The following is a 57,671-nucleotide window of genomic DNA, read 5'->3' on the forward strand; positions in this document are numbered from 1 at the left end:
TTAGAAACCGCCATTAGCAGCGACGTAGCAGGCATGACCCGTTGTCAATTAAGTCGTGATATTTACTCTACCAATGGCAAGGTATTGCTGCTCGAAAAAGGCAGTCATATTGTTGGTGAGTACCAAGCTGGATTAGAGCAAGGGCAAGCTCGAATCTTTGTATTGTGGGATCGCATCGAAACCCCAACAGGCGTGATTTTGGATTTAGCGTCACCGGGAACCGATAACCTTGGCCGCAGTGGTCACAGTGGTTATGTCGATGGTCATTTTGGACAGCGATTTGGCAGTGCCATGCTACTCAGTCTGATTGGTGATGTCGGCACTTATTACGCCAATAAATCCAAAGGAAATAGCAATAAAATCCAATTCGGAGACACCATTGGCGGCACTAAAGATCTCGCTTCTATTGCACTGCAAGACTCAATTCATATCAAACCAACTTTGTATAAAAACCAAGGGGAACACATCAATGTATTCGTAGCTAGAGACTTAGATTTTAGGAGTGTTTATGAGCTTAAACTTAGCCAATGAAGTTGCAATTGAACCCAATCGTGCTGTTGCTTTATACGAGCACCTTAACGTACTCAACATTTATTTATATCCACCACAGATCACGGAAGTTGTCATCAATCAACCATTGCAAGTGCTAACTGAAAGGGAAAGTGGCTGGAAACAACATAAAGTGAAATCACTGACTTTGGAGTACTGCCAACGATTAAGTAAGTTAATTGCTACTTATTCAGGTCAAAAACTGGATGCCGTGCATCCAATATTATCCGCCACTTTGCCTGATGGTGAACGAGTACAAATTGCCATTCCTCCAGTCACTCAAGTAGGTAAGATCAGCATTACTATCCGCAAGCCGTCCAAATCCGTGTTTACCTTGGACGAGTATCAACGGCAGGGCTATTTTTCACAACAAAGCCATGTTGATGGCAGTCAGAATGAAACCGATGCCCAGCTGTTGGCCTTTAAGCAAGATGGCAATATTGCCGCTTTTCTAAAACTCGCCATCAAGCTGCGAAAAAACATTATCGTTTCTGGTGCGACAGGCTCAGGTAAAACTACATTTCTGCGCTCATTACTGCAACAAGTTCCTGATTCAGAGCGATTGATAACCATAGAAAACGTCGATGAATTGCAGCTGTATAACACCCACTCCAATACCGTCAGTTTGTTCTACTCCGCAGGCAATCATGGCGTGGCCAATATCACTCAAAAGCAGTTGTTAGAAGCCAGCTTACGAATGAAGCCCGGCCGAGTGTTTGTCGCAGAGTTAATTCGTGGCGATGAAGCCTTTTACTTTCTTCGCAATATCAATTCAGGTCATCCGGGCAGCATCACTACCATGCACGCAGGTAGCCCCAAGTTGGCATTAGAGCAGCTGATGTTACTGCTAAAAGAAAGCCAAGCAGGTTCGTCATTATCCAGAGAAGACATTAAACAGCTTTTGAATTTGTGCGTCGATGTGATTGTGCAGCTGCAAGTGGTAAACGGCAGACGTTTTGTCAGTGAAGTGTTCTTTAATCCCAAAGCTACGGAGACACAATGAGTAAACGTGGCTGGTTAATTTTATCAAGCATCATTGGCGTGTTAATCGCAAGCCTGTGGCTCAGTGGTGCCTTGTTCTTATGGTTCGCCAACCTTGATATAAAACAATCCAGCCCGATAACCATCTTCAAATACGCATACTACTTTGGGCATCAACGCATCACACAGTTTTATCTCATTCTATCCGTTACCATCGGCTTTGCGCCTGTAATTGCCTTTGTTGCTAAGAAGCTTAAAACAAAACAGCTACCTCTCTACGGTGATGCCAAATTTGCCGATACCAAGCAGATCAAACAGGCAGGATTACTGGCTAAATCCGGCATTGTTGTTGGTAAAAAACGCTTTGGATTGTCAGAGCAATATCTACAATTTGCAGGGCAGCAGCATGTATTAATGTCTGCACCGACTCGAAGCGGTAAAGGCGTAGGTGTGGTGATTCCAAATCTACTAAGTTGGAAAGATTCAGTCGTAGTCTTAGATATCAAACAAGAGAATTGGCACATCAGCGCGGGGTTTAGAAAGTCTCACGGCCAGCAATGTTTTCTGCTTAATCTTGCCCCAAGAAACTACCAAAGCCATCGCTGGAATCCACTGTATTACATCTCTAATGATCCTAGTTTTCGGATAAACGATATTCAGAAAATAGGGCAAATGCTGTTTCCCAATATCGATAACGAAGCCCCAGTTTGGCAAGCCTCTGCTCGTTCTTTATGGCTTGGATTAGTCTTGTACCTGATTGAATCGCCACCTTTACCCGTAACTATGGGCGAGGTATTACGATTACTCACTCAAGGCGATGAATATCTGGCTCAGCAATTAGAATTGAGGCTGGATTCCAATGTCAGCTTATCTAGCCAATGCCTGTTAGCCCTAAAAGAATATCTAGATACACCAGAGCGCACTCGTGGTTCTGTGCGAAAAAGTTTCACTTCAGCCTTAGAGCTTTTTTATAACCCTGTAATTGATGCCGTGACCGCAGGTAATGACTTTGATCTTCGCCATATACGTCAGCATAAAATGTCGATTTATGTGGGTGTCACGCCCGATGATTTAAATCGTTTATCACCACTGATTAATCTGTTCTTTCAACAGCTGATTGACCTTAATACCAGAGAGCTGCCTGAGCAAAATCCACAGCTGAAATATCAAGTGCTATTACTACTCGATGAGTTTGCAGCCATTGGCAAAGTCAACATCTTAAGCAAAGGCATTAGCTATGTTGCAGGTTACGGCTTACGATTGCTTACCATTATTCAATCTCCAGCCCAGCTGCGAGAAATCTACGGTCATGATGGTGCTGAAACCTTAATAGATAACCATGCGCTGCAAATTGTGTTTGCACCGAAAAATCCCAAAGTTGCGAGAGAGATCTCCGATAGCCTTGGCACTTCCACGATCAACAACCGCAGTCGAAGCCGTCAGCTATCAGGCAAAGGTGGTAAAAGTGAAAACATTAGCGATCACGGACGAGCCTTAATGCTGCCACAAGAGTTAATGCAAATGGGCGCTGATAATGCCATTTTACTCCTAGAAAACTGCCCTCCGGTGAAATGTAAAAAACTGCGTTGGTATCAAGACAAACAGCTAAGTGTTCGGGGTAATTATCCAGATAAAAATCATTACTCAATACCGAATATTCCCAAGGTTACGCCTAAACAGCATTCAATCACTATCACTCAAATTCGCTGCGCTGAGGATGGCGATACAACAAGTGTTGAGCAATCTGAAGCTGACAATAGTGCTACATCGCAGTCGAGCCAACCAAACCCCGAGCCTATATATCAAAAAACACCAATGAATGACTTGGTTACCAATTTCAAAAACGTAGTTGGAGATGAAAACTATGAGTAATGAGCAATTGAAACATAAAACCTATTTGGCCGTGGGTTATGACGATAGAGCAAAAGCCCAAGAAGAAATAGGCAGACTCAGTAATGGTGTTTCGGCTATCAGCTTTGATGGTGAACAAGGCTTGTGGTTCGCCAAAGCGGGCACTGATAAACGCAAAGTTCAACCTTGGCTGCCCGATCCCAATATGATGAAGCAGCACAGCGATACTGATTCTCTGCTTGAATTTAACAATGTGCTGGAAACCGCAGGCTTTTTACTGAAAGAGCCACCTATGATGGATGGGCAAATTCATCGGGTAGCGACACAGGACGATAAACGAGGGCAAAAAAGTGGCGTCTATGCCGTGTTTAATGATGGACATCCCGTTGGCTGGTATCAAGATCACCGCAATCATAGCGAACCACAAAAATGGCATGCAAGCTTTGAGCAGGCCGATCCAACCGCACGTCTTCATCAAAAGGCACACATGGCCAATATTCGCTATAAACGAGAGCAAAGCCTTAATCAAAAGCAACAACATCATGCCAAACGCTGCACTCAATTGTATCGACAGCTACCCACGGCAAACTCTGGTCAAGGCTATTTGAATCGTAAAGGCGTACAAGCTTATCCCGGTGTATGTCAGGACAAGAAAGGCCGCTTGGTGATCCCACTTTATGATACTGAACAAAATATCCATAGCCTTCAGAGGGTCAGCTCTAATGGCTTTAAGTGCCTAAAAAAAGGCGCACAGAAATCAGGACATTTCTTCGTGGTCGGTGATAGGCCGCTAAACACTAATGAGCCAATTTTGTATGCAGAAGGCTATTCGACCGCAGCCAGTATTGTCGAGGCCACAGGTCGCAGTGTAGTGATGACCGTCGATGCAGGCAATATGCCCAAAGTAGCTGAAAAAATCAGTGCAAAATATCCCAATGCCAAACATCTATTTCTTGCCGACAATGACCATAAAAATCAAATCAACAAAGGCATACAAAAAGCCAGAGAGTCAGCCAACTTAGTTGGTGGGCATTGGCTAACCCCTAAATTTTCTACAGAGCAAATTCAACATGGCTTAACCGATTTTAATGATTTACATATGAGCAACAGTGTATTCAGAGTGAAAAAGCAAATCGAAGGTTACATTGAACGCTGTTGGCCAGAGCTGAAGTACCAAAAACCAGAACGATTACAGCCACCACTTAATAGCATTATGCCTATCAGGCCTGTACTCAAAGCCATAGCTACACAGCCGAAAAAAACTACGTCTGAACACGCAATGGCACCAGAAACTGAATTAGAAATACAGCCAGACAATCCGACACAGCCTACGAAACCAAACAAGAAACAACCAGAAGAAGAAAAGTCAAAAATGCCGATGCCTAAGCATCTGTATATGCGCTATACCTCTGCAAATGGTAAAAGCTATTTCCCAAATCGAAACTCAGCAGCGCTGGCCTTTATCGACAAAGGCAACAAGCTCCAAACTCGGCTTGAACACAGCAAAATCATTATGGATTTATTGGCGATTGCCAAACATCGAGGCTGGCAACAAATCAAGCTTAGAGGTAGTCAAAACTTCAAACGTGAAGCTTGGTTACAAGCCAAAATCAAGGGAATGGACGTCACAGGCTATAAACCACAACCCATGGATTACCAACGCTTGGCACAGCAAGGAGTAACCATAGGAAAGCAATCTCAACAAACTCAAGCGGTAAAGCCCCAAGCTCAGCCAACCACTTCATCACCAAACCTGCAAGCGACTACACAAGCCAAACCCCAATCCGCATTAGAACGATTTAAGCAAAGATTTACACCACAAAATTCAATTGCCAAATCCCGTTTTGCACAAAATAAGGAAAACCACTATGAACACCAACTCGAACACTAAACTTGATGAAAAATTAATTTTGCTCAACACACCGCAGAATATTGTAGAAGTCACGAAAGCAGAAGCCGAGGAACTTGGCGCATTTGAGGAAGATGCGTTGTCTGAACAAAACGCATGGGAAGCCACCGAAGTTGATACTGATGAGGAGTAAACCATGCCTACGAACCAAAAGAGCAAAGTCCCATACTATGAGCAAATAGCAAACAAGCTTATTGAGCAATTAAAACAAGGCACTGCGCCTTGGCAATTGCCATGGAAGCCGGGCGAGCCAAGAATGCCACATAATCCAGTCAGTGGCACTAAATATAAAGGTTCCAATGCAATTTGGTTAGCCATGCAAGGCCGAGAAGATCCAAGATGGATGACTTTCAAGCAAGCCAATAGCCTCGATGCCAAAGTCATGAAAGGACAACACGGCACTATCGTTCAATATTGGAAACTATTCGATAAGGTAGATAAAACCGACTGTAACGGCAAAAAGATCTTAGGGGTAGATGGAAAGCCTTTGAAAGAAACTATCAAACTAGAAAAGCCCAAAGTCTTCAGTGCTGTTGTCTTCAATGCCGCACAAATTGAAGGCTTACCAGAGCTTGAAATCAAAACCGAACCAGACTGGCAACGGCATGAACGAGCAGAGAAAATCATCAATAATCTTGGTGTTAGTCTTCATCATGATCAGCACGACAATGCCTACTACAGCCCTGTAACTGACAGCATTCATTTACCCGCCAAATCCCAATTTGAAACCGCAGATCGATATCTGGCGACGATTTTTCATGAGGCAGCACATTCGACTGGCGCCAGCCACAGACTCAACAGAGATATGTCAGGCCGCTTCGGTGATGAATCCTACGCCAAAGAAGAACTCAGAGCCGAAATCGCCTCTCTCATGATCGGTGATGAGCTCCAAATCGGTCATGATTTTGGTCAGCATGCCGCCTATGTTGATGCTTGGATTAAGGTTCTACAGGATGAACCTAAAGAAATATTAAGGGCTTCGAGAGATGCAGCGAAAATCCAGAATTACGTGATGGGGTTAGAAAATGTCAATCAATTCACTAAAAATCTAAATGAACCAATAAATACTTCTGGTTCAAAGTTAGTTTCAAAGCAACTTGTTAAAAAAAATGAAAGCATCTTGGAAATATAACCGATCAAGCATATTAGCTCAGATATATGTGATGCTTCTAATTAAAAAATAGAGAGTTATCAACTTTGACTCTGGAGAAAGCGGGATACTTTTATTTGTACAACTAAAGTATGAGCATGTAAGGCTGCCTTTAGACTAAAAAATCTAAACACAGAAGAAAATACCTAGGAAAAAACTCAAAAAATAAGCTTTGGCACAAGCTATATATGTGTGTAGAATTCCTGTCCTGATTCTTTGGTGATCAATTCATTAAGGAAAAAGAATTGTGGTTGGCTTAACAAAGCATAACTACCTCAGCATTAAGTAAGCTAAGGATAAAGCTTGGCAAGCGCAGTAAGAGCTACAACTTAGTGGCGGTAGCGTGCCAAAATTTTATTCCTCAAAAATCATTCACAAACTATTCAATAGCTTACCTCACCTTATTACTTGCTTTAAAAATAAAACAACATGAATATACATTTCAACAAGGTCGTCAAGTTAATGCCTGTATTATTGCTTTCAGGCTGTACTATTGTTCCCGGCAGCCATATATCAGGTGAAGATTCTTTTAGTGGGAATACGGAACAATTACAACAAGATTTAGCCAATGTTAACGTATCTGTTATTGATTCAAAATTGATCGCTGAACAACGACGAATTCGTAAAAATTCACAAGCATTAATTACATCTCACAAATTGCCAAATACCAAAAACTATGAATATAAAATTGGGATTGGTGATGTATTAGCTATCGGTGTTTGGGATCACCCAGAGTTAACCATACCAGCTGCGACGCAACGAACTGCGGACTTTGATGGTATTCGTGTTCAAAAAGATGGCACCATTACTTATGCCTACGCAGCAGGTTTAAAGGCTGCGGGAAAAACGGTTCAGGAACTTCATTCCGACTTAGTTAACAAGCTCAGTAAAGTGATTGAAAAACCACAAGTTGATGTAAAAGTTGTCGGTTATAAAAGTCAAAAGGTCTACATCACTGGTGAAGTACAAAAACCGGGTGTCGAAGCCATTACAGAAGTTCCCCTCACTCTGGTTGATGCGATTAATGCAGCTGGTGGGCTGACCAAGCAAGCAGATTGGAGTGATGTGACATTTTCTCGCGGAGACAAGTCAGAAGTTATTCGTCTGAATGATTTTTACACCCGTGGTGATTTATCACAAAACCGTCTATTAAGAGATGGTGACATTGTGCATATCAACCGTGTTGATCAGCAAAAAGTATTTGTTTTAGGTGACGTAACCCGAAGCGGGGCTGTGGATATTAATCGTTATGGTATTACCCTTGCACAAGCATTAGCGGATGTTGGCGGCATCAACGAACGCAGTGCAGATGCAAATGGTATTTTTGTTTTACGCAAACGTGATATTGAAAAAGACGGAGTTATTGCTGATGTTTACCAATTACATGCCAAAAATGCGATAGCACTTGTTTTGGCAAATCAATTTCAGTTAGAACCACAAGATATTGTTTATGTAACCTCAGCGCCGCTTGCTCGCTGGAATAAAGTCATTAGCTTGTTACTTCCTTCTGTTTCTGCGATTAATGTTGGTGCGGATACCAACAATAAGCTGACGAATTGATTAGGTGTCATTAATCATTATGTGGTAAAGGTCATAAATAAATGTTTAATAAAATCTTAGTGGTCTGTGTAGGGAATATTTGTCGCTCGCCAGTAGGTGAATATTTACTAAAAAAGCAATTACCTAATAAGCATATTGCTTCAGCGGGCATTGCATCGAAAAAGAGCAAGCTTGAAGGCAAGCCTGCAGATAACAGCATGATAGAGCTTGCTTCAGAAAATGGCCTCGATATTTCAATGCATCAATCTCAGCAATTAACACGAGAGATGTGCAATGAATACGATCTGATATTGGTAATGGAAAAAGGCCATATTGATGCCGTGACCAGCATTAACCCTGCTGTAAGAGGAAAAACCATGCTGTTAGGGCAATGGATTGGTCAAAAGGAAATTCCAGATCCTTATAAAATGAGCAAAGAAGCTTTTGAGCATGCTTACTCATTAATCGACCAAAGTACTCGTGAGTGGGCGAAAAAATTGTAAATGCAAATACTGCCCTTCCCATGTGGCAGATATCCAGCGTCTTAATTCGATTTCAGAAAATTAAGGCAAGGTCTTAAATTCACTTTCCTAGATGTATATGACAACTCAAACAAAAAGCTCAGTAACACAAAGTGCTAACGATCAAATCGATCTTGGTAAACTCATAGGATTGCTACTTGATGATAAATGGCGAATATTAATCATCACGATGCTTTTCGCCGCTGTAGGTGTTGCCTTTGCACTTTTCTCTACGCCCATTTATAAATCAGATGCGCTAATACAAGTCGAAGATAAGAAAGGCGGAATGTCACAGCTTCTCAGTGAAGACATGGGCGACTTATTCGGTGGTGAATCTTCTGCAACAACAGAGATTGAAATCATCAACTCAAGAATGATTTTGGGAAAAACCGTTGAATCATTAAACCTAACCACATCGGCTTCACCAAACTACTTCCCGATTATTGGTAAAGGGTGGGCGAGAAGAACAGGTAATCAAAACAGTATTGAGGTTTCACGATTTGATGTACCTGAGTACCTGAAACCCATCACGTCACCACTTTCCTACACCCTAGTTATTACTAATGCTGAAGCTGGAGAGTATCAATTAGTCAGTAATGGTGAACAAAAAACGCTGCTTAACGGTAAGGTTGGTGAGCTGGCAAAAGGGCAAGGTTACAAGCTGTTTGTTCAGTCATTGAAAGGCAAGGCTGAAGATAGTTTTACTATTCAAAAAGTAAACGAAATCGATGCCATTGGTAGCCTCAAGCAAAGTTTAAGTGTAAGTGAAAAGGGCAAGCAAACAGGCATTTTGCAGCTTTCCTATACAGGCGAAAAGCCTAAAATGGTTGAAGCGATTTTAAATAGCATCGCGCAAAACTACTTTTTACAAAACGTTGAGCGTCAGTCTGCAGAAGCCGAGAAAAGCTTATCTTTCTTAAAAGGCCATTTGCCTGATGTAAAAAAAGAACTGGATAGCGCTGAAGGCAAGCTAAACAATTATCGACAATCCCATGATTCCATAGACCTCACACTTGAAGCAAAAGCTACGCTTCAATCCATGGTGCAGTTAGAATCACAACTCAACGACCTAAAATTCAAAGAAAGTGAATTAAGCCAAAAATTTACCAAAGATCACCCTGCCTACAAGTCGCTGCTTCAACAAAAAGCAGTATTACTAAAGCAAAAGCACGACCTTGAAGTTCAAGTACAAAATATGCCTGAAACTCAACGTGAAATACTGCGGATGACGCGTGATGTTGAAGTGAATCAGCAAATTTACGTACAACTGCTTAATAAGGTACAAGAGTTAAACATATTAAAAGCGGGTACTGTTGGTAATGTTCGTATTCTTGATAATGCAAGAACCTACACCAAACCTGTTAAACCGAAAAAGCCACTCATAGCTGTATTAGCTACTTTGTTAGGCGGTATGTTTGGCGTTGCCATCACGCTTATTCAGGCAGCCCTTCATCGTGGTATTGAAAACCCCGATGAGATTGAAGAATTAGGTTTGCCTGTGTATGCCAGTATCCCAGACTCTAAAGAGCAAAAGTTATTAGATGTCCGATACAGCAAGAAAAAGCGCAATAAGCATGGCTTACTTGCTGCTGAAAATCCAGCCGACTTAGCCATCGAGGCACTGAGATCACTCCGTACTAGTTTGCACTTTGCAATGCTGGAATCAAAAAACAATATTGTCGCGATATCAGGCCCTGCACCAAGCGTGGGTAAATCATTTATTACTGCAAACTTTGGTACCATTCTCGCCCAAGCTGGTCAAAAAGTATTAGTCATTGATGCTGATCTACGTAAAGGTCATTTAATTCGTTACTTTAAAGCCAAAAATGATATTGGCTTATCAGAGGTGATTACCAACAAAGGTAGCTTAGAGCAAGCCATTCAACAGACATCAGTCGAAGGATTAGATGTACTGGTTCGAGGCCAAGTGCCACCCAATCCATCAGAATTATTGATGCATAGTCGATTTGCAGAAACGCTAGAACTTGTGTCAGAACAATATGACATTGTACTAATTGATACGCCTCCAATTCTTGCAGTGACCGACCCTAGCATTATCGCCAAGCATGCTGGTACAACATTAATGGTTGGCCGATTTGGTCAAAATACCATTAAGGAAATCGAAGTCGCACAGCATCGCTTTAACCAAGCTGGAACAGAAGTCAAAGGCTTCATTCTCAATGCGGTAGAGAAGAAAGCTTCAAATTCCTATGGCTACGGCTACGGGTATTACAACTATGCGTATGAGAGTGATAAAGCTTAAGGATAATAAGTGATGGAAAATAAAAAGAAAATTCTTACGGTTTTTGGTACGCGACCAGAAGCAATTAAAATGGCTCCACTGGTTCACGCTCTCAACGAAGATGCTCGGTTTGATGCCAAAGTCTGCGTAACGGCTCAGCATAGAGAGATGTTAGATCAGGTTTTAGATCTTTTTGAAATAACGCCTGATTACGATTTAGACTTAATGAAAGCTGGACAAACGTTACCAGAAGTGACAAGCCGAATTCTTTTAGAGTTAACCCCAGTATTAAAAGACTTTAAGCCAGATGTCGTTTTAGTTCATGGCGATACTGCAACGACCTTTGCTGCAAGTCTAGCAGCATATTATGAGCAAATATTAGTAGGGCATGTCGAAGCAGGGCTTCGGACTGGCAATATTTACTCCCCATGGCCAGAAGAGGCAAACCGAAAATTAACAGGTGCATTGACTAAATACCATTTTGCACCAACTAAAACGTCTAAAGAAAATTTGCTTGCTGAAAACTATCAAGAATCGAACATATATGTTACTGGAAATACCGTTATTGACGCACTATTGATAGTCAATGAAAAAATTAAAACTGATGATGATTTAAAAGCGACTTTAAATGCTGTATTTCCGTTTTTAGATGAAAACAAAAAACTCATCTTAGTAACTGGTCACCGTCGTGAAAGCTTCGGTGGTGGTTTTGAGCGAATTTGTGAAGCGCTAGCAATAACAGCAAAAAAACATCCTGAGACGCAAATTTTATACCCTGTACATTTAAATCCAAATGTCAGAGAGCCTGTAAATCGTATCCTTTCAGGGATCGATAACGTTATTCTTATTGAACCACAGCAATATTTACCATTTGTTTATTTGATGAGTCGAGCAGAAATTATTCTTACGGATTCGGGCGGTATACAAGAAGAGGCCCCTTCATTGGGTAAACCCGTTTTGGTTATGCGTGATACAACTGAAAGACCAGAAGCCGTATTAGCAGGAACCGTCAAGCTAGTTGGTACGGAAGTAGATGTCATCACAGCGAATTTAGATGAATTACTGACAAACGAAGAAGCCTATGAAGCAATGAGTTTTGCTCATAACCCATACGGTGATGGTAAAGCATGCCAAAAAATTCTTGAAGAGCTTGCAAAGTAAGAATCACTTCATTTATAAGCAGCCAAACTTTCAGGCGAAAATAACACGTTTTAAATTATTCTGGGAAAAGAAAATGCCATTCGAAACTATTTCAGTAATTGGTTTGGGATATATCGGTTTACCAACAGCCGCAATGTTTGCATCAAGAAAGAAAAAAGTAATTGGAGTTGATGTAAACCAACATGCAGTCGATACAATTAATCAAGGTAAAATTCATATTGTTGAACCTGATTTGGATATGATTGTACATGCAGCTGTTTCTGAAGGTTATTTGAAAGCAGTTACAACACCAGAGCCAGCAGATGCTTTTTTGATAGCTGTACCTACTCCATTTAAAGATAATGGTGCAGAAATACCAGAACCAGATTTGACTTATATTAAAGCTGCAACAAAAGCTATTGCTCCAGTGCTTAAAAAAGGTGATTTAGTGATTTTGGAATCAACATCACCAGTCGGTGCTACAGAGCAAATGGCTGAATGGTTATCAAAGCTGAGAGCTGATTTGAGCTTTCCATTAACCCACGGTGAAAATGCAGACGTAAATGTATCCCATTGCCCTGAGCGGGTTCTACCTGGTCACGTCGTTAGAGAGTTAGTTGAAAACGATAGAGTTATTGGAGGCATTTCATCCAAATGCTCTGAACGTTCAGTTGAACTCTATAAAACCTTTGTACAAGGTGAATGTGTAATTACAAATGCCAGAACTGCAGAAATGGCAAAGCTAACAGAGAATAGCTCACGCGATGTCCAAATTGCCTTTGCAAATGAGTTATCAATTATCTGTGACAAGTTAGATATAAATGTATGGGAATTGATTGCACTAGCAAATCGCCATCCCCGAGTGAATATCCTCCAACCAGGTCCCGGTGTAGGTGGGCACTGTATCGCTGTTGATCCTTGGTTTATTGTGTCAAAAAATCCGAAAGAAGCGCGAGTAATCCATACTGCTCGTACGGTAAATGATTCAAAGCCAGAGTGGGTAATTAATAAAGTAAAATTAGCAATAGCAGATTTTTTGCAATCAAATCCAGAAAAAACAGTATGTGAAGTCACAATTGCTTGTTACGGATTAGCATTTAAAAAGAACATTGATGATCTACGAGAAAGTCCAGCTTTAAATATTACGAGTGAAGTTTGTGCTTTTCATAGTGGTCAAGTATTAATTGTAGAGCCAAATATACACAAATTACCTAACACTCTACAAAGCGGGTTTTTAGTCGAGTTTGAAAATGCTATAGAGCTAGCGGATATAAACTTGATATTGGTAGATCATGATGAATTTAAATTTTCAAATTTAATTAGGAAAAATACTATAGACACAAAGGGAATATGTAATGAGTAAAGTAGTGATTACATATGGAACATTTGATCTATTTCATATAGGGCATGTCCGTTTACTTAAGAGGCTTAAAAGCCTAGGTGATAAGCTCATTGTAGGCGTTTCTAGTGATGAATTTAACGAAGTTAAAGGAAAGTGTTCATATTATTCTTATAATGAAAGAGTAGAAATCTTGAAAAGTTGTGTGTATGTCGATGAAGTTATTGAAGAAGCTTCATGGGATCAAAAAGTAAAAGATATAAAGAAATATAACGTAGCTATATTTGCAATTGGTGACGATTGGAACGGTGAGTTTGATTATTTGTCAGACTATTGCCAAGTGAAATATCTAAAAAGAACTAAAGATATTTCGACGACCCAAATTAAAAGACAGCTTTCATCAGTTAATGATAATGAGTTGGAGGAGTTGGAGAATAAATTACATGAAACAATAGAGTTAGTTAAGTGCTTAAGTAAAATAAGTAGGTAATAAATGAAAAAGCTGTTGATGACAGTGGTTAACACCCTTAATAAAATAATAAAAAAAGACTCTCAAAAAGTTGTTTTTACTGGGCAACCCGACTTCGATGACATGCTGAGGGGGATGTTGCCATATCTTCATGATTACAAAAAAATTATAATCCTTCTTAGCTCAAATAATTACAAAGAACCAAGTTGGCTACCCAAAAACTGTACGATATATCCAAAGTTATCAATAATGGGGCTGTTCTCTATTATTACTAGTTCTAGAATTTATTATACTCATGGTTTATTTCAGGGTTTTAAAACTTTAAATAGCACAAGACAAGTAGTGATCAACCTCTGGCATGGTATGCCATTAAAAAGAATAGGCCATTATATAGAAGAGCAACCACAACCACAGTTTCACTATACTATCGCTACATCGGGAATTTATCAAAAAGTAATGTCAAATGCCTTTGGTGTAGATATTAAAAAGGTGTTGTTAACAGGGTTGCCAAGGAATAATCTACTTAAAAATAATAATAAAGTTGATTTGGGTCTGTCTGGTAAAATAATTTTTTGGTTACCAACTTACCAAGAAAAAAATGAAGTTGATGATTTCTTCGGGTTTCAGAGTTTTGATATTGAGAGATTAAATGATACATTGAAGTTGAAAAATACTACTCTTATAATTAAGCCTCACCCTTACGAAAGGATAAAAATAGATAATTTCACTAAGTTAAGCAATGTAATGATGATTGATGAAAACTATTTTTATATGAAAAAAACCTCACTTTATGAGGTGTTAGGGAGTGTTGATGAGTTGTGGACGGACTATTCGTCGGTGTTTATAGACTTCATTGCGACTAATAAAAAAATAACATTTATACGTCCAAATAGCAGACATTATAAAAATAAGAGAGGATTAATACCGGATGTTTCTAGCCTTGAATTACCAGGAGTTGTTATAACAAGTCAAAATGAACTGCATAGATATTTGGAATTTAATAATCCAGGTAACAAACAATATCATGAAATTGGAAAGCAATTTTTGGCATATGATTTTTACGAGCATAATATTATTGAAGATGCTATAAAAGGTGCTGGATGTATTTAAGGCAAGTTTCCTGGAGCAGTTTGTACAAATTTGGCAGCATAGTGCTAAATTTTTACTTGGTTTCTTTAATTGTGTCGCTTGTAGGTGTCGAAGGTTATGGGGTATATACTGCTGCTATTTCTGTTACTACTTGGATGTTTTTATTTGATTTCGGGGTGGCTAAAGGTGCAAGAAATGTAATTACAAAAGCTTTAATTGAAAAAGACTTTGCCCTAATAAGAAAGACAGTCCTAATAACTTATACTGTAACAGCACTTGTTGTTTTGGTAATGATAGGATTTTTTTATTTCTTGGTGATTTATTTTGATGCGCTGAAAATTGAAGCTATAAAAAATGAAACATTGTTTATCTTGTTAGTGACTTGTGTTGTTTATTTTTTATTTTCAATTGTTGATCAATTAAATTATGCTGTTCACAAAGGTAATTTAGTTTTTGTTAATTCATTTTTTGTTGCTTTTATAAATGTTGTTTTGATTAAGTTTTTTTACCAGGATGTTACAGTTGATGATGTTGTTATATTGTTTTGCTTATCTAAAGTAGCTCCTTATATATTTTCGAGTGTATATTTTTTTGTTGTTAATATCGACTTTAGGGTGGGCTTTACAGTTGCATTTGACTGGGTTTTATTGAAAAGGATTTTGTCTAACAGTATATTTATAATATTAATACAGCTTTTATTTCTTTTGATGATTGGTCTGGATAGGATTATTTTACTAAATTGTTCATCAGGAACTGAAGTTGCAAAGTATGATATATTATATAGAGTGATGGGAGTTGTGATGTTGCCTTATAGCCTTTTAGTTTCACCTTTATGGGCAACTCTAAAAAAGGTATTAGAAGATAAAGATTGGAAAAAATTTACCGAAATTAAATATAGATTTCATTTGCTTTTGGCTGTTGCTGTTTTCCTTCTTGTTTTAGTAGTTATTTCGTTTGATTGGATTGTTGGTATATGGTTGACACAATCTATTCTAATTGATTTTTATAGTAAGGCCTTAATGGCAGTTTTATTTGTTTGCTTTATTTATTGCGGTTTCTATACTGATATGTATTTTTCTTTTGAAGTATACAAAGTACTAGCTTTTTCCCTAGTTCTAAGTTTATTTCTTAAGTATATGTATATATATATGTCGAATGAAATTAACGCATTTGCTATGATATTTTCATCAGTGATTGGTTATATGTTTTTAAGTGTTTATTTTATGATGTGTAACAACTCTGTTTCTAAGGGTAAATTTGGAACTAATTTATGAGCTACCTGATAAAGCTGATTTGTATTATGATAAGTATATTGCCTGAAACAAGGTTGTTTAAGTTTAAGGTTTTCTTACTGAATTTATGTGGGTTTAAATTCTCACAATCGAGTCGAATAGTTTCTTCTATTTCAATAGTGGGAACGGCTAAATTAACAGTTTTAGATGGGAGTTATTTAGGGCACTTTTTTAAATGCTATGGTGATGGTGTAATTCGAATTGGCAGTGAAGTCGATATTGGACCAGAAGTATCAATTGTTACAGGTACGCACACAGTGAACGTTGATGGTGGAAAAGTGGCCGGAGAGGGTAGGTGTGAAGATGTTTTTATTGGCGATAATTGCTGGATATGTACTGGAGTTAAAATCTTAGGTGGGACGGTAATTGGTAATGACTCATTAGTTGCGCCAGGTTCTGTAGTTAAAGGAACATTTTCTGAAGGTGCATTTATTGGGGGGAATCCAGCAAAGGAAATATGCAAACTGAAGGATTTATATAACAAAAAATGAAATATAAGCCACTTTATTACTTATTAGCATTTTTACTTATTACGGATATAAGTTTTCCATTTGAAGGGAAAGTTACAATTATAAAGTGGGGAGTGTTAATATTAACATCTATTTGTCTATTAACTTTGCCGAAAAATAAATTTAGCATTGATATTTGTAGTGTTTTTTATTTTCTATTCCTGACTGTGTCTATATTTTCAACACTTATTCATTCAGGTATTAATTTTAAATCTATAACCTACATTTTCCCTTATCTTTTGATGTTTTTTATTTATTTGAATTTTCTCACATCAAATTTTGATTTGTACCGCTTAATATGCATTCTTGGTAATGTTAGTGTTTTTTCTGTGTTGGTTAGTATTCCGATGATAGCTTTTCCTTCATTCTATGAAGACTCAAGGTTTCATGGTATTTATGGTAACCCCAATTCTATGTCAGGATTTGCAGCTTTATCAGCTGCATTTGTGTTCTCAAAGTTAATTAGTGTGAAACAAAAGACTAATAAAAATTACATTTTATATTCTTTAGCGTTTATCATGTCTTGTTTTATCATTATTATCCTGTCTAAAAGTAGGGCGTCATTAGGTGTGTTTTTTGGAATTTTTGCTTTTTCTGTAATCTTTATAGACTTTGGCATTAAATTAAGATACAAATTAATTTTATCTTTGATTACTTCATTTCTTTCTATATCTTCTTATGTTTACTCATCAACTCTATTTTTGTCTAGTGTTGACTCTAAAAGTCGAAATTTATTAGATTTTAGTAATAGGCTGTCTATTTTTGAAGCTCAGTTGAATTCATTTTTATACAGCCCTATGGTTGGGGTTGGCTTTGTTATTGACAAAAGCGTTGAGTTTTCTAGGCGTGGTGGCGAGCTGTCTTATTCTGATATTCTTTCATTTAGTGGAGGAATAGGTTTTTTATTCTTCATGTTAATAAATGTGTTTTCATTTCTGTACCTTTATAAAAACAGGAGGGTAAATAATAACATAGTTATTATTTTTGTTTGTATTCTACTTTTATCCATATTTGAAGGTTATATATCAAATGTCGGGAGCCTAATTAGTATATTATATTGGGCGGTTGTCTCTTTTACATTTAAGGGCGTACATGAAAAAAATTAAGATTGTTTACCTGTATTCTGTTTTGGCTGGATATGTCGAATCAATTTTGAAAGGATTAGTTGAAAAAAATAATGTTGAAGACATAGAAGTTATTCACTGGTTGCCTAAAGGTATTAACTCTACTTGTTATGAATTACCACATATCGAAGGTGTTAATTTTTATGAAAGAAGCCGCTTCGATGATTTTTCGTTATTAGAGTTTTTAAAGTCACATAAACCTAATATTATTTATGTCAGTGGTTGGATGGATAAAGGTTATTTAAAAGCCATTAAACATTATAGAGTGCAAGGTTATGAATGTAACGTTGTTTGTGGTATTGATGATCAATGGAAAGGTAGTTTTAGACAACTAGTAGGGCAATACTATTTCCGTATATTTTATCGTTCAATTTTCGATTATATGTGGGTTGCAGGTAAACCGCAATATCTTTATGCTAGAAAATTTGGCTATAAAGATAATCAGATAATTTATAATTTATTATCAGCTGAACCTCATTTTTTCAATGCAAAAACAAATGCCTGTAAGAGGTTTGTTTTTGTTGGCAGGCTCGATCCTGTAAAGGGAATTGATACTTTAATTCAAGCGTATTCTTTACTTTCTGAAAATGAAAAAAATGAATGGCCACTTATAATAATAGGTACTGGTGAAATGGAGTCTTTGATTAAGAGCAGTAATGTTAGTTCAATAATTCATATACCTTTTTTACAACGTGATGCATTAGTAGGCGAACTAATGAAGGGAGGGGTGGGCTGTTTACCTAGTTCTCATGAACAGTGGGGTGTTGTAATTCACGAATTCACAGCGATGGGAATGCCGTTGTTGTTGTCTGATGAGTGCGGAGCTGCAAGTGAATTTCTGATTAATGATGCAAATGGCTATTCATTCGAAAGTAACAATGTTATTTCATTGAGTGAAAAGATGAAATCTTTTATTAGTATGAGTAACAGTCAGTTTGAACTTATGTCAAATAAAAGCAAGTCTTTATCTAAAAGAATTACACCTGAATTGACCATTGATTCTTTGTTGTCTATATATAGAGAAAAACACAATTGAAAAAAATAATTGTTGGAGTTGATGCTTCTAGAAATAAATCTGGTGGTGCAATAGATCACATAAAAGGGATTATCAATTGCTTTGATCGGGAGAGCCATAATATCAAAGAAATTCATATATGGTCATATAATGAACTTCTTAATGAGCTTCCAGACAATAGCTGGTTAAAAAAACATAGTAATTCGTATATTGAATCAGGAATTATAAAAAACCTTTATTGGCAAAAGTTTTTATTAAAAAAGGAGCTCGAATATCACGACTGTGATGTGCTTTTTAGTTCAGATGCTTCTTCATTATGCCGTTTTTCCCCATTTGTAACATTAAGCCAAGATGCACTTAGTTTTGAGAAAGGCACTATAAGAAAGTTTTTGTTTACTCGTTCTATTTTTAGAATGTTGTTTATTTATTTTTTACAAATTTCAACAGTTCGAGCAAGTAAAGGAACAATTTTTTTAACAGAATATGCTAAAAATCTTGTAATTAGAAAAACAGGAAGCATCTCTAGAACTCAAATTATTCCTCATGGTGTCAATAGCATATTTAAACTTAATATTTCACATGTAAAGCTGAGTTTATTAGAGCCAGTTTCTGTTATTTATGTTTCCAACTATTCAATGTATAAGAACCAATGGAATGTTGTACAAGCAGTTGATCAGCTTAATAAAGAAGGTTACTCAATTAACCTTGCTTTAGCAGGGGGGGGCGGGGGTAAAGCAAAAAAATTAACTGACTCTGCTATGTGTAATGCAAAATGTCCTCAAAATTTTCATGATCTAGGGCGAGTTCAGCATTCTGATTTACCAAAGTTGATTGCCAAACACGACATTTTTCTTTTTGCTTCCTCTTGTGAGACAATATCTATAACTTTACTCGAAGGGATGGCATCTTTTAAGCCTATTGCATGTTCAAATAAAGGACCAATGCCTGAAGTTTTAGGCAATAACGGTGTGTTTTTTGATCCAGAAGATCCATTTTCAATAAAGTTAGCCTTAAAAAAAATTATGTTAAATTCTGATAGTGAAAATTATAAATTGGCGTTTGGCGCATTTGAACGATCAAAATACTTTTCTTGGGAGAATTGTTCCCGTGAAACTTGGAATTTCATTGAGAAAACACTAGAGGAATAGAATGAGAATTTGCACAAAATGTGTAATGGATACCACAGATTCTAAAATAACATTTGATGAAAATGGAGTTTGTGATCATTGCAATACCTATTTTTCAGATATCTTGCCAAAATGGAATCCAGATGGCATTGACGAGTCCGAATTATACAAATTAGCCGAAAAAATCAAACAAGAAGGTAAAGGTCAAGATTTCGACTGCATTATTGGTATGAGCGGGGGGATTGATAGTTCTTACCTTTTATATCTTGCGAAAGAAAAACTCGGGCTTAGACCTCTTGTTTTTCATGTTGATGCGGGTTGGAACTCCCAAGAAGCGGTCAATAACATTGAGCGCTTGGTTGATGGCTTAGGGCTTGATCTTTATACTGAAGTGATTGATTGGGAGGAAATGAAAGATCTACAACTTTCATTTTTCAAAGCAGGTGTTTCACATACCGATACGCCGCAAGATCACGCTTTCTTTGCGACAATGTATAAGTTTGCTTCTAAACATGGTGTTAAAAATATTTTAACTGGTGGTAATTACTCCACCGAGTGTATCCGTAATCCTTTAGAGTGGATGTATTATCAATCTGATAGTCGTCAGCTAAAAGATATTCATGATAAGTTTGGTACACGTCCTCTTAAACGCTTTCCAGTGACAAACATCCTTTGGCACAAAGTCTATTTACCTTATTTCAAAGGAATTAAGGTGACTCGTCCTTTAGACTACATGAAATATAACAAAGAAGAAGCGACTCAACTTCTCGAAAACAAATTTGGTTACCAGCGTTATCCTCAAAAACATTTTGAGTCACGCTTCACACGTTTTTATGAAGGGTATTGGTTACCTGCGAAATTTGGCTATGATACTCGTAAAGTTCAGTTTTCAAGTCTAATTCTAACGGGGCAAATGACTCGCGATGAAGCTCTTGAGCAACTTAAAAAGCCAGCAATGACTGAAGAGCAGGTTCGCCAGGAATTTGAGTATATTGCTAATAAGCTGGGTATCTCTGTTGAAGAGTTACGTGGTTATTTCGATGCTCCAAACAAAACGTATCGCGATTATAAGTCTCAGCAAGGGATATATGATGTTGGTGCGAAAGTCTTGCGCGCATTTGGTCTGGAAAAAGGAGGCAAGCGTTGATTGCGATTGTCGACTATGGCTTAGGAAATATTCGTGCTTTTGGGAATATATACAAACGCTTAGGGATCCCTTATTGCTTTGCCAAAACCAAGGAAGAATTGGCACAAGCGAGTAAGATTATTTTACCCGGTGTGGGTTCTTTTGATTATGCGATGGAGCTTTTAAATAATTCAGGGCTTCGTGAGCAATTAGATGAGCTCGTATTAGAAAAAAAAGTCCCAGTAATCGGTATTTGTGTTGGTATGCAAATCATGGCAAAGGGAAGTGAAGAAGGCAAAAGTAAAGGACTCGGCTGGTTAGATACCACTGTGGTTAAGTTTTCTGATGATAACGAACTAGAGTTTCCATTACCTCATATGGGGTGGAATAATTTGTCATTGCAAAAAGATGACCCACTTTTTGATGATCTCGATATAAATCCTCTTTTTTACTTTTTACACTCATATCACTTTGATGCCGATTATGAGCATGTCATAGCGTCGGCAAAATACTCGGAACGCATTGGCTGTATCGTAAAAAAAGAAAACATTTATGGTATTCAGTGTCACCCTGAAAAGAGCCACCATAATGGTGTCAATTTGCTGAAAAATTTTGCAGAGGTAGCTAATGCTTAGGTCGCGTGTTATTCCTGTTCTTTTAGTGCGTGATAAAGGTTTAGTTAAAACCACTAAGTTTTCAGATGACAAATATGTTGGTGATCCGCTCAATGCAGTTCGAATTTTCAATGAAAAAGAAGCAGACGAACTAACCATTTTTGATATTGATGCAACTGTGCATGGTAATGAACCAGATTATAAGACAATTGAGAACTGGGCTGCTGAGTGTAGAATGCCACTTTGCTATGGTGGTGGAATTAAAACGGCTGAGCAAGCACTTAAAATCTTGTCCTTAGGTGTTGAAAAAGTGGCACTAAGCGCAGCAGCTATCAACAATCCTCAGTTGATTAAAGTGATTGCACAACAAGTTGGTAATCAAAGTGTTGTTGTAGTTCTTGACGTTAAGAAAAAGCTATTTGGTAGCTATAAGGTTTATACTCATAACGGTAAAAAAGCAGTTGATATCGATTTATTTGATTTTATAAAAACAGTTGAATCTCTGGGTGCAGGCGAAATCGTTATAAATAATATCGACCTTGATGGCTCTATGAAAGGCTATGATCTAAGCCTATTAAAAAAACTGAAAGCAGCAGTATCGATTCCTTTAACCATTTGTGGTGGGGCAGGTTCTCATTCTGATTTAAAACATGTGATTAGCACGTATTCTCCAATAGGCGTCGCAGCAGGTAGTTTATTTGTTTTCAAGGGTAAATATAGAGCGGTCTTGATTAACTACCCAAACTCAAGTGAAAAGAATTCTTTATTTTCTAATTAGGTAATTTGATGCAACAAGTATTACAAAATCTTGCCAATGGTGAAACATCATTGGTCGATGTTCCTTGCCCAAATTCGAAAAATGGTCATGTACTAATTCAAACAACTAAAACATTAGTTTCTGTTGGCACCGAGCGAATGCTTGTTGATTTTGGTAAAGCAGGGTGGATTGAAAAGGCTCGTTCTCAACCTGACAAAGTCAAAATGGTTTTAGAAAAAGTTAAAACTGATGGACTTTCTGCCACTTATGATGCTGTTAAATCTAAGTTAGACCAGCCTTTACCGCTAGGTTATTGTAACGTTGGCACTGTAATGGATGGTAGTGACACTGGGTTCGAGCAAGGTACTCGTGTTGTATCAAACGGTAACCATGCTGAAGTGGTAAGAGTACCTAAAAATTTAGTTACGGCGATTCCTGAGGGAGTTGATGATGAAACTGCCTCGTTTACAGTTCTTGGTGCAATTGCGATGCAAGGCATCCGGTTAATCAAGCCGACCATCGGAGAAGCGGTTGTTGTAACGGGTTTAGGTTTAATTGGTTTATTAGCTGTTCAGATATTAAAAGCTAATGGCTGTCGTGTTCTGGGCATTGACTTTGACTCATCTAAATGTGAACTCGCTAAGCAGTTTGGTGCTGAGGTTGTTGACTTATCCAAAGGTGAAGACCCATTAGTTGCTGCTGAAGCTTTTTCTCGTGGACGTGGTGTTGATGCGGTATTAATCACTGCAAGCTCAAAAAGCAATGACATCATGCATCAAGCAGCAACCATGTGCCGTAAACGCGGTCGAATCGTTTTAGTTGGGGTTGTTGGCTTAGAGTTGAGCCGTGCGGATCTCTATGAAAAAGAGCTTACTTTCCAAGTGTCTTGTTCTTATGGCCCAGGTCGATATGATGATGAATATGAAGCTAAAGGGAAGGACTATCCTTTTGCGTTCGTTCGTTGGACAGAGCAACGAAACTTTGAAGCTATTTTAGATTTGATGGCTGCAGGTGCTATCGACATTAAACCTTTAGTAAGTCATCGATTTGTTATTGATGATGCAAAAGAAGCATACGCTAAGCTTGATGACAAAGCCTCTTTAGGTATTGTTCTTGATTACAGTAGTTCTGATCCTGAAAAATTAACTCAATCGACCGTTAATCTTGGAGCAATCTCGGCTCCTTCTAAAGGAAAAGGTAATGTGGCCTTTATTGGCGGTGGTAACTATGCATCAAGAGTGCTTATTCCAGCATTTAAAAAAGCTGGTGCTAATTTGACTTCTATCGTCACTAGCGGTGGGATCAGTGCTGTACACCATGGTAACAAAAATGGCTTCGGATCTGCTTCAACCGATTTGCAGCAAGCTCTTGATGACAAAACAGATACAGTGGTCATTGCTACTCAGCATAACCTGCATGCATCACAAGCTATTGCTGCACTAGAGAAAGGCAAGCATGTATTTGTAGAAAAGCCGTTAGCGTTAAATCATGAAGAAATTAATGCATTAGAAGCCGCTCAGAGAGCTTCGAATAGCATTGTTATGGTCGGATATAACCGCCGTTTTGCTCCTCAAGTTCAAAAAATGAAAGCGTTACTGAGTAACAAATCTGCACCGAAGACGTTTATCATGACCATGAATGCTGGTGATATACCTAAAGATCATTGGACTCAAGATCCAAGCGTTGGCGGTGGCCGGATTATTGGTGAAGCTTGTCATTATATTGACTTAATGCGCTTTTTATCAGGCTCTGAGATTTCTTCCTTCAACGCTGTAAAAATGGGTGAAAATGACTTTGTTGAAGTGACTGAAGACAAGGCAATCATAACCCTGACTTTTAAAGATGGCTCAATCGGTACGATTCATTATTTTGCTAACGGTGGCAAGTCATTTCCAAAAGAAAGAATAGAAGTATTCTGTGACGATGCTGTGCTGCAGTTAGACAATTTCCGTAAATTAACAGGATTTGGCTGGAAAGGGTTTGATAAAATGAACCTTTGGTCACAAGATAAAGGGCAAGCTAATTGCACTAAGACATTTATGCAGTCAGTGATATCTGGCTCTGCTAGCCCAATCCCTCATGAGGAAATTTTTGAGGTGGCGCGAATATCCGTTGATATTGCAGAACATCTCAGGAGTTAATTTCAAGGGGGCTTAGCCCCCTTTCGTTTATTTATGAAAAAATTATTATTACTATTTCACACTGTTAAGTGTCTAAAGTGGCCTCAATTTTATTTTAGATTTTACCGTAAGTTTTTTAAACCTAAGGTAACTGAGCAATTTAATCAATACGTTGTAAAAAGAAGTCATCTTTGGAAAAGTGTTGAGCTTTTTGAAGAGAAAATTACTTTTGATTATCGAGCTACATTTTTAAATCATTCTAAAACACTTAATTTTCCCGTTGATTGGAATGATGAATCTCATAGTAAACTTTGGACGTATAACCTTCATTATTTTGAAGAACTTTTATCAATAAATTCAGATCAGAAACGCGACTTTCATTCTGAGTTAATTGAACAGTGGATCCAAGATAATCCTATAGGAAAGGGGAATGGTTGGGAGCCTTATCCTATCTCTTTACGTGTTCCCAACATATTTAAAGCTTGGCTCTCAGGAATGGAGCTTACTCCGTCCATGTTTGAGAGCTTGCATGCTCAAGCTAGTTATCTTTCTAATGATTTAGAAAAGCACCTCTTAGGAAATCATTATTTTGTCAATTTAAAGGCATTGCTTTTTGCTGGAGTCATTTTTAAAAATTCTCGATGGCTGAATATAGCTGAAAAAGGCTTGCTGAAAGAAATTCCTGAACAGATTTTAGATGATGGCTTCAACTTTGAACTTACACCCATGTATCATTCACTTATCCTTGTTGATATGTTGGACATGTGTAATTTATGTCGCTCTTATCCAGAATCTGTTTCATCTGAACTATCAAGGCTAATTGAAAAATATATTCCTAAAATGCTTCATTGTATGGAAGCTATATCTCATCCTGATGGCGGTGTATCCTTCTTTAATGATTCAGTTGACGGAATTGCTCCTCAACAAGCGTTAATAAAAAATTATGCAAAAGGCTTAGGCTTTCAATCTGAGAACTTCAATTTAGAAAACGCCCAAGTGTTTGATTTGAAACATTCGGGATATTTGGTTGCAACCCTCAAAGGCCTAAAAGTCATTTTTGATGCTAGCAATGTTGGGCCTGATTATATCCCAGGTCACGCTCATGCAGATACGTTGTCATTCGAGATGTCTATTGGGCCTGAAAGAGTTTTCGTTAATACTGGTATTTCTCAGTATGGGTTGTCACCTCAGCGTTTAATAGAAAGAAAAACAATTTCTCATAACACAATTGAAGTAGACAATAAAGATTCCTCACAGGTTTGGAGTGGCTTTAGAGTAGCTAAGCGAGCTCGAATTAACTGGCGCTATGCTGAAATTAAAGGCGATGGAGTTATTTTAAGCGCAAGTCACAATGGTTATGAAAATATCATTGGTGGATGCGAACATGCTCGTACAATTGAGTTAGGTACAAATAGCTTTGTTATCTCTGACAAAATTAAAGGTCAATTTAATACTGCGATATCACGGCTTTACTTTCACCCTGATTTAAGTGTCACTTTAAGTGAAGGGATGCTTGCAGTTGAGGGACAGCATTTTTCTATGCGGTGTGACTTATCAAGCTTAGATGTGTGTTTAAAAGAATCTCTGTGGCATCCAGAGTTTGGTTTATCACGAGCAAACAAGGTATTGGAAACAAAGATGGAGACAGATGCTCTTTCTTTAAATTTTTTATGGAATAAAAAGTAGTATGCATATTCTTTTTCTGACAGATAACTTTCCTCCAGAAGGTAATGCTCCTGCATCCAGAACTTATGAACACACTAGAGAGTGGGTTAAAGCTGGTCACAAAGTAACAGTAATAACTTGTGCACCAAACTTCCCTGAAGGTAAAGTCTTTGAGGGTTACAAAAATTCATGGTTCAGTAAAAGTAAAGTTGAAGGCATTAATGTTTGGCGTGTTAAAACTTACATTACGGCCAATGAAGGGTTTATCAAGCGTATCTTAGACTTTATTTCTTTTATGCTGAGTAGCTTTATTTTTGGTCTATTTAGTAAAAAAGTTGATGTTGTTATTGGTACTTCACCTCAATTTTTTACTGTTATTTCAGCTTGGGCTTTAGCAAAGCTTAAAAGCGTGCCCTTTGTTTTTGAACTACGTGACATTTGGCCTGCATCTATTACTGCCGTTGGTGCAATGAAAAAGAACAAGATTATTCAGATACTGGAAAAAGTTGAGATGTTTTTATACAAGCAAGCTGACTTGATCGTGTCTGTCACTCATAGTTTCAAAAAGGAGTTAATCGAGAGAGGTGTTGATGGCAATAAAATAGACGTTGTCCTAAATGGTGTTGATCTCTGTAAGTATCACCCCACTGATAAAAGTAAATCTATTTTCGCTAAAAAATATAAACTTGAAGACAAATTTGTTGCCGGGTATATCGGCACTCACGGTTTGGCTCATGGCTTATCTACTATCGTGGAAGCCGCTGAACTCTTAAAAGAACATGATGAAATTCGCTTTGTTTTTGCTGGTGGAGGTGCAGAGAGAGACAAGGTTAAGAAGTTAGTTATTAAGAAAAAATTAGAAAACGTAATTTTGATTGATAGGCAATCTAAAGAGATGATGTCTCAATTGTGGGCTGTTTGTGATATCTCTCTTGTTCCATTAATTAATAAACCGTTATTTAAGACTGTAATACCTTCCAAAATATTCGAATGTATGGGGATGGGAATACCTTCAGTAATTAGTGTTCCTGAAGGTGAAGCAACCAAGATAGTTAGAGATACTGACAGTGGATTAGTTGTTGAATCAGAATCTGCAAGTGAAATAGCCAAAGCGGTTCTCGACTTACATTCTAATAAAGAACAATACGTCAGTTTAAAATTCAATTGCAGTGAAAATTCTTCTTTGTTTGATAGGAGGTTGCTTGCTGATAAAATGCTTAAAATTGTAGAGCGTGTAGTAAAAAGAGTTGGTTGATTAAAATAACAAACTCTATATAGGTACTATATATGGAATATTTTCTTGCCTTTATGGGCTCATTTTTATTTACATTGTGCGGTGTTGCTGCATTAAAACCTCTCGCACAAAAAATGGGGTTAGTTGATATACCGAATGATCGTAAGTTGCATGTTGGTGATACGCCTTTAATTGGTGGGGCAGCAATTTTTTTGGGTGTGTTGTTTGCGTCGGCAATAATAATGCCTTTAAGTCGAACTTTTAATTTGTACTTATTATCTGCAAGCCTTATTTTAATTTTGGGGATATTGGATGATAAGTGTGACTTGTCTGTACGCTCAAGACTTTTAGTGCAAGTTTTTGTGGCTTCAATATTGATCTTTGGAGCAAATTTTTACCTTTCAACATTTGGTTTTATCTTTCATTTTTTTGAGTTTAAGCTTGGGTATATTGGAACCGTAGTTACGGTGGTTGCTGTTATTGGGGCAATTAACGCATTTAATATGGTTGACGGTATTGATGGCTTAGCGGGAGCGCTCAGTTTAGTTACTTTTGGTTCACTTTCATTGCTTCTATATAAAGCTGGTAATCACTGGTTTATATTAGCTTTTTTATTTATTCCAGCTATTCTTGCTTATCTCTCATTTAACTTACGCTGGCCTTTTAAAAACGTTACTAAGGTGTTTATGGGCGATGCAGGAAGCATGTTGATCGGGCTTTCAGTAGTTTGGCTGTTAGTCATTGGTGTTGAATCTGAAAATAGGGCCTTTTCTCCTGTTACAGCATTATATTTAATCGCTATCCCACTCATGGATATGGCTGCGATAATGTATCGAAGAATGAAGAAGGGTCAATCACCATTTAAGCCAGATAGAGATCATTTGCATCATATTTTCGAACGTGCAGGCTTCTCACGCCGTCAAACTTTAGTCAGAATATTTTTAGGAGCGATTGTCATTGCTCTAATTGGTTTAATTGGTGAAGCTCTTCATGTACCAGAGTCCATAATGTTTGTTTTATTTGTCACCATCTTTGTTTTTTATAATTGGGCATTAATGCATGTTTGGCAACTGCTCAAAAGGTTCAGAAAGGATTAAAAATGAAAGCAGTAATTCCAGTTGCAGGGTTAGGAACCTTAAGCATCCCCTCATATAAATCAGTCATATCAACGGTTGTGAGGTAAAATACTCCAAATAACCTTAATACGCACAATGACCGCACCATGATAAATCAAGATTTAATTCATAATCACGTAGATGAACTTTTTGGCCATAGCATGCATGCTCGAAGAGTTCAGTCTTTAGCAAATGCGGCTCATGGTGTAATAGAAAAAGGTTCCCTCGCTGTTCACGCTATTGGTGCAGGCTTAGCTCAAGCTTGTGAGCTAAAGAGAAAGTCTGCAATAAAGCAGGTTGATAGGTTAGTGAGCAACACCAAGCTCAATGTATGGCAACTACTTGATAGCTGGGCTTCTTATATTATTGGTTCACGCAGCGAAATTGTTGTATCTCTGGACTGGACAGAGTTCGATGCCGACGAGCACTCCACTATTGTCTTAAGCATGCAAACCTCGCATGGTCGTAATACGCCTCTATTATGGAAAACGCACAAGAAACTCGGGTTAAAGGGGAACCGTAATAATCATGAAGACGAGTTGCTGGTAAAGCTCAGAGAGATTGTTCCTCAAAGGGTTAAAGTTACTATTGTTGCCGATAGAGGCTTCAGTGACACCAAGCTATTTAATTTCCTTGAGCATGAGCTTGGATTCGATTACGTCATTCGAAACAAAGTCTAATATCAAGGTTACAGACGCCGAAGGTGAGTTATTTCCAATCAAAGACTTCTTACTTCCGAGTGGACGAGCAAAGACTCTGAAGAATGTTGAGTTAACCAGCAAGCGTCACCCTGTGGCGAAAGTCATCTGTACCAAGAAAAAGGGAATGAAATCAGCATGGTTTATCGTCTCGAGCCGGGCAGATTTAGGTACACCGAAAATTTTACAGCTATATGGAAAACGCTGGGGAATTGAAACCACATTCAGGGACATTAAGGATTATCGCTTTGGAATGGGCATGAGCGAAACCTATACACGCTCAACCACAAGAAGAGATAGGCTATTTTTACTAAGCGCACTTGCGATTGGTTTACTTACTCTGCTAGGTAAAGCAGGTGAAGAAGCTGATTTAGAAAAGACAATTAAAGCCAATACGACCAAAACTAGGAGCTACTCTTTATTTCGCCAAGGCTGCATTTACTATGAGCTTTTACCGACAATGAGAGAAGAATGGGCGCATCCATTAATGGAAAATTTTTATCGTTACCTTAAAAATCACAGTATTTACCGCAGTGTCTTTGGGATTATTTAATTCAAAAATATGAGGGGATCTTTAAGCTCCCGTATTCTATTATGCAAAATCAGTGGTACCTCATAAAAGTAAAGCGAAATCAAACTGATCGCGCTTTACTCAATTTAACGCAAATGGACTGTAAGTGTTATCGGACACTATTATTTTCAAAATATTTGTTTGTCTGTATCGAAGAAGATAGTTTACTTTTCTCTAGTGCTAGATTTGCAAGAGGAGTGGACGATTTTTTTAGAATTCAAAATAATCCAGTTCCAATCCATAAAGAAGTAATAGATGGATTGATTTCACTAGGATTATTAATAGATTCTGAGAAAAGCCTTACCCAATTTAATGAGCCTGATAACAATATCTGCTCTCATCTTTTATCAATTAGTGGTTTTGATAACGAAGATAAGCGAGTAATAGAATTTTTTAAACTTGCTTTCAAATAAAAGTACCTTCTCTCCATCTAACTAGTCAATTGAACTCACGGCTCGATCATGTGTTCTTTCGAAGCTGTTTTTGTAGTTCTTAGTAACCGTAAACTCATCAAACTCGATGTAGCCTCAGCTGCAACGCCCTCTCTTTCCATTTCTATAGCAAAACGCTCACGCCACACTTGGGGTAATCCTTTTCGTACGTGCAATCGCTTCCCATCAAATCCTAAGTTCTTAACAGTCAAATGAACATGTGGGCTGTCGGTATCGGTGTGCAATGCCATGATGTATTGATGATTATCGGAGAAGGTCTTTTTTGCGAACTCTCTTACGGCTTTTTTCACAGCTTTAGGTTCGGTGCCATCGGGCATAGATAAAACGATGTGAGTACTATGGCGAGTGCGTCTTTTGGTATTGGTTTGCGGTTCTCCCCAATCTTTAGCTAGCAGATGCAGTGACTGTTTATCATGGTAGATCTGACCACATTCATCTTCAATTTCTAGCTTTCCATTACGGCTGATGTAATCAAAATGACTTCGAGTATGATCGGCAGTGTAGCAATAACCACTGATTTTCACCATGACTTCTGGAGGTTTTCGAGTAAAGCTTTTCGATGATTTGATACGGTTGGGTTTGTGCCAAACGTCATTATTGAGTAATCCAGATATTCGGTCATTCAGCAGTTGGCTCATGATCAATGCTCCAACGAGTACGGTTTTTGTCGAGTAATTTGTAAACCTTATCTTTATGTTTATCAATTCTGTTACTGAGCATTTCAATCATTCCTTTAGTGATCTTGTCGCTCTCTCTGAATTCAATATTCAGCACTCTAGCTATTTGATTAAGGTTGCGACCAATGGCTGATAACTGGCGGTTGGATTGACGTAAGATGTTTATTTCATCATCACTTAGCACTGGCTCTTGGTGTAAACGAGATAGAATACAAGCAGAAGCCCAGTTAGTTTGTGATAAATAGCCTTCCGATTTTGCTCTGGTAGATAAAAGGTGGTGATTATGATCCGAAAGTCTGATGGTAATTTTATTGGTTTTTAGCTCTTTAAAATCATTAGTGTTGGCCACACCAGGAGAAGATTGATTTATCAACGTTCTGATCATACTTGAGGCTGTAATTCCTTGAGTATCACAATAATCCCTCAAATTTGTTTTTTCTTCATCGCTGAGCAAAATTTCAATTCGTGCCATTTGTGCATCCTACCGCAGTTACTCGCTTTCAAATTACTACATATTGTTGCGAGTCTGGATAGTTTAAAAGGATATATGTTAGAAGTTTATTCTTTCAGAATGGCGTTCCCGGAAAATGCCAGCAAAACATACGGAGTTTGCCATCATTTTGCGAATCCTGCACTAGTCAATAAAAGACGAATTTTACTCAGATTAAGGTGATTCAGCTTCGATGTAATTTAAGCAAAAAGAAAATCAAAACCTGTGGGTCAATCGTCTGTGGAGGCACTCTTAAACCAAATAATGGCTCTGAAAATTGCCTTTGTGGTGAAATACCCAAACAGAAAAAACATTGCTGTAGACTCAACGCTAACGAATAAGTCATAGGATACGAAAGAGATAAGAAAAATATACTCCAATAGATGCAGAGGATAAATTTTCGTTCTTTGAACAAAGAGTTGACAGCTGTAGCCTATAAAACCAAGTGAAAAAGCTAATAGGGACTCAGGAACCTTTTCATAGTATTCGTTATACAAGAGCAAACCTAGCCCTATAATCATACACCTAACTATTAGTTCTCTTGGTGAACCCACTTTTTCTCCAGACTACATATTTTTAACTACAGCAAAAAGCGAACGGACATTGCTCGATGCTGTGTAATGAACTTATTAAACAGAACTCATCCTACCTCAAATCTAAAATGTTCGCTTCTTTTCGATAAAAGTTCCCTACGAGCTTTAAAAATTAATTTTCTTCTACAGCCCCTATTTTTACTTACACCTTTCCCCAAACCTTTGTTTTTATCCTGAATTTAACCTTAACAATTTAAAGGTTTATTTTGACAGAGTTGCATACGTTTAGCGTAGGCTACCAAAAAAAACAAATGGCACAGTTATGAGTCTTACATTTGGTGAACGTTTGGAATACGCCTTGATGCAACTGCATGTTAGTCAAGCCGAACTAGGTCGGCGCAGTGGGGTATCTCAGCAGAGTATTAATTACATTGTTCAAAAGAAATTAGATAAATCCAAATTTGCTTTCCAGCTTGCTGACTGCCTTGATGTGAATCCGTCTTGGTTATTACACGGAGTTGGGCGATTCGAAAGCTGCTTTGCGATAGATATTCCGATCATTAATAGCTTTGTCGATGTGCAGAAATTTATTCGTGATGGGCAGTTACTGGATCACAAGAAGTACATCATCATCGAAAAAGACATTGGCAAGCTCAGCTTTGCTTTTCAGCTCCAGTTAGACGAACTCATTATTTGTGGTGAACAAAATACCTTTGGCGCTAAACAGTTTCTAAAAATCGAACCACTCAAAATTGAAGTGTTAGATAAATCCGATGTGAATACCTTTCCTATTTATGAAATAAGGAGGCGCTGTGTCGAGTATTAATGCTTTTAAAAGTTCACTTGATTATGCCTTGAGCAACCTGTTTGCCAGCAAGATGAAAATCTTTATTGAACAAATGGTGTTTATGGATGGCACGTTCTGGCTACGCTTTCGGTTTGGCTCCAGTATGAAAATCCATAAAGAGCGTATTGAAGTTGTACATGAACAATATGGCGCACCGTTTTTTAATGAAATTCAGTGGGCGAAATTCAATCAGTATTTGAGTTTCTATAAAACCTACCAGAATTTCATTAAATTCCAGTGTCCAGAAAGCCAAGCTAATTTTATCGAATTCGTAATGAAGGAGGTACAAGATGGCCACGGCTTCTGAATACCAGAAAATGCTGAGAACAACAAAGCTGAATTATATTTTGATTGGCTTGTTGATCACGACATCCATTACCTCTCACTTAATCGCCAATCGGTTTATCGTACTATTTGGTTATCCGGTGATCCCTGCCACTTTCACTTATATGTTGGTGTTTTCGCTTTCAGATATGTTGGCTGCACTTAATAATCGTCGGTTTGTGGTGTGGGTCTTGGTGGGGGAAGCACTTGCCAACTCCTATTGGTTGATGGCCGCCACGGGTGTTGATATTTCACCTGCGCCAGATTTCTTCCCACTGGCTCAGTCTTATCACGATGTGTTTGGCAGCGTACCTGAGTTGTTCCTTGCCAATTTAGGTGGTGGCTTGATTATCGGCATCATTGATATACTTCTGTTCTCTCATTGGTATCAAGTCAAGCAATACCCGTATTTCAAATCTACATTATTCTCGACCTTAGTGAGTATCAGTGCTTACACCTATTTCACCGATTACTTTGGGTTTAAAGGTAACTATCCAGAGAGTGTGTTTTTACTCGCTCATGTGAATATCGTTACCAATGTTCTTTGCGTAATTGTGTACTCCATTTTAAGTACATTGGCGATGAAAGCCATCAGGGAATACATTTCTACCAATCAACCAACTGCAGGAGTTCAAGCCCATGATCCAGTTTGAAGGGTTTAGTCACATTAATATTGTGGTGAATGATTTAGAGCAAGCCTTGGCATTTTATCAAACTGTGTTTGGTGCCATTCCTCAGCAATCGTTTCCACACTTTAAAAACATTGGTTTTAGTCGATCAGCTGGTTTTATAGAGCAGCCTGAAAAAGTCGATGTCACCATTACCTTTTTAGAGATCCCAAATACGGGAGTATATTTAGAGCTGATGGAATATCACCAACCTGTTGGCCGACAGGAAGTGACATTTAAAGCCACGAATGATGTCGGAAATGTCGGACACATAGCCCTCAAGGTGAGCAATATTGAGGCGGCATTTGAATTTGTGAAAGCGCAAAAAGACGTGACCTTAATTAGCCAAGATATTAATTATCAGCCTTACAAGATCGACACCATTACCCCTGACGATTTCTACTTTTTTGATAAAGAGCAAGAAGCTAATCTTGAAGCTAAACAAGAAGTTTGTGATGTGGTTTCTAACATCAAGTATTTTTACTTTATCGACCCTTATGGCGTGCAGTGGGAACTTGAGCAAGGGCATTTAGATATTGGCAGTTAATTAACCTTATTATTAATATTTAATTTGACTAAACTGTCAAAAACATTTGTATTTAGGAGGTAACAATCCCTTTGAGACAAAATAAATGGAAACAACTTTAGGTGAACGATTAGAACGAGCGTTGATTGAACTTCAAGTATCTCAAACTGAGTTGGCGAAACGCTCAGGGGTCACCAAACAAGCTATTAACTATATTATTAATCAAAAGCTTACTGAATCAAAGCTTGCTCCTAAACTTGCCAATGCATTAAACATAAACCCCAATTGGCTAATGTTGGGAATTGGGCAGCTTGAATGTAAGATAAGTCGAGAAGTTCCCATTCTAAATAGCTTTGTGGCTTTACAAAAATACTTAAAAGATGGGATTTTTATATGGGGAAGTCCATCAATATTGACAGAAAAAAATTTAGGTAAATTAGCCTTTGCTTTTCAAACAGAACTTAAAAAGGTGGCGTTATGTGGCCTTGAAAATACTTTTAATGCTACAGAGTTTTTGGTGATCGAACCAGCTAAGTACGAAATCGTTACTGAGCAAATCGATGGTTCATTTCCTATTTATGAATGGAGGATACGCTGTGTTGAGTTTTGACAATTTAACTAAATGGTTTCATTACCATTCTGAATGTAACAGAGCCTCAGCCATATTGATTGTATTTAATGGATTGGTATTCAAAGAAAATGAATTTTTGATAGAGTATAGGTTTAGCAATTCCCGTAAGACCCTTGTTGATCCTTTGTATATTGTGGAAAAAGTTCTTCCTGCTTATGCCTTATCTATAGAAGAGGCGGCTAAATTTCAATGTTATGTTGCATGGATAAAGACATACGATAGATTTATTCGATTCTTGCCCGAATCTACTCGCAAAGCTTTTATTGAGTACGTCCAGAGCGAACACAATAAAAATTTTTCAAGCATTCATTAATCACCTTCAAGCCAGTCATCCATTTTTTCCTTTCAAAGACTTTGTGTTTATTTTGTCTAAATTTCCAAACATGAAGTAAATTTCATCAATATTAATTTGACTCATTTTACTTAGAAATTCAAAAATGCCGTAAAGGTCAAATTTTTTTGACATATTTTAGGAGTGATTATGATTAACAAAGAAACTGTTTTATCAAGATCTCTTTCAAAGCAAATTTGGTTCACGAATGCTCAACTCTGTGAACATTTTGGTATCCATAGGGCAACTCTTTGCCGTTGGAAAAGGCACCGCAGGTTTCCTCAGGCTGAGATAAGGCTTACTGGACGAGAACGGTACGATATAAGAAAGATAAATGCTTTTTTACAATCAAAGCTGTAGTTGTGTTTTGAAGCTAGCTATGGAGTGTAGTTATGTATCCAGAGTTATATCAAGAAGTGTTGCGCCGATTACCGAGAGACTTTGATTTCAAGAAGCAAAGTACCGACTTTCTACAACAAGGCATTTGCCCTAACTGCGGTAAAAGAGAACTTTATACTTCTAAAAATGAACCTTGGTTACTTCGCTGTGGACGATTAAACAAATGTGGACATGAACTGCATATCAAGCAGCTTTACCCTGATCTATTTAATTCTTGGAGCGAACGCTTTCCTGTCTACGATGAAAGTCATGGTTCAACCGATACCGCTGATGCTTACTTAAAATACGGACGAGGTTTCACACTCAGTCTTATCAAAGATTGGTATCAACAAGGTTCCTATACTGATAAAACTACAGGCTTTAGTAGTTCGACGGTCAAATTCACCTTAACCAATGGCACCACTTGGGAAAGGTTAATTGATAAACCTGAGCGTTTTGGCAGTAAAAAAGCCATATTCAAAGGCAAATACCAAGGAGAATGGTGGCAAGCACCTAATTTTTGCGTTGATACCCTGCCGCAAGAGTTATGGCTAACTGAGGGAATATTTGATGCCATTGCTCTGATCCATTCTGGCTTAACTGCTGTTAGCACCATGAGCTGTAACAATTTTCCTGAAAAAGCTCTTCAACACCTTGAGGTGTTATTAGCTGGTAAGCCCAAACCAACTTTAGTCTTCGCCTTTGATACGGGTAATGCAGGCGAATCCTTTACTCAAAAATTTGTTGATAGAGCAAGAGAACTTGGTTGGCAAGCCACAGCAGCTCAACCCTACACAGCCAAAATAAAACTGGATTGGAATGAGCTACTTTTAAGAGAAAAGCTGACAGCGGAACATCTTGAACATTACCGACACCTTGGCAAATTGCTAATCGCAAGATCAGCAATGGATAAGGCGCTACTCATATACCAAAAGAATGGTAATACCGAATTTTCATTCGACTTTGAGCAAGCTTTATATTGGTACACTATTGATCTTAAAAATTTCCGTAAGGTGGAAGAACAGCTACTGGATGGTAACTCTAGCAAAGATACACGAGAAGAAGTTCGAGTACAGACTATTCGTGAGTCGAGTAAGGTAAAGTTACTTTGTAGGTGTTTTCCTCAAGCTTTGTATTCATGTCAGCTCTGTGATTCAAAAGAAATAAGCTATACCTTTAAAATTGATTTTCCACATCAAAATAACCGTATAATTACCAACTTTACAGGTTGTCAACTTAGCTCGTGTTATGAATTCAAACGAAGATTACTCAGTGTTGCACCTGGAGCGATCTTTCGAGGAAATACACACCAACTCGATCAGGTTGTTGAAAAGCAGCTATACAATATTAAGCATGTGCAATCCATTGATTTTATAGGATATAGCAAAGAGCATCAGTGTTATATATTTGATGATATAGCCGTTAAGCAAGGGAGGTTATACAGTCTCAATGATGAAGATTACTTTGATATTCCTCCCTTAAGTATCAAGTCGATTTATTCTCTCAAGCTTAAAATCAACTCAAATCTAGAGCAGTTTGGCACAACTTGGATAAACCTTCTTTGGCAAGCCTTTAATACAAAAGGGATCATAGCCTTAGCGTTTTGGTTCGGTAGCTTGTTTGCTGAGCAAATTCGCGAGTCACAAAAGACGTTCCCATTTTTAGAAGTTACGGGTGAACCGGGTAGCGGAAAAACCACATTGGTAGAATTTCTTTGGAAGTGTTGTGGTAGGTTAAATTATGAAGGTTTTGACCCTAATCGCGCATCTCCATCCGCTAGAGAAAGGCTCATGGCACAAGTGGGCAACCTTCCAGTGGTTCTCAGTGAAGCAGATAGAGAGCAAAGCAAAGACCCTAAGTTAGCACGTTTTGATTGGGAAGAGTTGAAGATGCTCTATCATGGCCGTTCAACATGCTATAAGGGAGTTAAAAGCAATAACAATGAAACTCGTGAGCCCAAATTTAGAGGTGCTATTGTTATTGAGCAAAACACTGAAGTGCAGGCATCAAGACCGATTTTACAGCGCATTATAAAACTGAGTTTTGAAACTCGCACCCAAACACCAGAAAGTTTATCGGCAGCAGAATGGTTAGAATCGATTGACGTCGAACAGGTGTCTGGTTTTATTTTAAAAGCCATTGTAAATGAGCAGCAAGTGCTTGCACAGCTCAAAGACAGAGTGCCTTTCTACCTAAAGCAAATCAAAAAAGAATACAAAATTTACAGCAATCGTATAGTAAAAAATCATGCTCAGTTGTGTGCATTAACCGAAATTATGTCGTCTCTATTTGGTATATCAGATGAATTTGTTGATCAGACGATTCAAGTTTTGAAAAGCATGGCGAAAGAGCGTCAGCAAGTAACAAGTAAAGAGATCCCGCAACTGCAATTATTTTGGGATATTTTTGAGTTCTTAGAGTCTGAACAAATCAATTCGGTTAACCATGCCAGAGATCCGGAGTTAATTGCTATTAATCTCAACCAGTTTTCTGAAATTGCCAGTTCCCGTAAGCAACAAATGCCAATATTGAGTGAGTTAAAGCGACTACTCAAATTAAGCAAATTACACCCGTTTATCGGGCAAAAAGCTGTGAACAGCGCCGTTAATGATCGGCTTAATAAATCTTTCCCAAACATGAATAAACCCGCTTGTGTTAAGTGCTGGGTATTCCATAAAGGAGAAAAGTCATGAATCATAAATTAATGAAAGCTTCCCATTGGGCAAAACGTGAGTTTGACCAAGGTTCTATGCCATGTGCTAAAACACTTCGAAATTGGATTAAATCAGGCATTGTTGAAGGTCGCTTTATTGATGGTAAGCCCTATGTGTTTGCTAATGAAAGAGCTGGAATTGATGCACGTGTAGCTGATGGAGTCAAAGCATTATTGAGGGCTTAATGATATGGCTGGTATTAGACAAAACAAACTTACTAAGCATTTGCCAGAGCATGTTTATTATGACGCTCGGCGAGGAAGCTTTAGGATAAAATTAGTGGACGGAAGATTTAAAGAATTAGGACGAGATAGGGAAGTGGCTATTTCTGTTGCTAAGGAGTACAACCGAATAGCTAGACCTAAAGTGAATGTTACAGTGGAGCAATTGCTTGCTGATGACAAAGACAATGAAACTTTTTTTGGCTCTTGTGTAGATAATTTATTAAATAGGATCCTTCAAGAAGAACAGCCATCTACGAGAGTGAAGTATTCATTTGTGAGTGATGCTACACGTTGCAAAGAGTTTTTTTGTAATATTCCTGCATCAAAAATAGAGCTTCGTCATGTTAACGACTATATCAATGAGTATCACGGTGATGCGAGCGCAAATGTTCAAAACCGAAAGGTAGCCTGGCTCAAAAAACTGTTTTCTTATGCCATAGATGAAAGCATTATGACGACGAACCCTGCCACTCTAAAAAAAAGGAAAAGAGTTGCAGATAAAGCTCGTCAAAGACTGAAGTTGGAGTGGTATCACGCTATTCATGAGGCATCTCCTCTTTGGCTGCAAACTGCGATGGATCTCAGTTTACAAACGACACATGCTCGATTGGAAATATCAAGAATTCGTTATCATATACCTCCTTCTGATACGAGAAACTGTGGCTGTACTTGGTTTAAAGATCCTGTGACCACTGAGAATGGAGCAATCTACGGAAAACTTTTAATTCATAGGCAAAAGGTGCTACACAAAGAGTCTGCTCATGTTGCAATTCCGATTGGTGAGAAACTGAAGCAAATCATTGATCGCAGCAAAGATAAAGTAATGAGCCAATTTGTTGTGCATCGAATTCAAAAGCGTAAATTTAAAAAAGTAAGAAAAAATTTAAACCAAGTCCCCCTTAATGCTATTTCTAGCACGTTTACGGAGGTCAGAGATTTAATTGGTTGTTGTGACCATTTAGCACAAGAGCAGAGACCTACCTTTCATGAAATACGAGCTTTAGCCGCCCATTTGTATGATAAACAGGGGATCGATCTTCAGTCTCGAATGGCGCACGCTGATGAAAAAAGCACAAGAGTTTATACCAAAAACCATGTAGAATTTATTGAAGTTCCACTTGCTGAAATTGACACTGGGAAATAGTCATCTATCTGATACAAATAAAGATCACTATAAATGCTCATAAAGGTAACTTATTAACCATTCTGTTTTTTGAAAAGTTACCTTTTTTTGTTGATTAAATTCTTAATTGCTTCAGTGTCTTAGCTTCGATTGTAAACTTATGTAACCAAGGTTACTATTTTCCGGTGGCGTATTGAGTTATATGAGTTTGTCCTCGATTGTCGTTTAGTTCGTTAGTTTACATTCTGATCACTAGCACTCAACCAAGAGCTTTCTCCTTTATTAATGCCTATATCAAGCAGCCTGCAACTCTATTTTCGCTTGAAATGCTATCTGTATTTTTGAGCTCAAGTATCATGTATAGTGCCTGAACTGAACATAAATCATGTGAAAGTATATGCTCAGATACTTAGATAAATTGTTATCAAATCATTCGACTTTGCAGTATTTCAAATATGGCTTTGAGTGCTAAAAATATCAGTAACAAAGCAGGAACAACACAAATTTTTAGCTGAATTAGCATAATGAAAACTTAGATATGTAAATGATGGGAAAGTGGTATAATTGCGCAAAATAAAGGTTTATCTTATTGATTTATAATAGCTCTTTAATACCTAAAATGCTTAATTTTTGCAAAATTTAGCAAAAGCTTTATTTTTATTAAAATCAATAAGATAAGTCACGATGATAATAATTAAGTATAGATGACAATTTTGAAATATCACTTGAGATGATGATTTCAAAAAACAAACTAAATTTAGGGAAATATAAATGAAAAAGTCTCTTCTTTTTATGGCGATAAGTTCAGTATTAACTTTATCTGCCTGTCAGGATAATGACGTACAAGAAACTCAAGTGACATCTAAAAAGCAAGCTTCATCGGCTGTTTCTAGTAAACAGCAGTCAGCTGAAAAGATTTATCTTGATCTGGTTGATAATTACTTTAAAGATCAACTTAAGTTAAATCCTTTAATGGCTACTTTTGTTGGAAATAACGATTATAACGATGAATTTGGTAGCAACCTTACAGAAGCATATCTCAAAGCTCGCCACGAATTAAATCAAGGTTATTTGGATAAGCTAAAAAAAATTGATCGCGCTAGCTTGCCGACAAACCTTCAATTCAGTTACGACTTATTTGGTTACGACCGTAACATGGAGCTGATTTCAGAAACCTATCCGTCACGTTGGTTACCGATGAATCAATTTTATAACACGGTTATTACCATGGTTCAGCTAGGTACAGGAGAAAGCGCACAACCGTTCAAAACTGTTGAAGACTATCAAAACTGGTTGTCTCGTCTTGATGGATTTATTGAGTGGACTCAACAAGCTCAAGAGCGTATGAACCAAGGCATTGAGAGCAAAGTGGTACTTCCACGTGTTTTAGCTGAGAAAATAGTGCCACAGCTTCAAGCTCATATTGTTGCCAATCCTGAAGAAAGTATCTTTTTTGCGCCAATCAAAAATATTCCTGACAATTTTACCGACTCGCAGAAAGCTGAGTTAACGGCGTCTTATAAAAAAATGATTGCTGAAAAGTTGGTTCCAGCTTTAGCTTCATTAAAAGACTATTTTAAAGATACCTATATCCCTAAAACACGTGCGGCTGATGGTTGGTGGGGATTGCCTAATGGTAAAGCTTGGTATCAGCATTTAGCAAACCAGCACACCACTACCAAAATGCCCGTAGATGAAATTCATGAGATTGGGTTATCAGAAGTGGCTCGTATTTTATCTGAAATGGATAAAGTTCGTGAACAAGTTGGATTTAAAGGTGATTTAAAAGCATTTTTCGCACACCTATCGTCAGATCCTAAATACTTCTTTACTGAGCGCCAAGACCTAGTTGATGGTTATATGGGGCTTAAAGACAGTATTAACAAAGAGCTGCCTAAATATTTCAATGTAATGCCAGAGGCGGATTACATTGTTAAGCCAGTAGAAGCGTTCCGTGAACAATCTGCTGCTGGTGCATCTTATCAATCTCCTGCTGTAGATGGTTCTCGTCCAGGCATTTTCTACATCAATACCTACAATTTGAAAGCTCAGCCTAAGTGGGGCATGACAACCTTATCTTTGCATGAAGCGGCTCCAGGACATCATTTTCAAATAGCCATTAAGCAAGAACTTAAAGGTGTGCCTCAGTTCCAACGCTTTAGTGGGTATACCGCTTTTGAAGAGGGATGGGCGCTTTATGCAGAATACCTAGGAATGGAAATGGGTTTATTTAAAGATCCTTACCAATACTTCGGCAAGTTATCAGATGAAATGCTTCGTGCGATGCGTTTAGTTGTTGATACAGGTCTACATGCTAAAGGCTGGAGTCGTGAACAAGCAATTCAATACATGAAAGATAATTCGCCAATGGCTGAATCTGATATTACCGCTGAAGTTGAGCGTTATATGGCTATTCCGGGGCAGGCATTGTCGTATAAAATTGGTCAGTTAAAGATTATCGAGCTTCGTGAACGTGCTGAAAAAGCACTGGGTAATAAATTTGATATTAAGGCATTCCATGATCAAATTTTGACGACCGGCTCACTGCCAATGGCGGTGATGGAAGATAAAATTGATAGCTGGATTGCATCTAATCAATAACTTATGTAATTTGGTTACCTCAAGGCGACAATGAAGTCGCCTTTTTAGTCTGAGGAAGCCATGAACCTGCCTTCAAGCCTGAATCTTACATATCGTGTGCCTAATCAGTCCGATTGGGATAACTACTTAAAACTAAACCTATCACCTGAGGTTAATCGTTATATTCGTGAAGTTTTGCCAGACAGCGACATTCGCAGTCGTTTCAATATTAAGACCCAACCTTGGACTTTCAAATCGGGTGGTTGGCTTATGTTGGTGTTGGAAGATAACTTAGGTGAGTTTGTTGGATACAATGGCTTTCATTGTTTTGATCTTGAATTAAAACATGTTGAAGTGGGGTATATGTTAACTCCAGAACAACAAGGTAAAGGTTACGCTACTGAAAGTTTAAAAACTATAACCAAGTGGGGCAGAGATCAGTTCGATATTCATAAATTTGTTGCTTATTGTTCTTCTCAAAATGTCAGTTCGCAACGAGTTCTGGAAAAGTCAGGGTTTCAGCAAGAAGGTTTATTGCGAGAAAACATTAAAATAGGTCAAAACTGGAGTGATGACTATGTTTATGGATTATTGTCTAGGGAAATTCCTCGATAAACCAGTATAATCCCTTTTATTTTTCATTGGTTAAAACATGTCTGAGATTGAAACACTAGAACTTCGCTCTGGTGATGAGTTTATTGAGCTATATAAGATTCTGAAAATTCAAGGGATGATCAGTGCTGGAGCTGAAGCTAAGCACGTTATCTCTGAAGGTTATGTTCTAGTAAATGGTGAAGTAGAAACCCGCAAACGTAAAAAAGTAGTTGCGGGTGATATAGTTACTTTTAACGGTGAATCGGTAATGATCACCTCTGAGGATGAAATAATGCAGTTTCCTGATGATGATAACGGGCAAATGCTAGCCGCTATGGCTGATGCTGGCATGGATCTCTCTAAGCCACAAAATATTGACTTTTTCCTTGTGTTTGACGAACAACGCGATGCGGAAACAGCCCTTGAAGATCTTGTTAACTCTGATCGTGAAGGTGAAGTTGAATTGTTGTTCAATGAAGAATCGACAAAGTGGGAATTGATTGTTTCTATTCATATGATGCCTGAGTATGATGCCATCATTACTACTGAGTCAGAACTTCATACTTATGCTGAAGAATATGATGGTATTTCTGATGGTTGGGGCGTGATGCAACATCAAGAAGGCGATGATGAGTTTGCCGATGAAGAGCATGAATGTGGAGAAGGTTGCTCTCACTAATACTTAGCGGTTATTAGAAGATCAGTTTTTCGGAGGGCATATGTCTGCAGCAGTGGAAGGAGACTTAACGGTAAGCTTTAGTGATCGTGTTTTAATTAACGCTCCACCCATTTCCGAAAAAGTGACTTTATTGAGTTTCAAACCGCGGTCAGCTAACTATTCTGTATGTGGCAAATGCTGCAACAGCATAAGGCTTGCTATTTGCTGCTTTTTTGTTGCTCCTCTCGTTTGTTGTTGTGACTATTTGGAATGTAAGTAATTGACGTTCTACTTATTTGCTGATTCAAAAGCTAGATGAGTGCATAGCTTTGCACTCATCAAAATGAAAACATCAATGGTTCTATATTCAATGCAAAAAGAATAAAGCTAGTTTTTCTCGTTTTCTAAATAATTTTCATCAAATTTAGACTTTTTCTTTTTGGCTCTAAAGTCCTTTTCTTTTTTCCACTTGCGTTTTTCATGCTTGGCTTCAATGTGATCTGAACCTTCATCCCATTCATCTTTATCGAAGCGATAATCCTTGCTCATAACTAAACCTTGCTGTTCCTCAAATTGCCTCGTGGCATGGTCATAAGTAATTTTAGTAGGTATATGAGAATATCCCAAAAAGTTTACCGTTTGATTTCAGTGGGTAAGGCGTATAATGCAATCTCATTTCTTTTATGGGATACGCATGGATTTTGAGCTAACACTTCAAATAGCATTGATACTTTTTTCCGTTGCAGTGATTGCTGGCTTTATTGACTCTATTGCGGGTGGAGGAGGATTACTTACTGTTCCTGCTTTAATGTGGGCAGGACTTCCGCCTGTTGCTGCGCTTGCAACCAATAAACTGCAATCTAGTGCAGGAAGCTTTTCTGCAAGCTGGTATTTTATCCGTCACGGAGTCGTTAAAATTAGCAGTATATGGTTGGCTGTTGTATGTGCTTTTGTGGGAGCGGCCGCAGGAGCTTTCGCCGTTCAACAAGTAGACCCTCAAATATTGAAAATTATTCTGCCCTTTCTAATTCTTGGCATTGGAACCTATTTCCTGTTTTCAAAGAAGCTCTCAGATGATGACAAACATCAGGTTCTTACACCCACAGTGTTTGCTTTTACAGCAGCACTAGCTGTTGGTTTTTACGATGGTTTTTTTGGCCCTGGAACGGGTAGCTTCTTCGCATTGGCCTTTGTCATGCTATACGGTTTTGGATTAGGTAAGGCAACGGCTCACGCGAAACTGTTAAATTTTTCTACTAATCTAGCATCCCTTATTATTTTCATCATTGGTGGTCATGTGGTTTGGTTGCTGGGCTTTATCATGATGATAGGGCAGGCCATTGGGGCGAATATCGGTTCTCGGTTAGTTTTATCTAAAGGTTCTAAGTTGATCCGTCCTATGGTTGTGATCATGTCATTGGCAATGAGTATCAAGTTACTGCTTGATCAATTTTCTGCTTAGGAGCAAAAAATGAAATTTCTGCATACTTCTGATTGGCATATCGGTCGATACCTCCATAACCAATCTTTGCATAACGAGCAGGAAGCTGTGCTCAACCAAATTATTGAGCTTGCCTTAGAGCATAATGTCGATGCCTTAATTGTCGCTGGTGATATTTATGATCGCTCCGTTCCTCCAGCAACTTCAGTTGAGTTACTCAATAAAGCACTCAATCAAATACTCGGTCTGGGTATTCAAGTGATCATGATTGCAGGTAACCATGATAGCCATCAGCGGCTTGGTTTTGGTTCAAACCAAATGTCTAACAGCGGTCTTCATATTATTGGACCTTTAACCAAAACACTTTGCCATATCGAGCTGAAAGGTAAAAATAGCAATGCGATTTTCTATACCATTCCGTACGCTGAACCATCGCGAGTGAGAGAGTTGTTTGATTGTGAGGTTAGTACCCACGAACAAGCCATGAATGTTTTGCTGAAGCAAATACATGATCACGATAGTAAGGGCTTACCCAAAGTGGTGATCAGCCATTGTTTTATTGATGGAGCGATTGACTCAGAGTCCGAACGACCATTGAGTGTTGGTGGCGCTGATAAGATCAGTGCTACTTTATTTGAGCCATTTGATTATGTGGCGCTTGGGCACTTGCATGGACCACAGTACAAAGGGGCTGAGCATGTTCGCTACTCAGGCTCACCGTTGAAATATTCGTTTAGTGAAACTAATCATAATAAATCTGTCACGCTGGTGGAGTTTAGTTGTGACTCAAACAAACCTGAAATTACGCTATTACCGCTCACTAGTCCTAGAGATGTCAGAGTGATAGATGGCTTTCTTGAAGACATTATTGAGCAAGGCAAAAGTGACTCTAACTCAGAGGATTATATACTGGTACGTTTGCAAGATAAGCATGCAATCTTGGACGCAATGGGCAAACTAAGAGCTGTGTATCCAAATGTGTTACACCTTGAGCGTGCCGGTTTATTAGCAAACTCAGAAAAAACAGAAATCAGGCGTCAGCACATCAAGCAAAACGAAATGGATATGTTCTCCAGTTTCTTTACTGAAATGACTGGGGAGAACTTAAATACCGATCAGCAAGCGTTAATGGGCAATTTGTTGGAACAGCTACATAAAAACAAGGAAAACTAATGAAGCCTGAATTATTAAGCATGTCAGCATTTGGGCCTTTTTCACATACCCAAGACATAGACTTTAATGCCTTGTCGGAACACGCCTTGTTTTTAATCAATGGTCCAACAGGTGCAGGTAAAACCACCATTCTTGATGGCATTTGTTTTGCGTTATATGGAAAAACTACAGGCAATGAGCGTGAAGGTACTCAAATGCGCTGTGATATGGCCGATGATGATTTATTAACAGAAGTGACTTTTCAATTTCGCTTAGGTGAAGACTGTTATCGTATTCGTCGTGTGCCTGAGCAAGCGCGTAAGAAAAAAAGTGGGGATGGTTTTACCCAGCAAAAGCCAGAAGCTCAGTTATATCGAATTGAAACCGATGGTACACAAACCCTGTTGGTGGAGACAAAAGTATCTGAAGCGACGACTGAAATAGAGCAACTGATCGGGTTGGATGTTGAACAATTCAGGCAAGTAATGGTGTTGCCACAAGGTAAGTTTCGTGAACTGTTAATGGCCGATTCTAAATCTCGTGAAAAGATTTTTGGTCAGTTGTTCCAGACTCAAATTTATAAACGAATTGAAGATCAGCTTAAACAGCAATCAGCTTCGATTCGCCAACAAGTGCAAGATATTCGTAACCAACGTAAAGGCATTTTACAATCGGCAGAGCTGGATTCGGATAAAGCACTTGCTGAACAAACCGAAGGGCTAAAGCCGCAACTTGAGCAAGCTGAAAAGCAAAAGCATAGTGCTCAAATGGAATTACAGACGGCAACTAAGTCGTTAGAATCGGCACAGCAACTTAAGCAAAAGTTTGTCGAGTTTAATAATGCTAAAGAAAAGCAGCAGCAATTAAAGCAACAAGCTGAAACTATTGATCAAATCAAACATAAGCTCGAACTGGCTCATCAAGCCAGTAAACTATTACCTGTATTTGAGAATTTTAAGCAGCGCCAACAAGAACATAGTAACTCAGAGCTTCAGCTTAAAAGTGCACAGCATCAATTACAAAAAATTGAGGGCGAGCTTCAAGCATTTCAACAGCAACTACAACAGCAACCCCAACTAGAATCTGATCTTAAACAAGCTCATATTAAGTTGGAACGATTACAACAGCTACAACCTTTGGTCATTGAGAAACAAAACCTTGTAGAGCAAGTGCATCGCAATAACCAGCAGCTTAATATTGGAAAACAAAAAGAGGGCGAAGCGAAACAAGCATTACAACAGCTGGCTGCTCATAAAATACAGTTACAGCAGCAAGTCGGGGAACTACAAAAGCAGTCCAGCGCTCAGTTTGAGCTGCAAAATCAAGTTAACACACTTGAGAGCATATTGAGTCGCTATGAGCAATATCAGCAACAAAAAGCGCAAGTCAACAGGTTACAGCAGCAACTTGAACAAGCTAAACAGCAGGGGTTAGCCCTTAAAGCGAGCCATCAGCAAGCTGAGTCAGAATATAAAATGTTACAGTTAACTTGGCACCAAAGCCAAGCGGCAGTGTTAGCAAGCCAATTAAATAATGGTGATGCTTGTCCTGTATGTGGCAGTGTTGAGCATCCTCAGTTAGCGACGGCAAGTGTCACACCACCAACTGAACGGCAGTTAGACACTGCTGCAAAAGCTGAGCAGCAAGCACTTCAAAAACTAAATGACGCTAGAAGTCAGTATTCAAGTTTGCAAGATCAATTAAAGCTGTTAAATACTCAAATACAGCCTTTAAAAGAACAATTAGCTGACTACCTAATTCAACCCATATCAGAATGGCAAAATCAGCATAAAGCTCTATATGCTCAGTTACAGCAAGCGATTCAAGCTCAAAGTAGCTTGAATCAAACTCAACAGCAATTGCAAGGAATTGAGCAGCAAGAACAGCAATGTCGTCAAGAGTTAGAGTCATTAACTACAGAAGCAAACCGCCAAGACAAAGTCGTCACAGAGCTTCAAGCGAAGCTAGCATCTGTTGACCAGCAATTACCAGACAATATAAATGATGCTGAACAGCTATCATCCTCACTGTCGGATGCTGAAAAGTTGGCTCAAGATTTAGATAATCAGCTCAAAAACCTTCTGCAACAATCGACACAACTAAATGAGCGGCTAGCGTCTGCCAAATCAGTATTAACCAGTGCCGAAGAACGAATAAAAGAGACACAAGTTAATAGTGATGAAGCTCAAAAAGTATTTGAGCAACAGTCATCAGATGCTGGCTTTGCAGATGGAGCTGCAGTTGAAAAATCGATCATCGACCAAGACAAGCAAGTTCAATTAAAGGAGCAAGTTGAACAATATCAGCAGCAGCTTGCCGTAAATGAGGCTCAAGTTTCTGGGTTCAATAAAGATCTGGAAGGGCAAGAACCACCAGAAACGGCATTGCTTGAACAGGTTGTGAAGCAAAAACAGCAATTATTGAAAGATAAAGAGCAAGCTTGGCAGGCGTTGGAGTCAACTCGTTCTCAATTACACAATATTCAAACAAGGTTGGTTGAGGTAGATGAAACCTCTAAATCCCTAGAGCAAGAGTATGCGGTTGTGGGTACTTTGTCTGACATTGCGAACGGACAAACAGGGAACAAAATCAGTTTAAACCGTTTTGTATTAAGTGTGTTGTTGGATGATGTACTATTGGATGCCAGTACTCGATTAAGCGTAATGAGTAAGGGGCGATATCGTTTATATCGCAAAGAGGATAAAGCTAAAGGTAATAAGGCATCTGGACTCGATTTAGAGGTAGAAGATGCTTATACATCGAAAGTTCGAGATGTGGCAACGTTAAGTGGCGGCGAGTCATTTATGGCGGCATTATCGTTAGCACTCGCATTATCCGAAGTCGTACAAGCCTATGCAGGTGGCATTAAGCTCGATACCTTATTCATTGATGAAGGTTTCGGCAGCCTAGATCAAGACTCATTAGATTTGGCAGTGCGAACACTAATGGATTTACAATCCACAGGCCGAATGATTGGGGTGATTTCTCACGTTACTGAAATGAAAGAGCAAATTCAGCAGCGTATAGATATTTCGAAAAACTCAACCGGCAGCGTGGCGAAGGTGGTTGCCATCTAACTTGCGATTTTGCTTTTTAATTGCGCATTTACATAAACCGTTTTTAAGAGCAGGACATCCACCGCAAGGCTTTGCTTTTAGCGGTACGGTTAGGGAAATAGCTGGGATTGACTCAAAAGAGTACTGCTCATCGTTCTGGCTAGTTTGGATATTTAACTGCTGTAATACGGTTTGCTTCGCTTGTTGCTTTATTTCTTTTTTCGAAGGCAGTTTAAATTGAAGTTTGAGCTGCCTATAAGCCTCTCTTGTTAATTTTTTGCGCTGTTTTTTGAGCTGTTTTTTGAGCTGTTTTTTTGAAGACTCAGCATCAAGTGTTGGCAGTGACTTCTTAGCCTGTTTTTTACAGACTTTTTTCAAAAGCTTGTCGAACTTCTTAAGTTGCTTTCGTTCTAATTTAGTCACTTCAGTACGCTCAATTTACCAACACTCAATGTATTCTAAATAAAAACTATTCTCAGTCAATGTTTTTGGTTCACAATTTTAGTTAAGTAATCGCCCTTGATAGTGCTGCAAATCCTTAGAATTGTACTTAACTTAATCAAGACAAAAAGGTTAGGGATTGTGAGGTTAAGTGATGCGATTAAAAAATTTCTTTGAGCGTGAAAAATCATTTGAGAGCGTCGTCGCATTTTTAGCGTTGTATTTTACCTTGGTACTAAATATCCCCGTTTATCATAAGTTGTACGACATTTTTGTAAAAGAACCACAGCATAGTATCGCCTTTATTATATCTATCCCTATTTTCTTTTTTTTCATCATCTACCTTGCACTTCATGTACTGGCATGGCCTAAGTTGATCAAATTGATTTTCATTCCGTTATTGCTCATTTCTAGTGCAATGAGCTATGCCAGTTTCAGTTATGGTGTGATTTTCAATGAAGATATGTTGATCAATATTTTTGACACTAATGTTGGGGAAGCTTCTTCATATATAAACCCGATTTCAATCAGCTGGGTGGTGCTGTTAGGTATTTTGCCGAGCTTGATCTTGGTCTTTGTTAAAATAAAAGCCATCTCTTTTAAAAGCTTGGTGCTTAAAAAGCTTAAAGTGCTAATTCTTGTGGTGGTGGGGATATTCTCTATTGCGGCTATTTTTTACAAAGACTATGCATCTTTTGGTCGTAGCCATAACCATTTACAAGATTTAGTGATCCCTACCGAGTTTTTTTATAGTGTCACTAAATTGGTAAAGCAAAAATATTTTAGTCCTAAGTTGTCTTATAAAGAAATTGGCTTAGATGCTAAATTGGATCCCAATGCCTTTGGTGGGAAAGCTTCAAAGAAGCCGAACTTAGTTATTTTTTTATTGGGTGAAACGGCAAGAGCACAGAATTATCCATTTAACGGTTACCATCGAAATACGACTCCTTATACTCAAAGGTTAAACCCTTTTGTTTTCACTGAGGTAGCCTCTTGCGGCACGGCTACAGCTGTTTCTGTGCCGTGCATGTTCTCTAATATGAACCGAACTGAGTTTGATGTTAAGCGTGCCGATAACCAAGATGATGTGCTAGACATTATGCAGCGTGCTGGTATAGATGTGTTATGGAAAGAGAATGACGGAGGTGATAAGCATGTGGCAAAGAATGTTCGCCAAATAAAATTGGATACTTCGCAGGTCAATGAGTTTTGTAATGGTTCAAGTTGTCAAGATGAGGCCTTACTGAAAGGTTTACCCTCACAAATTAAAGGAATGAAAGGCAATAAGTTTGTTGTATTGCACTTAATTGGAAGCCACGGTCCAACTTATTTTGAGCGTTACCCTAAATCTTTGGACTTTTATCAGCCAAGTTGTCAAAGATCGGATATTGAAAACTGCACTACTGAACAAATTTATAATGTTTATGACAATACCCTGAGGTATACAGATCTTGTTATGGCAAAAGCCATTGATTTGCTAAAGAGTTTTGAGTCTAGTCATAATGTGGCTTTAATGTATATGTCAGACCATGGTGAGTCACTAGGTGAAAATGGTATTTACTTACATGGATTACCTTATAAATTTGCGCCAATAGAACAAAAGCGTGTTCCGTGGATGTTTTGGATGTCCGATAGCTTTGCCAAAATTAAAAACATTGATGGTGAGTGTTTAAGGAAGAATACTCACAGTGCCTATAGCCAAGATAACTTATTTTCAACTTTACTTGGCTTAATGGATGTATCAACTTCGGTTTACGATAAGAAGATGGATATATTCTCTGAATGTCGTGGAGAAAAAGCGGAGTGAAAATAACTCCGCTACGAACTAATTACTTTTGGTAGATCAAGCGATTTTGGAATGCGTAAACGGTTTCAAAAGCTGTTTTTTGGAATTTCTTTAAACCAAGTGTATCGAAGTCTACATGTGGAGGGTTACGTTTAATTTGCTCCTTCACATCTAAGACAGAAATCAAATCGACAGGTCGTTCTTGTAATTGAATTGCCGCTTCAAGTTTAAAGCTGGTGGCACTTCCTGCAAACTTACCTTTTTGGTGACGCTCTAAAATGACGATACGATCAATTTTATAATCTTCCATCAGTTTATTGAATGCAAAGGAGAAGTCACGAATGTTGTCAGTTTCGCTCGATTTAGATACGCTGAATGAACGTTTTCTACATTCAGGAACGGTAAAAGTATCACCTTCGTAACTTAACAAGCATAAGATGGCTTCGCCACCAGATAGTTCTACACCACAAATTCTCATTGTATTTCCTAATTATTAATCTTCGTCTATTGGTAAGTTAGCAGCTGGTTTACGACGCATAGGCGCATCACCAATATCTATTGAATTGGCAAATCGATTGTCACGTTTCGGAGCAGGTTTCGATTTTTTATTTTGCGGTTTACGCTTTGCAGAAGCTTTTGCATAAGGTTTTGGCGCTTTTGCTTTGTTTTTAGGCTTAGGTTTAAAGCCTTTAAACTTGCCTTTTAACCCTTCGAATGTTGAAAAATCGAAAGTTTTGCGAAGGAAAGTTTGGATTTTCAAAAAGCTTTCCCAGTCTTTTGGTCCAACAAGGGATACTGCGTCACCTTTAGCGCCTGCTCGTCCTGTTCGACCAATACGATGAACGTATTCTTCGGTCATCTTTGGCATATCAAAATTTACAACCAAAGATACATTCAGTAAGTCCAGTCCTCGTGATGCTACATCAGTAGTAACAAGGATTTGGTAGTGGCCTCGGCTGAATTGATCCATGATTTTGTTACGGGCACTTTGATTTAATTTACCGCTTAGAGCGATAGACTTAAAACCATCTTTATTCAATTTATCTGCAAGGCGTTGAGTATCATTTCTTGTCGCGGTAAAAATGATGATTTGTTTTTGCTGATCTTGCTTGAGAACAGTATTAAGTATGGCTTCTTTATGATCTAAATGATCACATAAATACACTTTTTGAGTGATATCTTTGTGTTCTGTATGACCGCTATCTACCAAGATGTGCTCTGGTTCTTTTAATAGTTCAGCAGCAATTTCATTGACTTCGTCGTGTTCTAGTGTGGCAGAAAACATTAATGTTTGACGGCGGCGATGATCTGCGGCTTTATGGATGGCTCTAAGCTGAGGTGCAAAGCCTAAATCGAGCATGCGATCTGCTTCGTCTAGAATCAAAAATTCCAAACCATTCAAATATAAATGCTTCTGAAATAAATGATCTGTGACTCGACCTGGCGTTCCAACAATAAAGTGAGGATCTTTCGCGAGTGCTTTCGCTTGGTCGTTAAAATTTTCACCGCCAAGAATACTGACTGCTTTATATCGTGTATTTGCAACTAATAAACGAAGCTGACTATACACTTGCTGCGCTAGTTCACGAGTAGGTAATAAGATTAAAACTCTAGGATCTCGTTTCGTTAATGCTTTTGTAGATATTACTCTTTGCATTGCAGGTAAGAGAAACGCTAATGTTTTACCTGAGCCTGTTTTGGACGAAGCCATTAGATCTCGACCAACCATAGCCACCGGGATGGCTTGCTGCTGTATTTGTGTAGCCTCAGTAAACCCCATGTGGTTGATGGTTTCAATAATGCGGCGGTCTAAGGAAAACTCAGTAAATTGCAAAAGAATGCTCCAGTATTTTAATCAAGAAGCATTATACCTGAATCTCACTTTGATAGAGCAAATTAAAATGACTAAAAGTGTTCAAATAAAGTGCTAATGAATTATTTATTACTGTTATTCATTTGTAAAATGATCTGTTGACTATCAAAGGTCGCCCCTTTATATTGGCTTTTTATATTGTATAAAATTTAATCTATTTTTCGCTCAAGGACGAGCGTTTAGGGGCTAACATGGAATTGTTCACTGTCTTGAAAGCAGGCAAGTTTCAGTCTGTTAATGGTCAAATTGAAGTTACTTTGGGTGATATTGAATATCGTGCAAAGGCTGGAGACTTCATTCCTGAGGGAGCAAGCGTCATTGTTTTTGATGGTGCACTATTCACTATTAAGTTTGAAAATGGCGAAGTTCATTCAAACTCTGAGAACTTTACCTCATCCAATGCTTCCAAAAACTTACTTTCTGTCACCGATGCCAATGATATAGAAAATATTCAGGCAATCATTTTAGCGGGTGGAGATCCAACCTTAGCTATTGAAACCGCAGCTGGTGGAACACAGCAAGAAGGTGGGTTCGATTTTATTGCCATTGATCGAACAGGTGACGAAACCATTGCTCAAGCAGGGTTTAATACTCTTGGGTTAGCCGGAGGAAACCCTAACGGAAATACTCAAGAAGAAAGCATTGTTTTATTCAATTCTGTTCTAGCTAATGACTCAAATACCATTGCTGAAGATCAAGTTGCTGTAGGTAATGTATTGGCAAATGATGTAGATCCAGATTCTAATTTATTGGTTTCCAATATCTTAATTAACGGTCAAAGCTTTGCAGCTGGACAGAATATTCAACTTGAGAACGGAGGTTTGGTTGTTAATGCCAATGGTGATTACCGTTTTGAGCCTGATGCGAATTGGCATGGCACATTACCTTTAATTACTTATACAACTAATACAGGGGTATCGGCCACACTTACGATAGTGGTTACTCCGGTAAATGATGATGTAAATGCAGAGCCTGATAGCTTTTCGGTAGCTGAAGATGGCTCAGTAATATTAAATTTACTGCCAAACGATACTGCGCCGGACGGTGGATTAGCAATTCAATCCATTAATGGTGTCGCTCTTACGGGAACAGCGCAAGCCATCGCGGTTACTAATGGTCAAGTATTCATTGCAGCAAATGGCACCATCACCTTTGAACCAACGGCTAACTATAATGGCGAAGTCACCTTCAGTTATGTTGCACAGGATGCCGATGGTGATACCGATGAAGCCAATGTGAGCATCACCGTTGAACCACAAAACGATCTGATAGATGCCATTGATGATAGTTTCAACGTTGATGAGGATGGCAGCGTTACTTTAGATCTTCTCGCCAATGACACCGCCCCAGATGGCGGCAAATCTATAGTCTCCATTAATGGAGTAACACTAACAGGCTCAGCGCAAGCCATCGCGGTCACAAATGGCAATGTACTCATTGCGGCAGATGGCACCATTACCTTTGAGCCAACGGCTAACTACAACGGCGAAGTCACCTTCAGTTATGTTGCACAGGATGCCGATGGTGATACCGATGAAGCCAATGTGAGCATCACCGTTGAACCACTTAATGATCTGATAGATGCTGTTGATGATAACTACAACGTGCCTGAAGATGGCAGCGTTACCTTAGACCTGCTCGCCAACGACATCGCCCCAGATGGCGGCAAATCTATCGTCTCCATTAATGGAATAACACTGACAGGTTCAGCGCAGACCATCGGAGTCACAAATGGCCAAGTACTCATTGCGGCTGATGGCACCATTACCTTTGAGCCAGTAGGTGACTACAATGGCGAAGTCAGCTTTAATTACATAGCACGAGATGTGGATGGCGATACCGATGAAGCCAATGTGAGCATCACCGTTGAACCACAAAACGATCTGATAGATGCCATTGATGATAGTTTCAACGTTGATGAGGATGGCAGCGTTACTTTAGATCTTCTCGCCAATGACACCGCCCCAGATGGCGGCAAATCTATAGTCTCCATTAATGGAATAACACTGACAGGCTCTGCGCAAACCATCGCGGTCACAAATGGCAATGTACTCATTGCGGCAGATGGCACCATTACCTTTGAGCCAGTAGGTGACTACAATGGCGAAGTCAGCTTTAATTACATAGCACGAGATGTGGATGGCGATACCGATGAAGCGACAGTGACGATTGCAGTGACGCCAGAAAACGACTCAGTGAACATTGCTACCACAGGTGTCTATGTTTCTGAAGAAGGATTAGTCGGTGGCGTTCCTGATAATGATGGGGTTATCGATACTACAGATAGTGCTACAGGCAGTGGTGCAATTGTTCTGACAAATGTTGATGGAGATAACTTAACATTAGAGCTAGGTGGTCCAGCAGGATTAAACTCTGGCGGAGAAGCGGTTAATTGGCATTGGGATGATGGCAGCCAAACCTTGATAGGTTACACAGGCACCGACCCCGACATGAACCAAGTCATGACCATCAAGCTCAATGCGCCAGTGAACACAACAGGCGGAACCTGGACGTACGATGTGACCTTATTACAGCCTGTCGATCATGCAGATCCGCTCACCGAGGATGCTATTTCACCCTTGTTTTCCGTAATCGTTACTGATAGTGAAAATAATGTGGATACTGGTAGCTTCTTTGTTGCTTTTGAAGATGACGGAGTTACAGCAAATAGTTATACACATGTATTTGATATTTCAGTTGAATCCTTTATTTCAAGTAATATTGAAGCAAACTGGGCTAATTTATATAGTGACCCTAGTGATCCTAATTTTAATAGTACCGTCAATAGGTTTGATGGAAATGACAATGATTTGGGATTAGATCAAATTCGTTGGGGAACAACTTCTGGTAGCCAATCAGGCTATGGGTTTGTTGATAATGATATTAACTTAGGTAATACTCTACCATTAAATCAAGATATTGTTCTGGGCACATTTACCCACTATAACTTCTCAATTGGCTCCGGTACTTCTATTAGTGAGGCATTGCTCAATATTGCATTCTCCTTAACTGATAGTAATGGTGTCGAGACTTCTGTCGATATGAATATTGAGTTTGATCACAATGAAACTCCAAATAATAGTGACTCCCCAGAAGATATTATTACAGTCGGTGACTCAACGGTTACATTTGAATATGAAGGAAGCCTTTATTCTATTCAAGTTATCGGTTTCGTTGATGCTAGTGGTAATGTTAAACAAACCATTGAAACAGAAGAAAATACAGCTACCAGTCACGATTTAGTTATTAGAATTGTCGAAGGGGACCAATTTACCCCTCCAAGTCTAAATGGCAATATTATCGAAACAAGTGTTGCTGGTGCGGATCAAGGCTTTGAAGTCATCGGTATTGAATTTGGTGATACTGTGATAGCTGTTAATGGTGGAACTGTAACTATTGCTGGGCAGTTTGGTGAGTTAGAGATAGATGATGAAGGCAACTACACATACACATTAAATGTCAGTGCTGATCTTATTCCTGATAATCAAAGTGAAAGCTTTACTTATATTGTCAAAGACGCTGATGGTGATACTGATGAGGCTAACTTAGTTATTGATTTAAATGTAATTAACCAAACTAGTAACAATATCACTAGTTCAGTTTCAGGGTTATCTGAACCTTTAACTTCTTCTGATATTTTTGATTCACTGATAAACCATGACTCACTCTTTGGGAATGGCTATACAGAGCTAAGCTCTGTTGAATCGAACAAAATTAATTCTCAATTCAATTTAGAACACCAGTCCATTATGCTTGAAGAAAATTTGGAACTCTTAGAATTAAAAGACAATGAAAATGGATTATCTCATAGTTTTTCAATGAATTCGTACGAATCTGCAGAGAGTGAAGCTTATCAAAATACTGTTGTAGAGGCACTTAACCAATACCGTGATGATCACGATATACGAGGTGAGCTCTTATCTTAAATAAACAAGTAATTAATAATTCGCGCTCGTTGCGCTAGATAAAACATACGGAGAGATGAAAATGGACCTAAAAGGAATTAGGCAACTTACACCCATTGCATTAGCTGTTGGGTTATGGGCGCTACCCTCGATAGCAACTGCTCAGTCATTAGAACAAGCTGTTGCTCATGCTCTGGATACCAATCCAGAAGTGCGTATTTCTTATAATCGCTTTAAAGCGAATCAAGAAATTCATAATCAAGCTTGGTCGGGTTACCTTCCTAGCGTTGATTTAACCGCGGGGTATGGTGTTGAATATACTGACTCGCCATCTACAAGACGTGATAGTTCGTTAGGGGCAAATATTGATGATCGTGATGAACGCCTCAATCGCGGTGAGTTAGGGTTAAGTATTAGGCAGTTGGTTTTCGATGGTTTTTATACCAGCAGTGAATCTGAAAGGACTGATTTTGAGGCAAGTGCTGCTCAATGGAGTTTGTTTTCGAAAGCAGAAAATGTCG

General features: G+C 38.5%; 49 protein-coding genes and 2 pseudogenes (1 of these 51 running past the window's edge). 45 read left to right on the plus strand and 6 right to left on the minus strand.

The window, feature by feature from the left end:
• The 27 genes and pseudogenes from virB10 to D5018_RS06995 form a co-directional block, all read left to right on the plus strand.
• Positions 1-531, plus strand: a 531-nt coding sequence (gene virB10 / locus D5018_RS06865) for a type IV secretion system protein VirB10 (protein ID WP_133309249.1), incomplete at its 5' end; no start/stop codon positions are given.
• Positions 509-1,552 carry a P-type DNA transfer ATPase VirB11 gene (virB11, locus tag D5018_RS06870; protein ID WP_121838273.1) on the plus strand — a complete coding sequence of 348 codons (1,044 nt, stop codon included), beginning with the start codon at positions 509-511 and terminating at the stop codon, positions 1,550-1,552. The genes virB10 and virB11, both read left to right, overlap by 23 nt.
• Complete coding sequence (locus tag D5018_RS06875; protein WP_121838274.1) at positions 1,549-3,402, plus strand: type IV secretory system conjugative DNA transfer family protein; 1,854 nt, start codon at positions 1,549-1,551, stop codon at positions 3,400-3,402. The genes virB11 and D5018_RS06875 overlap by 4 nt, the downstream gene beginning before the upstream one ends.
• Entirely contained in the window at positions 3,395-5,272 is a 1,878-nt protein-coding gene (locus tag D5018_RS06880) for an LPD7 domain-containing protein (protein WP_121838275.1), read from the plus strand. The genes D5018_RS06875 and D5018_RS06880 overlap by 8 nt, the downstream gene beginning before the upstream one ends.
• Complete coding sequence (locus D5018_RS06885) at positions 5,250-5,423, plus strand: conjugal transfer protein TraD (protein WP_121838276.1); 174 nt, start codon at positions 5,250-5,252, stop codon at positions 5,421-5,423. Before D5018_RS06880 ends, D5018_RS06885 begins: the two co-directional genes overlap by 23 nt.
• Positions 5,424-5,426: 3 nt before the next feature.
• Complete coding sequence (locus tag D5018_RS06890; RefSeq protein ID WP_121838277.1) at positions 5,427-6,422, plus strand: ArdC family protein; 996 nt, start codon at positions 5,427-5,429, stop codon at positions 6,420-6,422.
• Positions 6,423-6,869: 447 nt separating this feature from the next.
• Positions 6,870-8,000, plus strand: coding sequence for a polysaccharide export protein (locus tag D5018_RS06895; protein WP_121838278.1), 1,131 nt, complete (start codon positions 6,870-6,872; stop codon positions 7,998-8,000).
• 41 nt (positions 8,001-8,041) lie between these two features.
• A complete protein-coding gene (locus D5018_RS06900) occupies positions 8,042-8,482 on the plus strand; it encodes an arsenate reductase/protein-tyrosine-phosphatase family protein (RefSeq protein ID WP_121838279.1) in 441 nt (146 codons plus the stop codon).
• 97 nt (positions 8,483-8,579) lie between these two features.
• A complete protein-coding gene (locus D5018_RS06905) occupies positions 8,580-10,763 on the plus strand; it encodes a polysaccharide biosynthesis tyrosine autokinase (protein WP_121838280.1) in 2,184 nt (727 codons plus the stop codon).
• Between the two features lie 12 nt (positions 10,764-10,775).
• Positions 10,776-11,903: a non-hydrolyzing UDP-N-acetylglucosamine 2-epimerase gene (gene wecB, locus D5018_RS06910; RefSeq protein WP_121838281.1), complete on the plus strand. Its 1,128-nt coding sequence runs from the start codon at positions 10,776-10,778 to the stop codon at positions 11,901-11,903.
• Positions 11,904-11,976: 73 nt separating this feature from the next.
• The gene (gene wecC, locus D5018_RS06915) at positions 11,977-13,245 is read left to right on the plus strand and encodes a UDP-N-acetyl-D-mannosamine dehydrogenase (protein ID WP_121838341.1); all 1,269 of its coding nucleotides are present in this window, start codon (positions 11,977-11,979) and stop codon (positions 13,243-13,245) included.
• Entirely contained in the window at positions 13,238-13,711 is a 474-nt protein-coding gene (locus D5018_RS06920; protein WP_121838282.1) for an adenylyltransferase/cytidyltransferase family protein, read from the plus strand. Before wecC ends, D5018_RS06920 begins: the two co-directional genes overlap by 8 nt.
• A 3-nt stretch (positions 13,712-13,714) precedes the next feature.
• Complete coding sequence (locus tag D5018_RS06925; RefSeq protein WP_121838283.1) at positions 13,715-14,800, plus strand: CDP-glycerol glycerophosphotransferase family protein; 1,086 nt, start codon at positions 13,715-13,717, stop codon at positions 14,798-14,800.
• Between the two features lie 71 nt (positions 14,801-14,871).
• Positions 14,872-16,053 (plus strand): MATE family efflux transporter, encoded by a 1,182-nt coding sequence (locus tag D5018_RS06930; protein WP_133309250.1) that lies wholly within the window; start codon positions 14,872-14,874, stop codon positions 16,051-16,053.
• Positions 16,050-16,562, plus strand: a complete 513-nt coding sequence (locus D5018_RS06935; protein WP_121838285.1) for an acyltransferase — start codon at positions 16,050-16,052, stop codon at positions 16,560-16,562. The genes D5018_RS06930 and D5018_RS06935 overlap by 4 nt, the downstream gene beginning before the upstream one ends.
• Positions 16,559-17,686 (plus strand): O-antigen ligase family protein, encoded by a 1,128-nt coding sequence (locus tag D5018_RS06940; RefSeq protein ID WP_121838286.1) that lies wholly within the window; start codon positions 16,559-16,561, stop codon positions 17,684-17,686. Before D5018_RS06935 ends, D5018_RS06940 begins: the two co-directional genes overlap by 4 nt.
• Positions 17,673-18,740 carry a glycosyltransferase gene (locus D5018_RS06945; protein WP_121838287.1) on the plus strand — a complete coding sequence of 356 codons (1,068 nt, stop codon included), beginning with the start codon at positions 17,673-17,675 and terminating at the stop codon, positions 18,738-18,740. The genes D5018_RS06940 and D5018_RS06945 overlap by 14 nt, the downstream gene beginning before the upstream one ends.
• Positions 18,737-19,867 carry a glycosyltransferase gene (locus D5018_RS06950; protein ID WP_121838288.1) on the plus strand — a complete coding sequence of 377 codons (1,131 nt, stop codon included), beginning with the start codon at positions 18,737-18,739 and terminating at the stop codon, positions 19,865-19,867. The genes D5018_RS06945 and D5018_RS06950 overlap by 4 nt, the downstream gene beginning before the upstream one ends.
• Before the next feature lies 1 nt (position 19,868).
• On the plus strand, positions 19,869-20,993 hold the full coding sequence (locus tag D5018_RS06955) for an N-acetyl sugar amidotransferase (RefSeq protein WP_121838289.1): 1,125 nt from the start codon (positions 19,869-19,871) through the stop codon (positions 20,991-20,993).
• Complete coding sequence (gene hisH, locus D5018_RS06960; protein ID WP_121838290.1) at positions 20,990-21,607, plus strand: imidazole glycerol phosphate synthase subunit HisH; 618 nt, start codon at positions 20,990-20,992, stop codon at positions 21,605-21,607. Before D5018_RS06955 ends, hisH begins: the two co-directional genes overlap by 4 nt.
• A complete protein-coding gene (locus D5018_RS06965) occupies positions 21,600-22,364 on the plus strand; it encodes an AglZ/HisF2 family acetamidino modification protein (protein ID WP_121838291.1) in 765 nt (254 codons plus the stop codon). The genes hisH and D5018_RS06965 overlap by 8 nt, the downstream gene beginning before the upstream one ends.
• Before the next feature lie 8 nt (positions 22,365-22,372).
• Entirely contained in the window at positions 22,373-24,484 is a 2,112-nt protein-coding gene (locus D5018_RS06970) for a bi-domain-containing oxidoreductase (RefSeq protein ID WP_121838292.1), read from the plus strand.
• A 33-nt stretch (positions 24,485-24,517) separates the two neighbouring features.
• Positions 24,518-26,149 carry a heparinase II/III family protein gene (locus D5018_RS06975; protein WP_121838293.1) on the plus strand — a complete coding sequence of 544 codons (1,632 nt, stop codon included), beginning with the start codon at positions 24,518-24,520 and terminating at the stop codon, positions 26,147-26,149.
• A 1-nt stretch (position 26,150) separates the two neighbouring features.
• Positions 26,151-27,383, plus strand: a complete 1,233-nt coding sequence (locus D5018_RS06980; protein ID WP_121838294.1) for a glycosyltransferase family 4 protein — start codon at positions 26,151-26,153, stop codon at positions 27,381-27,383.
• A 32-nt stretch (positions 27,384-27,415) separates the two neighbouring features.
• Complete coding sequence (wecA, locus tag D5018_RS06985) at positions 27,416-28,459, plus strand: UDP-N-acetylglucosamine--undecaprenyl-phosphate N-acetylglucosaminephosphotransferase (RefSeq protein ID WP_121838295.1); 1,044 nt, start codon at positions 27,416-27,418, stop codon at positions 28,457-28,459.
• 125 nt (positions 28,460-28,584) lie between these two features.
• A pseudogene (locus D5018_RS06990) lies at positions 28,585-29,728 on the plus strand (IS4 family transposase).
• 41 nt (positions 29,729-29,769) lie between these two features.
• Positions 29,770-30,159: a hypothetical protein gene (locus D5018_RS06995; RefSeq protein ID WP_121838296.1), complete on the plus strand. Its 390-nt coding sequence runs from the start codon at positions 29,770-29,772 to the stop codon at positions 30,157-30,159.
• A 35-nt stretch (positions 30,160-30,194) separates the two neighbouring features.
• Here the strand turns inward: D5018_RS06995 and D5018_RS07000 are convergent, their stop codons facing one another.
• On the minus strand, positions 30,195-30,836 hold the full coding sequence (locus tag D5018_RS07000; protein WP_121838297.1) for a relaxase/mobilization nuclease domain-containing protein: 642 nt from the start codon (positions 30,834-30,836) through the stop codon (positions 30,195-30,197).
• The gene (locus D5018_RS07005) at positions 30,817-31,347 is read right to left on the minus strand and encodes a plasmid mobilization protein (RefSeq protein WP_121838298.1); all 531 of its coding nucleotides are present in this window, start codon (positions 31,345-31,347) and stop codon (positions 30,817-30,819) included. Before D5018_RS07005 ends, D5018_RS07000 begins: the two co-directional genes overlap by 20 nt.
• Positions 31,348-32,220: 873 nt before the next feature.
• Here D5018_RS07005 and D5018_RS07015 point away from each other — a divergent pair.
• The 12 genes and pseudogenes from D5018_RS07015 to D5018_RS07080 all read left to right on the plus strand — a co-directional run bounded on the left by D5018_RS07015 (position 32,221) and on the right by D5018_RS07080 (position 43,517).
• The gene (locus D5018_RS07015; protein WP_121838300.1) at positions 32,221-32,724 is read left to right on the plus strand and encodes a helix-turn-helix domain-containing protein; all 504 of its coding nucleotides are present in this window, start codon (positions 32,221-32,223) and stop codon (positions 32,722-32,724) included.
• A complete protein-coding gene (locus D5018_RS07020) occupies positions 32,711-33,052 on the plus strand; it encodes a hypothetical protein (RefSeq protein ID WP_121838301.1) in 342 nt (113 codons plus the stop codon). The genes D5018_RS07015 and D5018_RS07020 overlap by 14 nt, the downstream gene beginning before the upstream one ends.
• Positions 33,036-33,722: a VUT family protein gene (locus D5018_RS07025; protein WP_121838302.1), complete on the plus strand. Its 687-nt coding sequence runs from the start codon at positions 33,036-33,038 to the stop codon at positions 33,720-33,722. The genes D5018_RS07020 and D5018_RS07025 overlap by 17 nt, the downstream gene beginning before the upstream one ends.
• A complete protein-coding gene (locus tag D5018_RS07030; protein WP_121838303.1) occupies positions 33,709-34,284 on the plus strand; it encodes a VOC family protein in 576 nt (191 codons plus the stop codon). Before D5018_RS07025 ends, D5018_RS07030 begins: the two co-directional genes overlap by 14 nt.
• 85 nt (positions 34,285-34,369) lie before the next feature.
• Positions 34,370-34,873, plus strand: coding sequence for a helix-turn-helix transcriptional regulator (locus D5018_RS07035; protein ID WP_121838304.1), 504 nt, complete (start codon positions 34,370-34,372; stop codon positions 34,871-34,873).
• Between the two features lie 744 nt (positions 34,874-35,617).
• Complete coding sequence (locus D5018_RS07050; protein ID WP_121838307.1) at positions 35,618-38,296, plus strand: toprim domain-containing protein; 2,679 nt, start codon at positions 35,618-35,620, stop codon at positions 38,294-38,296.
• Positions 38,293-38,502 carry a hypothetical protein gene (locus D5018_RS07055; RefSeq protein WP_121838308.1) on the plus strand — a complete coding sequence of 70 codons (210 nt, stop codon included), beginning with the start codon at positions 38,293-38,295 and terminating at the stop codon, positions 38,500-38,502. Before D5018_RS07050 ends, D5018_RS07055 begins: the two co-directional genes overlap by 4 nt.
• 4 nt (positions 38,503-38,506) lie before the next feature.
• Entirely contained in the window at positions 38,507-39,685 is a 1,179-nt protein-coding gene (locus tag D5018_RS22095; RefSeq protein WP_121838309.1) for a site-specific integrase, read from the plus strand.
• A gap of 750 nt (positions 39,686-40,435) precedes the next feature.
• On the plus strand, positions 40,436-42,265 hold the full coding sequence (locus D5018_RS07065; RefSeq protein WP_121838310.1) for a DUF885 domain-containing protein: 1,830 nt from the start codon (positions 40,436-40,438) through the stop codon (positions 42,263-42,265).
• A gap of 60 nt (positions 42,266-42,325) precedes the next feature.
• Positions 42,326-42,859 carry a GNAT family N-acetyltransferase gene (locus D5018_RS07070; RefSeq protein WP_121838311.1) on the plus strand — a complete coding sequence of 178 codons (534 nt, stop codon included), beginning with the start codon at positions 42,326-42,328 and terminating at the stop codon, positions 42,857-42,859.
• 37 nt (positions 42,860-42,896) lie between these two features.
• A pseudogene (locus D5018_RS07075) lies at positions 42,897-43,124 on the plus strand (RNA-binding S4 domain-containing protein); the annotation flags it as partial.
• Positions 43,125-43,130: 6 nt separating this feature from the next.
• Entirely contained in the window at positions 43,131-43,517 is a 387-nt protein-coding gene (locus D5018_RS07080) for a ribonuclease E inhibitor RraB (protein WP_121838342.1), read from the plus strand.
• 366 nt (positions 43,518-43,883) lie between these two features.
• Here D5018_RS07080 and D5018_RS21650 read toward each other — a convergent pair whose 3' ends face one another.
• A complete protein-coding gene (locus tag D5018_RS21650; RefSeq protein ID WP_165905014.1) occupies positions 43,884-44,045 on the minus strand; it encodes a hypothetical protein in 162 nt (53 codons plus the stop codon).
• 145 nt (positions 44,046-44,190) lie between these two features.
• Here D5018_RS21650 and D5018_RS07085 point away from each other — a divergent pair, with 145 nt between their 5' ends.
• The 3 genes from D5018_RS07085 to D5018_RS07095 are packed head-to-tail and all read left to right on the plus strand — an operon-like array spanning position 44,191 to position 49,166.
• Positions 44,191-44,958, plus strand: coding sequence for a TSUP family transporter (locus D5018_RS07085; protein ID WP_121838343.1), 768 nt, complete (start codon positions 44,191-44,193; stop codon positions 44,956-44,958).
• A 9-nt stretch (positions 44,959-44,967) separates the two neighbouring features.
• A complete protein-coding gene (locus D5018_RS07090) occupies positions 44,968-46,110 on the plus strand; it encodes an exonuclease SbcCD subunit D (protein ID WP_121838312.1) in 1,143 nt (380 codons plus the stop codon).
• Positions 46,110-49,166 (plus strand): AAA family ATPase, encoded by a 3,057-nt coding sequence (locus D5018_RS07095; protein ID WP_121838313.1) that lies wholly within the window; start codon positions 46,110-46,112, stop codon positions 49,164-49,166. The genes D5018_RS07090 and D5018_RS07095 overlap by 1 nt, the downstream gene beginning before the upstream one ends.
• Here D5018_RS07095 and D5018_RS07100 read toward each other — a convergent pair.
• The gene (locus D5018_RS07100) at positions 49,131-49,568 is read right to left on the minus strand and encodes a hypothetical protein (RefSeq protein WP_121838314.1); all 438 of its coding nucleotides are present in this window, start codon (positions 49,566-49,568) and stop codon (positions 49,131-49,133) included. The two genes, D5018_RS07095 and D5018_RS07100, sit on opposite strands and share 36 nt — an antisense overlap.
• A gap of 172 nt (positions 49,569-49,740) precedes the next feature.
• Here D5018_RS07100 and D5018_RS07105 point away from each other — a divergent pair, with 172 nt between their 5' ends.
• Positions 49,741-51,393: a phosphoethanolamine transferase gene (locus D5018_RS07105; protein ID WP_121838315.1), complete on the plus strand. Its 1,653-nt coding sequence runs from the start codon at positions 49,741-49,743 to the stop codon at positions 51,391-51,393.
• A 22-nt stretch (positions 51,394-51,415) separates the two neighbouring features.
• On the opposite strand, the gene D5018_RS07110 is transcribed toward D5018_RS07105, so the two are convergent.
• Positions 51,416-51,850, minus strand: a complete 435-nt coding sequence (locus D5018_RS07110; protein WP_121838316.1) for a DUF3010 family protein — start codon at positions 51,848-51,850, stop codon at positions 51,416-51,418.
• Between the two features lie 15 nt (positions 51,851-51,865).
• Complete coding sequence (locus D5018_RS07115) at positions 51,866-53,206, minus strand: DEAD/DEAH box helicase (RefSeq protein ID WP_121838317.1); 1,341 nt, start codon at positions 53,204-53,206, stop codon at positions 51,866-51,868.
• 230 nt (positions 53,207-53,436) lie between these two features.
• On the opposite strand from D5018_RS07115, the gene D5018_RS07120 reads away from it, so the two are divergent.
• Together D5018_RS07120 and D5018_RS07125 are read left to right on the plus strand one after the other, a co-directional pair.
• Complete coding sequence (locus D5018_RS07120; RefSeq protein WP_121838318.1) at positions 53,437-57,171, plus strand: retention module-containing protein; 3,735 nt, start codon at positions 53,437-53,439, stop codon at positions 57,169-57,171.
• Between the two features lie 55 nt (positions 57,172-57,226).
• Positions 57,227-57,671, plus strand: the start of a protein-coding gene (locus D5018_RS07125) for a TolC family outer membrane protein (protein WP_243637397.1). Its footprint extends 950 nt past the window's final position; only the first 445 of its 1,395 coding nucleotides appear in the window; the start codon lies at positions 57,227-57,229; its stop codon lies beyond the right edge, outside the window.

Source organism: Parashewanella curva (assembly GCF_003675895.1).
Classification (GTDB): domain Bacteria; phylum Pseudomonadota; class Gammaproteobacteria; order Enterobacterales; family Shewanellaceae; genus Parashewanella; species Parashewanella curva.

Bases quoted from the DNA above. Each gene is read 5' to 3' on its own strand.
- virB11 (WP_121838273.1), top strand. From the start codon at position 509: ATGAGCTTAAACTTAGCCAATGAAGTTGCAATTGAACCCAATCGTGCT.
- D5018_RS06875 (WP_121838274.1), top strand. From the start codon at position 1,549: ATGAGTAAACGTGGCTGGTTAATTTTATCAAGCATCATTGGCGTGTTA.
- D5018_RS06880 (WP_121838275.1), top strand. From the start codon at position 3,395: ATGAGTAATGAGCAATTGAAACATAAAACCTATTTGGCCGTGGGTTAT.
- D5018_RS06885 (WP_121838276.1), top strand. From the start codon at position 5,250: ATGAACACCAACTCGAACACTAAACTTGATGAAAAATTAATTTTGCTC.
- D5018_RS06890 (WP_121838277.1), top strand. From the start codon at position 5,427: ATGCCTACGAACCAAAAGAGCAAAGTCCCATACTATGAGCAAATAGCA.
- D5018_RS06895 (WP_121838278.1), top strand. From the start codon at position 6,870: ATGAATATACATTTCAACAAGGTCGTCAAGTTAATGCCTGTATTATTG.
- D5018_RS06900 (WP_121838279.1), top strand. From the start codon at position 8,042: ATGTTTAATAAAATCTTAGTGGTCTGTGTAGGGAATATTTGTCGCTCG.
- D5018_RS06905 (WP_121838280.1), top strand. From the start codon at position 8,580: ATGACAACTCAAACAAAAAGCTCAGTAACACAAAGTGCTAACGATCAA.
- wecB (WP_121838281.1), top strand. From the start codon at position 10,776: ATGGAAAATAAAAAGAAAATTCTTACGGTTTTTGGTACGCGACCAGAA.
- wecC (WP_121838341.1), top strand. From the start codon at position 11,977: ATGCCATTCGAAACTATTTCAGTAATTGGTTTGGGATATATCGGTTTA.
- D5018_RS06920 (WP_121838282.1), top strand. From the start codon at position 13,238: ATGAGTAAAGTAGTGATTACATATGGAACATTTGATCTATTTCATATA.
- D5018_RS06925 (WP_121838283.1), top strand. From the start codon at position 13,715: ATGAAAAAGCTGTTGATGACAGTGGTTAACACCCTTAATAAAATAATA.
- D5018_RS06935 (WP_121838285.1), top strand. From the start codon at position 16,050: ATGAGCTACCTGATAAAGCTGATTTGTATTATGATAAGTATATTGCCT.
- D5018_RS06940 (WP_121838286.1), top strand. From the start codon at position 16,559: ATGAAATATAAGCCACTTTATTACTTATTAGCATTTTTACTTATTACG.
- D5018_RS06945 (WP_121838287.1), top strand. From the start codon at position 17,673: ATGAAAAAAATTAAGATTGTTTACCTGTATTCTGTTTTGGCTGGATAT.
- D5018_RS06955 (WP_121838289.1), top strand. From the start codon at position 19,869: ATGAGAATTTGCACAAAATGTGTAATGGATACCACAGATTCTAAAATA.
- D5018_RS06965 (WP_121838291.1), top strand. From the start codon at position 21,600: ATGCTTAGGTCGCGTGTTATTCCTGTTCTTTTAGTGCGTGATAAAGGT.
- D5018_RS06970 (WP_121838292.1), top strand. From the start codon at position 22,373: ATGCAACAAGTATTACAAAATCTTGCCAATGGTGAAACATCATTGGTC.
- D5018_RS06975 (WP_121838293.1), top strand. From the start codon at position 24,518: ATGAAAAAATTATTATTACTATTTCACACTGTTAAGTGTCTAAAGTGG.
- D5018_RS06980 (WP_121838294.1), top strand. From the start codon at position 26,151: ATGCATATTCTTTTTCTGACAGATAACTTTCCTCCAGAAGGTAATGCT.
- wecA (WP_121838295.1), top strand. From the start codon at position 27,416: ATGGAATATTTTCTTGCCTTTATGGGCTCATTTTTATTTACATTGTGC.
- D5018_RS06995 (WP_121838296.1), top strand. From the start codon at position 29,770: ATGCAAAATCAGTGGTACCTCATAAAAGTAAAGCGAAATCAAACTGAT.
- D5018_RS07000 (WP_121838297.1), bottom strand. From the start codon at position 30,836: ATGAGCCAACTGCTGAATGACCGAATATCTGGATTACTCAATAATGAC.
- D5018_RS07005 (WP_121838298.1), bottom strand. From the start codon at position 31,347: ATGGCACGAATTGAAATTTTGCTCAGCGATGAAGAAAAAACAAATTTG.
- D5018_RS07015 (WP_121838300.1), top strand. From the start codon at position 32,221: ATGAGTCTTACATTTGGTGAACGTTTGGAATACGCCTTGATGCAACTG.
- D5018_RS07025 (WP_121838302.1), top strand. From the start codon at position 33,036: ATGGCCACGGCTTCTGAATACCAGAAAATGCTGAGAACAACAAAGCTG.
- D5018_RS07030 (WP_121838303.1), top strand. From the start codon at position 33,709: ATGATCCAGTTTGAAGGGTTTAGTCACATTAATATTGTGGTGAATGAT.
- D5018_RS07035 (WP_121838304.1), top strand. From the start codon at position 34,370: ATGGAAACAACTTTAGGTGAACGATTAGAACGAGCGTTGATTGAACTT.
- D5018_RS07050 (WP_121838307.1), top strand. From the start codon at position 35,618: ATGTATCCAGAGTTATATCAAGAAGTGTTGCGCCGATTACCGAGAGAC.
- D5018_RS07055 (WP_121838308.1), top strand. From the start codon at position 38,293: ATGAATCATAAATTAATGAAAGCTTCCCATTGGGCAAAACGTGAGTTT.
- D5018_RS22095 (WP_121838309.1), top strand. From the start codon at position 38,507: ATGGCTGGTATTAGACAAAACAAACTTACTAAGCATTTGCCAGAGCAT.
- D5018_RS07065 (WP_121838310.1), top strand. From the start codon at position 40,436: ATGAAAAAGTCTCTTCTTTTTATGGCGATAAGTTCAGTATTAACTTTA.
- D5018_RS07070 (WP_121838311.1), top strand. From the start codon at position 42,326: ATGAACCTGCCTTCAAGCCTGAATCTTACATATCGTGTGCCTAATCAG.
- D5018_RS07080 (WP_121838342.1), top strand. From the start codon at position 43,131: ATGCAGTTTCCTGATGATGATAACGGGCAAATGCTAGCCGCTATGGCT.
- D5018_RS21650 (WP_165905014.1), bottom strand. From the start codon at position 44,045: ATGAGCAAGGATTATCGCTTCGATAAAGATGAATGGGATGAAGGTTCA.
- D5018_RS07085 (WP_121838343.1), top strand. From the start codon at position 44,191: ATGGATTTTGAGCTAACACTTCAAATAGCATTGATACTTTTTTCCGTT.
- D5018_RS07090 (WP_121838312.1), top strand. From the start codon at position 44,968: ATGAAATTTCTGCATACTTCTGATTGGCATATCGGTCGATACCTCCAT.
- D5018_RS07095 (WP_121838313.1), top strand. From the start codon at position 46,110: ATGAAGCCTGAATTATTAAGCATGTCAGCATTTGGGCCTTTTTCACAT.
- D5018_RS07105 (WP_121838315.1), top strand. From the start codon at position 49,741: ATGCGATTAAAAAATTTCTTTGAGCGTGAAAAATCATTTGAGAGCGTC.
- D5018_RS07110 (WP_121838316.1), bottom strand. From the start codon at position 51,850: ATGAGAATTTGTGGTGTAGAACTATCTGGTGGCGAAGCCATCTTATGC.
- D5018_RS07120 (WP_121838318.1), top strand. From the start codon at position 53,437: ATGGAATTGTTCACTGTCTTGAAAGCAGGCAAGTTTCAGTCTGTTAAT.